Below are 57,671 nucleotides of genomic sequence, written 5' to 3' on the forward strand. Positions count from 1 at the left end.
TGCTACCAAGATTAAACATTGCCTTAAGCGAAGTTTTCACACCCAAGGCAGCAATTGCGATAATTAACAACCACCGACTGGCGTCCACCAAGATATCAACGATGAAAGCGGGGACGACACCAAACGAATTAATGGTCACAAAAACACCGAACATGATAACAAAAAGCGGTATGCGAATTTTGCCCTCCGCTTTGTTTCTATAGCCAATCGTGATGCACAAAATCGCAACCGGCAACAACAAGACGCGTTGCAGTTTGGTTAGCGTTGCCACATCTCCTGCGGTATCACTTACTGTATAACCAGCACCCACAACCTGCGCGACATCATGGATGGTTGCACCAATTAAAAAACCTGCTTGCGCGTCATTAAAACCGAGGATGGCAAATAATAATGGATAAAGAACCATCGCAATGGTTGATAATGCTGTTACTGCGATCACAGTGAACAATGTGTTTTGTTCAAGGTTCTTATTTGTTGGCATCGCAGCAGAAATTGCCAGGGCAGCAGAAGCACCACAGATTGCAACGGCACCACCTGTTAGCAAACCAAACTGGGTTGTGCGCTTAAAGAGTGGCGCAAGCACCAATCCGCTCAAAATTGTCATTGCGACCAAAGCTATGATCAATGCAATTGGCTCCCAACCTTGTCCCGCGACATCGCTGAAGCTTAGTCGAAACCCCAATAACGCAACACCTAATCTAAGCAGCGTTTTTGATGCGAAATCCAAACCTGTTTTACACTGTTCATCCTCGGCAAGAAAATGAAAACCCATACCAATCAGCAAAGCAAAGAGCATTACCGGCGCACGATAATGCTCCGACAAAAATGCTGCACACAGCGCAATTGTGGTCGCAACAGTAAGGCCGCGATGCCCGCGGCCGAGATGTTTAATTTCAGCTAGCAATGTTTTAATCTTGTGCAGCGGAGAGATCAAAACTCTCATTTGGGAAGTATTTTTCAAGCCTCACATCCGCTGTACGTGCATGGCCTTCCATGCCTTCCAAACGTGAGATACGGGCTGTAGCTTGCGCAATCGCTTTTGAACCTTGTTGCGTAGCACGTTGCCATGTGACGGTCTTCATATATTTATGAACCGATAATCCACCTGTGTAGCGCGCTGCACCGGAGGTCGGTAATACATGATTTGGGCCAGCTGCCTTATCACCAAATGCAACAGTAGTTTCTTCACCAAGAAACAGCGAACCGTAGGATTGTAGGCGTTCAAGCCACCAATCCAAATCGCTTGCCTGAATGTGTAAGTGCTCGGGACCATATTCATCGCATATTTGTGCCATTTCCTCTGCATGATCGCACAAGATAATTTCGCCATAGTCACGCCATGCAGCCTCAGCATTGAGTGCATTGGTTTCTGGGAGCTGTTTTATAATTTCCGGGATAAGCCCAGAAACCTTATGCGCCAGAGCTTGATCATTGGTGGTTAGCCAAACAGGAGAATTGTAACCGTGTTCTGCCTGTCCAACGAGGTCCCATGCTACGAGGTATGGATCGGCTGTGCTATCCGCAACAACCATTGAATCTGTAGGCCCTGCAAACATATCAATGCCAACACGGCCAAATAAAATGCGTTTTGCTTCGGCAACAAACTGATTGCCCGGTCCAACGAGAATATCAGCTTTGGGCAAATCGAAAAGACCAAATCCCATTGATGCAATGCCCTGTACGCCCCCCATATTGAGCACAGCATCAGCACCACAAAGCTTCATCGTAAAGAGAATTGCCGGGGGAATTCCAACACCTGGTTTGGGTGGGGAGCATGCGGTTATATGTTTTACACCTGCAACCTTTGCCGTTGTGATTGTCATAATCGCAGATGCAATATGGCTATAGCGGCCACCTGGCACATAACATCCAGCGGCCGACATAGGTATCTGTTTTTGGCCAGCAAAAAATCCGGGCTGAACCTCTAATTCGCAATCGCTAATAGTCGCTTTCTGCGTTTCAGCAAAACGACGAATATTATCATGCGCAAAGCGGATATCATCTTTAAGCTTTTGAGGTACAGCTTTTTCTGCGGCCAACAATTCGTCAGGCGTTACCAGCGCAGGGCCATCCCATTTGTCGAAAATTTTTGCAAATTTTTGCGCAACTTTTTCGCCGCCATCTTCGATTTCGTCAAGGATGGATTGCACTCTTTCGCGAACGTCGTCCTGTCCGCTTTCAGCATGCATTTCTGCTTTTTTTATGTATGTGATTGTCATAAGTAATTACCAAATTTAATTAACGTTGATCAGCTCGACGGAATGCGCCTTGCACGATGCGATCAATGACCATTGCAACGAATAAGATGGCAAAGCCGCCTAATAAGCCGGGACCTTTGGCAGCAAATTGCAAAGCCTCTAAAATAACTTTTCCTAATCCGCCGCCGCCAATGAGCGAAATGATTACAACCATAGACAAGCACATCAGAATTGTCTGATTGACCCCGGTCATGATGGACGGCAATGCAAGTGGTATTTCAACATCTCTTAGCAACTGGCTACGTGATGCCCCAAACGCGATTGCCGCTTCTTTAATGCTTTCGGGCACACCGCGCATGCCAAGAGCGGTTAGTCGAATAACCGGGGGCATGCCAAAAATAATGGTCGCCAAAATACCGGGGGGATTGCCCGTACCAAAGAATGCAATAATGGGAATGAGATAAACAAAAGCAGGTAATGTTTGCATCAAGTCGAGCACAGGTTCTGCAAACTTGTAAGCGCGTTGAGATTTACCAAACCAAATTCCTAATGGAATGCCAAATATAACGCTAAGAACAACGGCTGCACCTACTAAAGCGACCGTTTCCATTGCAATTTCCCAATAACCCAGAAACGCAATATAAGCGAGCGCTGCGGCTGTAAATATCGCAACCCGTGAGCCCGCTGCACGCCATGCAAACACAAAAATAACAGCCATTACAACCGGCCAAGGTGTTCCAATTAGTGCGAGCGATAAGGTGTCGAGAATTTGGCGAACTGCGAGCACAACACTATCAAAAGCACCGGCGCCGCCCTTTGCTGCGTTGTCGATTGCACCTTCTAACCAACGGGCAGTTATTCCGTAATGGTCTGGATTTGCAGGAAATGCGGACAACCAGTCTGGTATATTATCAATAGTGAAACGATAGACTGTCAGAGGCATAATAATGAGTACCAAAACAACGCCAAAAATAATGTTTTGAATCTGAAAACCAGAGGAAACAGAAAGTGGAGAAACACGCCATTTTGTGTACTGTTTTTCATAAGCAATGTTTGACCATACACCTTGCAAAAGGCGCAGTATTAGCAACAATCCCAAGCCAGCCATCAATATAGCAAAACTATCAGCCGCTGCCGCTTCAGCTGCTTCCCGACTTCGATCCGCAGCACGCATAAGATTGCTGCTTAATGTTTCAAAACGCGTAGGATCTTCACCAGCCTCTTTTGCAATACGAGCTTGTTCAAGGAATTGCTCTGCACGAGCTGTTTGCCGCTCAGCTTGGGCCAAATCACTTGCACCAAGTTCACCCCAGGTACCACGTCCAATTTGCACCCAGGCGATGATCTCGAGAATAAGAAAACCCCAGAAGAACCCCCATACACCGCGGGCTGCGGCCCAAAGTGGACCCAACAGTGCGGCTGCAAAGTTGAAGACACGTGGAATGCCGCTTGTCGTATCGTGAATGGTATAAAATGTGCGCGAATAAAATTCGGGATTGCGATCAACAAATTCCGCGATCGATGCATCTAGCGCCTTACGGTCAACTTCAATATCCTGAACGGACCCTGCAGGCGTTGCATCTGGAACCAGATCTGTTGCTTGAGAATTCTTGCTCATCACTTGCCTCCTTGAATACCGCGCAGCAGCGTGGTTTTTGAAATCAATCCAACATCTTTGCCGTGTTCAGTCACAACAAGTGGCTGATCGCTTCCAATTGAAATGTCGATCAAAAAATCAAGATCTTTTTGCCCATCAACCCGCAAAGCGCTGGCTAAATTTTTAAAACAGTCCTTATTTAAAGGCTCCATGATCGTGTGCGCACGGACGAGTTTTAACCGGGAAATGCCTTGTACAAACTCTCTTACATAATCGTCGGCTGGCTGCGTGACGATTTCCTCTGGCGTGCCGATCTGCACTATTACACCGTCTTTCATGATGGCAATACGATGGCCAATGCGAATAGCTTCGTCCAAATCATGGGTAATGAAAAGTGTTGATTTATTGAGATCTCGCACAAGCGCCTTGAACTGATCTTGAAGCTGCAGACGAATTAAAGGGTCAAGCGCTGAAAACGGCTCATCCATCAGGAGAATTTCAGGATCACTCGCGAGCGCTCGCGCAATGCCCACACGCTGTTGCATACCACCTGATAATTCACGTGGAAGACGATCCTCAAAACCGGTTAAATCCACCAGTCCAAGGGCATAATCTGATATTGCCCAACGTTTGGACTTCGGAATTTTACGAATTTCAAGAGGGTATGCCACATTCTCGCGCACGGAACGATGTGGCATTAAAGCCATGTGCTGAAAGACCATTCCAATGTCACGGGCGCGCATGTCACGCAGCTCGGTTTTGTTCATGGCACCGACATCCTTGCCAAGCACACGTATCGAGCCAGCGCTTGGCTCAATTAGCCGATTAACATGCCTGACCAGCGTTGATTTTCCAGAGCCAGACAGCCCCATAATACAGAATATCTCACCGCGTTTGACATCAAAGGATGCATCACGAACACCAATGACGGTTCCAAATTCATCTAAGGCCTCTTGTTTGCTTAAGGGCCTGTGAATTGTTTCTGCAATCGTTTCGTCAGCACGATCACCAAATACTTTCCAGACATTGGAAAGTTCGACAACAGTTTCGGACATATGAGCCTCAGATAGTATTAGAAAAAGTTTTTGCGCTGCGGCTTAAAATAAGCCACAGCGCGGGGCAAAAAGGATTGATCCAGTATTAGTTGGCCAACCAGCTCAAAACGACATCTTGATTTTCAGCTACCCATGTTTTTGCGAAGTCTTCAGCACTTTGGCCGTCGATTCCCATTGCATAGCCTGCTTCACTTAGCGTTGCCGGCGGCATGGAGTAATTATCCAACATAGCAGCAACTTCAGGGAAGTTTTCCTTGATATTAGCAGCATAGTGTAGGTGCAAAGATGCGCCGTTCCAAGCTGTCGAAGCTGAGGATTTTTCCAACCATTGTGGGTCATCAGTTGGTTGAACGATCGTCCAAGTAGCCGGGTCATGTGCTGGCTCTTCCAAGAAAACCAAATCATATGCAACGAAAATAAAGTTTGGCTTATAGCAGTGACCAATCCAAGGTGTATCTGAATCAGATGCTGCGCCCAACTCACCCCAAGCAACCTGGCCATCATATTCTTCCAGATCGAATACCTGATCATAACCATAGGATTTAGCGCGAATTTTCTCGATAACTGTTGATGCCCAACCCGGTGCACCAAGCCAAATTTCTGGCTTACCATCATCATCCTTATCGAAGATTGCTGTTTTATCAGGATCCGTCAGATCATTGATTGATGTGATGTTATATGTTTCAGAAATGTGTTTTGTTGTGCAAATACCTTGTTCAGCGCGAACTGGTTTTTCATTCATCACAACACTTTTCTGAGTGCCGACATATTTGTCATGCAAGTTTTGCTGGTTAGGCAACCATACTTCTGGATGAAGATGCATAGAACCTGCATCCATGGCTTCGAAGATGATTGGGTTGGTACCGTTTTGAAGCTCAACTTCTAAGCCGAAATTTTCTTCGATTACCAATTTTAAGATATTTGATGTCGCATTAGCTGCATCCCAGTTTGGAACACCGAGCACAAGATCCGCAGCTTGTGCGGATGTGGCTGTCATGGCAGCCATCGCTGTTGCGCATAGAAGGCGCTTGGTGGATTTCAACATGTTTTGTTTCCTCTCATTTTGAGCCTTATGTTTGATACGTTAATTCGGCATTTGGCCCAGACGCCGATTGTATGTTGGTAGGGGTAATTGGGTCGCTCGTGTTTTTGGCAAATTGGGCTGACGCCTTTACCAGAACATCCAATGTGTCAAAAACCGGAGCATCGATGTCGATATGGTCAGCAAGCACGGAAAATTCTGTACAGCAGATCATCAATGCATCCGCACCCTGAGCAAAGAGAGCTTTTGCAATTTGATTGAGATCTGCACCAATTTGAGCTGACGGTCCTTTGCTTTTCACATGCTTGATAATGCGCAATAGTTCTTGGTTATCATCACTGTAGACGGCAGATAAGTTTGCGTTTTGGAGTGGGTTTTCATAAACAGCCACTTTATGGAGTGCTGGCGAACCCAAAACACCAATACGGCCGTTTATACCCGTAATGGATCTCGCAAAATCGGATGAAAGTGCAACCATGTCGATGAAGGGTATATCGATCGCAGCTGCAATATCGTGTGCATAATGATGGGCAGTGTTACAGGGCATAACCAGAGCATTTGCCCCTGCATCCTCTAGCCGGCGTGCCATATAGGTTAGCGTTTTGCCCGGCGTCTCATCGCCATCTTCCAAGATGGCTTTTATGCGAGAAGGGACTTGGGTATTATTGTCGACAAGAAGCGGGATATGATCCCGGTCATCACCTGCATCCACACTCTTTAACAATTTTTGCATAAAGAGGATTGTTGCTTGCGGTCCCATACCGCCTAACACGCCGATGGTCGCGAGAGAGGACATTATTCTGCACCCTTCACATTCAGCGGTAGAACATTGTTAGAGTTCTGCCTACCAATCTGATTGCCCGCGGTTAAAATGCTAGGATGCGACCTTCCTAAATGAAATGCCAAAGAAACTAGACTTATAATTGCTTCTAGCAACGGCGCTTTTTGAATGACTGATCCAGTAAAAGACATCATTGGCAAGCTCATATATCTCTATTCAGCAGCCTGCATTGCAGGTTTATCGTACCCAAAGGTGTCTGTGTAACCAAATAGTGCCGCCGCGCCGCCGGTGTGCAAAAAGACGATATTTTTATCGCTCGAAAATTCTCCCTTGGATACCAAATCAATCAAGCCAGCTGCGCCTTTGCCAGAATAAACTGGATCAAGCAGGATAGCTTCGTAACGGGCGAACATTTCAATAGCTTCCAAACATTCCGGCGTTGGGATACCGTAGCCTTCGCCGACATAGTCTGTGTTTGCTTTCACATCATCGCGCTCAACAACACCCGCGCAGCCAAGTTTTTCAGCTGTCGCCAAAGCAAGCTTGTAGACATTTTCCTCTTGTTGGGCTTTGGCAGCTCTCACACCAATACCCAAAAGCGGTATATTGGCATTCATGGCTTTTAAACCAACGACCAATCCGGCCTGCGTACCAGCGCTACCAGTTGCGTGAACAATTCGGTCAATCTTCAGGCCCATAACATTTGCCTGTTGTACAATTTCCATCGCCGCATTGGCATAACCCAAAGCACCGGTTGGATTTGAGCCACCTCCAGGGATCGTGTAAACCTTACGACCTGCTGCACGATATTGGTCTGCAACAGCTTCCATCTCAGCGTTCATATCTGAACCGCCCGGGCGCTTTTCAGCAGATGCCCCGTGCAGATAATCGAGAAATACGTTACCGTTATGATTGTAGTTTGGATCCTTTGAGGCCGTCCGGTCCTCTAAAAGAATATGGCAATCCATGCCAATACGTGCAGCAAAAGCTGCTGTTTGTCGCGCATGGTTAGACTGAGTGGCACCTTGTGTCATCACAATATCGGCCCCCATGTCTTGAGCTTCGGCCATTAAGAACTCAAGCTTACGCGTCTTGTTGCCCCCGGTAGATAGCCCAGTACAGTCATCGCGCTTAATCCAAATACGAGGACCGCCAAGTTTTTCGGACAAGCGATCCATTGGCTCAAGCGCTGTAGGAAGATGCCCAATGGCAACACGAGGAAAACGCGAAAAATGCATGAAAAAGAACTCCGTGATAATGCTGTTAACCGAGCAGAACACAGTTTAAGAGCCTTTACAAATGCATAATATTCCGCATAATATGCATTATTTGCATAATGTGGTGATCCTATGAAATTTGACTGGCTGGAAGATTTAGTTGCTATTTTGGATACTGGCTCCATTGTGGAGGCAGCAAATTCCAGGAATATTTCCCAATCTGCATTTTCGCGTCGCATTCAAGCAGCAGAAAATATTTTGGGTATTGAACTGATCAATAGAACAGCAAAGCCAAATAAGCCTTCGGATGTTGTTCAAAATTATAGCAATGAGTTACGTCAGCTTGCCTATATGCAAACCCATATGATCAAACAATTACAAGTAGAAGGGCGCGAAGGGGCAAAACATATTGTCATCGCAGCACAACATGCGATTACCACATCTTTGGGACCAAGCCTTGTAAAGCGAATTTCAAACATAGATAAAACACATGTTCGCCTACGCTCGGGAAATCGTGACGAATGCGAGGCGCTGCTATTAACAGCGCAGGCCAGCATTACTTTGACTTATCGAACACTCTTAGATTCTGGTCGACAAAATAATATTTTAACCGAAGAAATAGTGGTCGCAGATGATACGTTTATACCTGTTTTTGACAGATCTAAAGTGGATGATCTTTTGTGGCGGTTCCACAATGGTCGCCTCGATATTGTCGCATATCCTGCCGATGTTTTTCTAGGCATTGAATTCAACCGACAAGTTTTACCAAAACTTGAAAGCAAGTGTCGCGTTAACACCGTTGCAGAAACAGCGCTATCTCCGGCTGTTTTACAATTGGCGAGCGCCGGGCTCGGCGCAGCATGGGTGCCGCGTGCGTTGGCTGAAAACGCCATTGAAAATGGGACTCTAGCTGACCTTAGCCAGTATTTCGGAACGGTTAGTTTAAAGATTATTGCAACCAGATTGCGCGATAGGTCCGGCTTGAATGAAGACGAAATATGGCGTGCACTCACATTAATCGGCAACTAAAATTTAATGAACTTTTGTTGCATAATTGAAGAAAAGCTAATTTGTTTCGGCTGTTTTATGGGCTGAATAAGCACGACTTATCCAGCCGTATTTTTTCGCATGCGGACGTTGATTACGGTTGAAAATTGTCAATCGCATTTGGTGGATTAGATATTAAAAAACTTGAAATAGCGACCAAATGCCAATCGCTGCCGCTGGTAAAGAACTCATTCCCATCCATAGTCCTCTTATTTTATTATCATAACTTATGTAATGGCCGATCCGTCCGATGATAAATAGAACCATAACGCCCCATAATATATTTGTTGCGAGCCCTAAATATTCGCCAACACCAACAGCAAATATAATTATCGGCGCGATCTCAGTGAGATTGCCGTGTATGCGGGATCGTTTGAATAATTTTGCATCTTGGCCATCGCCTCTCAGCACATTGATCTTACCACGGTATATGCCAATCCAACCAATCATTATCGCGATCGCAATTGTGTTGAGCGCGATAAAAGTGATGGTGACAGGAAATTCAGTTGCATACATTTTACACCCTTTCGTCAAAGCAAAATTCAATATGAATTTGTTTCATCAAAAGGCTCATTAAAGGTAATCTATATATGTTCAAGAACATTTTTTGATGTAGCTGAAGCCGGAATTTATACCCGAGCATAAAGCTTGCAAGCCGCATCATACGCCGATAATCGCAGTTCTTCTGCAAGATTTTGGTTTGATATCGAACGCGCCAAAACCATTCCCCCGACGCAAAGCGCCGCCATCGCCAAAGCATTTTTGCGGTTCTCTTTAGATTTTTTCGATGGCGCATTTTCAAATAACCAAACCATCGATACCAGCAAATCTTCATAGGCTTGGCGAACCTCAGGTGTTGTGCGTGCCACATCTGATGGCAAGGCAATCATGGGGCATTGGTTTTCCGTTTCTTCCATGTGCTTTTGCGACAGATAACTTTCTAACATTTGTTCTGCCATTTTGGGCGATAAATTACTCGGATCAATGCCTGCCTCTTGTCGCCAAACTGCACCTTGCCCAACTAAAAAGCTCTTCACTGCAGCCGCATAAAGCTCTTCTTTGCTTTTAAAGTGATTATAAAATCCACCCCGGGTTAATCCCGCCTTGTTCATGACCATATCAATTGTGACTTTTTCAAAGCCGTGTAGATTGAAAAGTATTCGTGCAGCTTCGACAATCTTCTTATGTGATCTTTTTCTATGTTCTGGGCTGTAAGGCATCAAAATCTCCTATTTTTGACACAATAACACGGCTTCAAAAAATGTTCTTGAACATAAATAGTTTTCTGCAATTTTCCGTTTTAGTCAAAACCAAAAGGAGACTGACATGGAAAAATTCTTATTCGCATTTCACGGTGGCAAGCTGCCGGAAGATCCTGCAGAAGGTGAAAAAGTTATGGCTAAGTGGGGCACCTGGATGGAAGGTTTAGGCCAAACAATGGTGGACCCTGGAAGCATCATTGGAGGCAATGCAACTGTTGGCGCAAATGGGATTGTAAATGATGATGGCGGGGCAAATCCGTTATCGGGCTATATGATTATTACCGCTGCAACAAAAGACGCGGCAATTGAGATTGCCAAGGGTTGTCCGATCATTGAAAGTGATGGAACTGTTGAAGTTGCGCCACTCATAACAATGTAATTCAATTTTAAAACGCGCTCGAATTCGAGCGCGTTATGATTATAAAGATTGCCAATTTAAGCTTCACTATGTGGCTTATTGAATTAAATATTGACCGCAACGACCAATATTTTACCTAAGGCGCCAAACGTTTGTTCTAACCTATTAACGTCATAGCTTTGCTAGATATTTGGCACACCATATCCGCCACCGCCGGGGGTTTGGATTATCACCGCTTCCCCGCGATTGACCCTGATCTGCGAGCGTCCCTTTAGCTCGTTAATTTGACCTTCGATATTGCGAAGATAGTTGTGACCAAGAGCGCCATTTCCGCCACCATTTAAACCAGCTGGTGGGACAATGCGGCGACCACACAAGAAGGAGACATCCATCTTTTGGCGGAAGCGCAGCGTCCGGTTTAAACCATTACCACCATTCCATTGACCCTTGCCGCCTGATCCGTCGCGGATCTGGAAAGTTTCTAATACGACAGGATAACGCTGTTCAAGAATTTCCGGATCGGTGAGGCGGGTATTTGTCATATGGGTATGCACTGCATGTGCGCCCTTAATGCCTTCACCAGCACCAGAGCCACCGCAGATTGTTTCATAATATTGGTATTGATCATTACCAAAGTTGAAATTGTTCATCGTTCCTTGCGCACCAGCAAGAGCACCTAAAGCTTGGAACAAACAATCGGTTACTGCTTGGCTGACCTCGACATTTCCAGCCACAACAGCTGCAGGATATTTTGGTGTTAACATGGAATTATCTGGCAAGATAACTTTAAGCGGTCTCATGCAGCCAGCATTCATAGGGATATCATCATCGACCATGCAGCGGAATGTGTACAACACGGCAGCACGCGTGACGGGTTCTGGCGCGTTGAAATTGTCAGACTGCTGATCGGATGTGCCTGTAAAATCAAGCGTCGCAGAGCGCGTGTCTTTATCGATTGTGAGCTTGACTTTGATCTTGCATCCTTGATCGAAAAAGACTTCAGCTTCGCCGTCATTTAATGTAGCAATCACGCGACGTACGCATTCTTCTGCATAATCGCGAACATGGCCCATATAAGCGTGCACAACATTCAGGCCGAATGAACCGACCATAGACAAAAGCTCAGCGACACCTTTTTCATTGGCGGCGATCTGCGCTTTTAGATCGGCGATATTTTGATCGACATTTCGGCATGGATATTTTCCGCTGCTGAGGGTCGAACGGATTTCGTTATCAAGAAATTGACCAGATCGCACCAGATGAAGATTGTCTAAAACAATGCCTTCATCTTCAATTGATGTTGCTTTTGGGGTCATTGAACCGGGTGCAATTCCGCCAACATCGGCATGGTGGCCACGCGACGCAACAAAGAATGTTGGTTTGTCGCCATCTTCGAAAACAGGGGTAACAACTGTAATATCTGGCAAGTGCGTGCCGCCATTATAAGGTGCATTGGTGACATAAACATCGCCACGTTTCATATGTGGATGAGCGCGAATGATACTTTCTACTGAGCGATCCATCGAACCTAGATGCACAGGCGTATGTGGTGCATTGGCAATCAGTTTGCCATCCCCATCAAAAACAGCGCAGGAGAAATCAAGGCGTTCTTTGATATTTGTGGAGTGAGCGGTCTTTTGCAGGCGAATACCCATTTGTTCGGCAATCGACATAAAGAGATTGTTGAAAACTTCCAACATCACAGGGTCAGCTTGGGTTGAGATATCGAGCTTGTCTTGCACCGCTGCAACTTTGTTTAATATGATGTGGCCATATTCATTGATGACAGCATCCCAACCGGGTTCGACAACGATGGTTCCGATATCTTCCACAATGATTGCCGGCGATTTTATGGTTTGGCCTGATCGTAATTCTGCGCGTTTATAGATGTTCGCGTCCTGCCATTTACCACCTGAAAAGAATTTGGTGGAGCGCATCGCTTCAGGTTGCCTATCGGATTTTGCCTGTCTGGCTTCTGTATCTGTTGATTTTCCACCAGCTGATTCCACTTCCAAAAGCTCAATGAGCAGTTTGGTATTTGGCATATCAAATCCAAATTGCTCCTTATGAAGATCCTCAAACTCAGCTTTCATCTCGTCGATATGACCAAGAGGAATTTCTAGTGTTGTGTCAGTTCCAGCATATTTTACATGCGTGGTTGCGGTAGTTTTTATCTCATCTGAAGCCACGCCTTGTTCGATTAATTCTAGAGCTGTTTCTTTGCGAAGTTGGCCGAATGTCCAATTTAGATTTGTGCAAAATTCTGCATCTAGTTCATTCTCAAATGATTTTTGGCGTGACGCTTTAATATCAGCAAGACCCATACCATAGGCGGATAAAATCCCAGCAAATTGGTGCACGATTACCGTTTTCATGCCCAAGATGTCCGCAACAGCGCAGGCATGTTGTCCGCCCGCGCCACCAAAACATGTCAGCGCATATCTGGTGATATCGTAGCCACGCTGAACGGAAATTTTCTTCACAGCATTGGCCATATTTTCAACCGCGATTTTTAAGAACCCTTCGGCGGCTTCTTCAGCTGAGTTGGCACCAGATTGATGCGCGATTGCTTTGAATTTTTCCGCAACTACATCTTTATCCAATTGTTCATCCTGATTGGGTCCAAAGACGGCCGGGAACAAATCTGGCTGTAACTTACCAAGCATGACATTGGCATCGGTTACAGCTAAAGGTCCACCGCGCCGATAACTTGCAGGTCCAGGGTTGGCACCTGCGGATTCAGGGCCAACGCGGTATCTTGATCCGTCATATTGTAATAGCGATCCGCCACCTGCGGCGACGGTATGAATTTTCATCATGGGTGCGCGCATGCGAACACCAGCGACTTCAGTTTCAAAATCTTTTTCAAGGTCCCCGGCATAATGGGCGACATCTGTGGATGTGCCGCCCATGTCAAAGCCGATGATTTTTTCAAATCCTGCAAGTTTTGATGTTTCAACTGCGCCGACAATCCCGCCTGCAGGACCTGATAAAATAGCATCTCGTCCCTGAAACAGATTGGCCGCGGTTAACCCGCCTGATGACATCATAAACATCAATTGCAGATCGGTGTTTTCGGTGTCCAATTCACCCGCCACCTGATCGATGTAACGGCGCAAAATGGGTGAGAGGTAAGCATCAACCACAGCCGTGTCACCACGACCGACAAACTTGATTAGCGGTGAGACTTCATGACTTGGTGAGATCTGTTCAAAACCAATCTCACGTGCGAGCTGGGCGACGATGATCTCGTGATTTGGATGTTTATATCCATGCATAAACACGATAGCGACAGATCTAATTCCATCGTCATAAGCCTTTTGGAGCGCCGAGCGTGCAACATCTATATCTAATGCTTCCTCTTCTGTGCCATCATCGAGAATTCGGCCTGGAACTTCTGAGACGCAATCATATAAAAGTTCGGGCTTTTTAATTTCTCGATCAAACAATCGCGGTCGCGCTTGATAGCCAATTTGTAAAGCATCAGCAAAACCAACATTGGTGATGAGTACAACACGATCACCTTTGCGCTCGAGCAGGGCATTGGTTGCAACTGTGGTGCCCATTTTGACGGTCGCAATCTTGTCGGATGGGATTTTTTCGTCTTTTTCTATCTCCATAAGATCGCGAATTCCTTGGATCGCCGCATCCTTATAAGCTTCTGGATTTTCCGATAATAATTTGTGTGGTCGAAGCTCTCCGTTAGGTGTTCGAGCAACAATATCTGTGAATGTACCACCGCGATCAATCCAGAAATCCCATTTTTGCGACATGTCCAAAACCCTCATTTTCATAAAATTACATTTTATCGATAAATTGTCATTGTTTTATTGATTAAATGCCGTTATTAGTTTTTTCTGTCAAGATAAGAATTCAACAAATCCTCAAATTAGGGAGATAATAAAATGGGAAAATTGTTTAACCGAGCTCTATTGGTCGCGGGTCTTATGGTTGCGTCTACCGCCGCTCAAGCTGAAAAATGGGATATGCCAACACCATATTCTGATCAGACATTCCACACCGTTAATATCAAGCAATTTGCCGATGATGTGCGCGCGGCAACTGATGGCAAGCTAGATATCACTATCCACTCTGCCGGATCGCTTTTAAAGCATGGTGACATTAAAAACGCCATTCGCTCGGAACTTGTGCCAATCGGTGAATTCTTCATGGGTCTATTGGCCAATGAAAATCCAGCTTTTGGTATTGATACATTGCCGCTTGTGGCAACTAGCTATGAAGACGCGGAAAAACTATGGGCTGCACAAAAGCCTGAAGTTGAAAAATTGCTTGAGCGCCAAAAGCTAAAACCGCTATTCTCAGTGCCATGGCCGCCACAAGGTCTTTATACTCAAAAAGAGATTGCCAAAGCCGATGATTTGAAAGGAACCAAGTTCCGTTCATATAATGCGAACCTTGAAAAATTCGCGACATTGATCGGTGCTGCACCAACGCAAATTGAAGCGCCGGATATCCCGCAAGCTTTCACCACGGGTCGCGTTGAAGCGATGATTACGTCTCCGTCAACAGGCGCAAATACTAAAGCTTGGGATTTTTTAACGCACTATTCCCCGATCAATGCCTGGGTGCCAAAGAATGTGGTTGTCATCAACAAAGCATCGTTTGATGCGCTGGATGAAGCAACACAAAAAGCTGTGATGGATGCAGCTGCTGCTGCGGAAAAACGCGGTTGGGAAATGAGCCAGAAAGAAGCAACAGAGAAAACCAAAGTCTTGGGTGAAAATGGTATTTCAATCATCGAACCAAGTGATGTTTTAAAAACTGACCTTGCCAAGATTGGTGCGCAGCTTCTTGAAGAATGGCAAGCGAGCGCTTCTCCAGAAGCTAAAAAAATCGTTGAAAGCTATAACCAATAGTACTTTTCGTCTCTCTTAAAACCTGAGCGGCTTGGCTTAAGCCGCTCAATTTCCATTTGGATAAAGGACTAAACATGAGACGACATCTCAACGGTTTATACAATGCGTCCGGCGCGCTGGCAGCGATCCTTATTTTTGCGATTTGCCTGTTGGTTTCAGCACAAGTTGTGGCGAATTTAATCACAAAGATTTTTGGCACCAGTGTCGCGCTGACCATTCCTTCATATGCAGATTTTTCCGGTTACTTTTTAGCGGCAAGCTCCTTTATGGCGCTGGCCTATACGTTCAAACATGATGGCCATATCCGTGTTCTTTTAGTGCGCGATAGATTTACGCCGAAGGTTAAAAACTACATCGACCGTCTGGTGCTTACAATCGCAGCGCTGACCGCATGTTACATGACATATTACGTGGCGCTTTTGACATTAGAAGCCTATGAATTTGGTGATCAGTCATTTGGCATTATTGCAATTCCACTTTTCATCCCTCAGTTCTTCGTCTTTCTAGGCTTGTTGATTTTTTCAATTTCAATCATCGACACCCTGCTAAGTCCACTTGAAACTGACGATGCAGTTCTGGACGAATAGGAGATATCATGTCTGAAATTGTCCTGACGGCTGGTTTATTAATCACACTATTCTTCTTGCTCGGGCTCGGTGTATGGGTGGGTTTTGCACTCACACTCACCGGTGCGTTGGGCATGCTATTATTTTCCAACGCGCCCATTGGCCCGATCATGGCAACCACCCTTTGGGGCCACAGTCATTCATGGGCGCTTGCGGCTTTACCTTTGTTTATTTTAATGGGTGAGATCCTTTTGCGCTCGCGACTATCGGAACACATGTTCAAAGGCCTGGCACCATGGCTTGGTCGCGTTCCGGGGAAATTGCTTCACGTCAATATTCTCGGCTGTGCGATCTTTGCAGCGGTCTCTGGATCATCTGCAGCGACGGCTGCGACCATTGGCAAAATGTCTGTGCCAGAACTTCAAAGCCGCAATTATCCCATGGGGTTAATTATCGGTACGTTGGCGGGATCTGCGACTTTGGGTTTGCTCATTCCGCCGTCGATCATCCTCATCGTCTATGGCGTGGCGACTGAACAATCGATTGCGAGATTATTCATCGCAGGTGTTTTGCCGGGGCTTTTGCTCGTCTCAATGTTTGCAATTTTTATTGGCATATATGGATTGGTACGACCTGATTTGTTCCCGGAAGAAAAGCAGTCATTCACATTCTTAGAAAAACTAAAAGGGTCCAAACGTCTGATCCCAATATTGCTGTTGATCATGGGTGTGATTGGTTCGATTTATATCGGGATTGCGTCGCCAACGGATGCAGCGGCGGTGGGTGTTATCCTCTCGCTGGTATTGGCGTGGTTTAATGGTGCTTTGTCCAAATCGATGTTTATTGATGCTTTGATGGGCGCGACCAAGACATCCTGCATGATTGCGTTTATTCTCGCTGGCGCTGGGTTTTTGACGGTCTCAATGGGCTTTACCGGAATACCGCGAAATTTAGCAGCGTGGATTGACACCTTTCAACTGTCGCAAATTGCGCTTCTAGCAGCACTGACGGTGTTCTTCATCATTCTTGGCTGTTTCCTTGATGGCATTTCGGTGGTGGTTTTAACCACGGCAATCATCATGCCGATGATTGAAGCCGCAGGCATCGATCCGCTTTGGTTTGGCATTTATCTCGTGATTGTGGTTGAGATGTCTCAGATAACCCCGCCGGTTGGGTTCAATCTTTTTGTCATCCAGGGATTGGTCAAGGAAAACATTTTGCAAATCGCAGCGGCGGCATTTCCGTTCTTCCTGCTTCTGCTGTTGGCAGTCGGTGTTATCACCGTCTTTCCTGAGATAGTGACGGTTTTGCCGTCACTCATGGATGCAAGATAATTCATCCTCCCAAGATGTGTCACGGGTCGCTAAAGAGAAGATGCGGCCCGTGATGCTTGATCATACATGCCCGATAAAGTCCGCAACGTATTGGCAATCTCGCCCAGTTCTTCATCCATACCATCAACACGGGTAATGCTTTCCAAAAGGCATTGCTCGCGAATTTCGCGATAGCGATCACAGACATTTCGGCCCTTTTCCGTGGTGCTATAAAACATTTCTTTGCCTTGCTTTTGACCTTTGACAAGATCAGCTTTGAGCAGTTTTTTGATCGCGTAATTGACGGTGTGCGTGTCATCAATGTTGAGGAGAAAGCAGATGTCAGATAAGCGCTTGGAGCTTTCGCGATGGTTGATGTGATGCACGACCAAAATCTCAAGGCCATTAAGTTCAGGATGCCCACAAGCTGCCATGCATTTATGCATCCAGCGGTTAAAGCCATTATAGGCGATGATCATTCCATATTCGAATTCCGATGCTTGCCAGGCTTTGCCCGATGCTAGATGTCTTGATGATACGATTTTTCTCTTTTTAGACTCACTCATGGCACATATACCGCTTTCTTTTATCGTTAAATTGTCAGCGATTCTTTTATAAATTGCTTTCCAATTGGCTTCAATCGCTTAATAGATTTATTGACTGAGCGGTTAGATATAAGCCGGGACACAGACCTTGCCATCGAATAGCTTGCGAGATGTGCGCAACAGACCTGCCGAATGCAAATCAAACCCGTGCTTGTTGATATCATAATCAAATATCACATCAATTGATCCGGTTGGATGTTCTATTTTTATCTTTGCAGGGTTTTCATTTGGGATAACAGCTAAACCTTCCGCAACGGTATTGGTCGCAAGTAAACACGAACCTGTGCAGATAGAACCTGTAACCGCAAATGCAGGATGCGCCGTCCATGGCATAAAGTAACGCGCAGCAATTGCGCCACCGTCTTTAGGTGGAGCCAGAAGACCAAATTTTGGAACAACTGATTTACTCACATCACCAAGACCCATGAGTTCCCCAGCTTTAATGCGGAGCGGCTCAATCAACTCAAAGAGCTTTTTGTTTTCATCCAATTCTTCACGTGTTTCGTAACCGGTTATGCCAAAATCTGAAGCGCGGCCGATCACCATCGGCATGGCAACATCAATGCAGGTTAATTCAATGCCATCAATTACATCCATCGCGTTGCCAGTTGGAAACAATTTGCCGGTTTTTGATCCAACAACATCTTTGAAATTCAAAACAATTGGCGCTGCAGTTCCCGGCACACCATTGACGCTGGCGTCGCCTTGGTAGTTAACATGCGCGTCTTCATTACTAGATGGTGTTTCAACAATCGCTTCAACACGTGCACCGGTATTGGTGCTTAGAATTTTTACAGCCGTTGTTTCACCCTTAATGGGCATCAACCCCATTTCGATAGCCGCGGGTCCAACCCCTGCTAATATGTTTCCGCATGTTGGGGAATAATCAACGCGTTTTTCATCTACAGAAACTTGCGCGAAAAAATAATCAATATCCGCCCAATCGTCTTCAGAAGGGGATAACATTGCAACTTTAGTCGTCACAGCGTTACCGCCACCAATACCATCAATATTCAGCGAATGCCCTGCACCCACTGCTGCGATTAAAACCTCTGAAAGCTGATCCAGATCTTCTGGTAAATCTTTGCGATTAAAATACGGCCCCTTTGAGGTTCCGCCACGCATTAAAACACAAGGAATTTCTCGCTGCTTCATGACTAGGCTCCCCCAAGTGGCCATGGCAGGTCAACAAAGTCCTGCAACAAACCAGGAGGGAAATCACGATTTAACGTCCATGCCATGAAGCACATAAACGCAATGCCGATCGCCGTCAGTAACGCCGATTTACCCCAGGTTTCACCCGCACGAATTTTAAAGAAACTTAAGAGGAAAATACCCAAGGCTATGATGAAGCCCAATAAGCCGCTTAGCACCAGTAATCCCGCAAACCATGCCAAAGTTGGCCACAAACCGTGGGTAGCTTCCGCATCCTCACCATCAGCCTCACGGTCAGCGAAAATCATATCTGTTTCTGGTTGCCGGATCATTCTAACGATCAAAACAAGACAACAGATAATTGCAACGATCGAGATCACCATTGGGATAATTTTATCTCCCATCAATCTGTCGCTGATCTGCGAAGCATTCCAATAGGTAACAATGAAATAGCCTGTGATAATGCTTAAGAAGATAAATGGCGCGCGTTTAGAACCTGACTTCACATCGCCTTCTGCAAGAATAGATTTTGCCTGACGGATGCCAATGGCTATGGAAATAACGGTGATGACCAAAAGCACCAAAACAATCGGGCTAAAGATATATTCAAGACCAGCTTCCATGCTTTCGCGAAAACGGAATCGTGCGATTTGGAAAGCCTGATTGGTAAATTTCTCAACTGGATTTGATAGTACAAATCCAATTAGAAATGCCGGACGTGACCAATCAAACCGGCGCAGGAAAATACCCAATAAACCAATAGCAAATAGCGCTACAAGATCAGCAAAGTTTTGACCTGATTGGAACGCTGCAAACGAAATTAGCATGAATAGGAATGGCGCAAGCAGCGTAAATCTAATCGTTGTCAGTTTTGCAATCATCCCGGATGAAGCAATGCATAAGACCGTTCCCACAACATTGGCAAGCGCAAGCAGCCAGACAATCGAATAGGTGAAGTTTAGATTGTCTTTTAGCATTGAAGGGCCAACTTCAATTGAACCAGAACCCAATAATGCTACTGCTCCGATGAAAATCGCCATTGAGCCTGAACCGGGAATACCAAATAGCAAAGTTGGAACTAAACCGCCGCCCTCTTTGGCATTGTTTGAACTTTCTGGCCCAATAACGCCGCGAACCTCGCCGCTGCCGAAGTTTGATTTATCTTTTGTCGTTTGAACCGAATGACCATAGGCGATCCAATCGACGACCGATCCACCCAAACCTGGGATGATACCAACAACAACACCGATGATAGAACAGCGAATTGACAGCCAGATATTTGCCCACCAGTCCTTAACGCCTTCAAGCCAACCTGCGCCCAAAGTTGCTGATTTTGAGATCGCCCGATCTTGCCGCAACAATGAAACAATTTCAGGAATAGCAAAGATGCCCAAACCAACAATTACGAGCTTTAATCCATCGGTCAAATATGGAATGTTGTAGCTTGCCATACGTAAACTACCGCCCGCATCCGCTTCACCAATCGTTCCTACAACAAGGCCAAGACCTGCGGCTGCCATGCCTTTAATCGCGACGCGACCCGCAAGAATAGCCACCATTGAAAGGCCCAAAATGGTGATCATCAGCATTTCGGGAAGGCCGAAAGATAATACGATCGGCCGCGCAACCAAGATGAAAACGGTCAGAAATGACGCCCCGATCAACCCACCAAATAAGGATGACGCAAATGCAGCTGAAAGCGCGCGGGCTGCTTCACCCTTTTTAGCCATAGGAAACCCATCAAGCACTGTTGCCTGCGAGGCTGACGAACCCGGGATACCCATTAATACCGATGCAAATGTATCGGATGTGGGCACAACGGCGACCATGCCGATCATCAATGCAAGACCAAGAATTGGATCCATGCCGAACATGAAAGGCAGAAGCAGAGATAATCCAGCGATCCCACCTAATCCAGGGAACACGCCAATACATAAACCCATCACCACACCAAGGACGAGATATCCCAGTACGATGGGTTGAAGTATGAGCGCAAATGCGTCGCCAAGGGCTGGTAACGCCTGAGTAAAGACGTCCATTACGGCCTCCAGTGGATTATAAATTTTTGATATGAGGGCCCTGCCGCGATCAGCGACAGAGCCAAGATCAATGCTGTTAGTTCAGCTCAACGCCATAAGCGTCTTTCAGCCAATTGGTGACGAAAGCTCTCGCTGAATTCGGCACTGTTGTTGCCACACTCAGTGCTTGTGCAGCTTCCGCACCCACATACATTGGATATTTGCCAACACGTTTTGCTGAGATTTCAGCAAAATCAGGACGGGCTTTGACAGCAGCAAATGCTGTTACAAATGCATCGATAACTGCTTGATCTGTACCTGCTGGCAGGAACGCGATTTTCTGAGACGGGAAGCCTGCTACAAAGAATGCTTTCCATGCATCCCATGCTTCACCTGACGTTTCACAACCGTCTGTTGCTTCACACACTTCTTTAAATGTCGGCATATCAGGGAATGTTGGATCGCGAACAATATTGCCATCGCTATCTAATGAACCCCAAGACATCATCGGAACGGCAGTGCCTGCTTCAACCAAAGGTGCTGAACCACCAAGATATCCTGATGTTGTTTGGTAATCGATATTGGCTTCGCCACGCTCGAACATGAGACGACCATCACCGCGACCTTTAATGCCAAATACTGGTTCAACATTCATGCCAAGCATTTGCCAAGCCAAAAGTGGAACAAGATCAAGACGTGTTGCACCTTGTGAACCATAGATGAAGTTCATGTCTTTCAGACCATTGGCCGAACCATCAAATTTTGCGCCAGCTTCAGCGTTTAGATATGCAACGCCACCGGTTCCTGTTGCCATAACAGGGTTCCAGTCTTTGTACTCATATTTCACACGTGGATCACCCAAAAGATAGGGGAATTGTGTTGAGCCTGATGAGCCGAACATAACCGATCCATCACCATCTTTTTGCTGCTGGAACCAGTTTGCGCCTTTGGTTGAACCAGCGCCCGGCATAAATTTAACAACTACAGTTGGTGCACCTGGCAACGCTTCAGATAAAAGCGGCGCAAAGAAGTTTGCCCATTTAGCTGAGCCACCAGTTTCTGAAAATGGAATGGTCCATTCGATTGTTTTGCCTGACATATCCATCGCGTTTGCTGATGTTGCCATAGACAAAGCCATTGCTGCTGCGGATGCAGTCAAAGCAATTTTAGTTAGAGTTTTCATATATTCCTCCCAAGAATTAATCTCTACGGCTTCGCAGTGAAGCGATGGACCGCAGGCAACGTGTATTTCTCCCAAATACTATGTTGACAAACATAGGAGTAAATGGCGAACCTTTCATTCAGCTTTCACAATGAAATTTTTTTGAACTGGGAAAGTATTAATAAATTGGCACTGGATCAACCATGAGAATAGCAGTTGTAGAGGATAATAGGCCTTTGTCGGATGGGATTGCACGTGCTTTTCGCGACGACGGCCATGGGGTGGATGAGCTACATGACGGGATATCTGCAAACCAGTTTCTCAGCCAAGAAACCGTTGATCTAATCATATTAGATATCAATCTACCGGGCAAATCGGGCCTTGAAGTTTTAAGTTCATTAAGGCGTCGCGATATTCAAACGCCTATTCTCATGCTAACCGCGAAAGATACAATCGACGACAAAATTGGCGGATTGGATTTAGGTGCTGATGATTATATGACCAAGCCATTTGATCTAGCAGAACTAAAAGCAAGAGCACGCGCGCTGCTTAGACGATCAGAAAAAGACATCGCCAAGGTTCTAACTTTTGGCGAAATTGAATTTGATGTGACCGCGCGCGAAATCCGCATTCATGGAGAACAATTAGATTTGCCGCGGCGCGAATTTGCGCTTGCCGAGATTTTGCTTAATCGGCGCGGGCATGTGATTTCCAAACAACAGATCATCACGCATTTATATGGTGCTGGGGCTGATGTCGAAGACAGCACTGTTGAACTTTATGTGCACAGGCTGCGAAAGAAGTTTGGTGATTATGGTTCTTGTATCAAAACCGTTCGCGGACTTGGATATTGCTTTAGGGAAACATCATGACATCCATACGTAGGCGATTATTATTATGGTTGATCATTCCGCTCACAGCGGTAGCGATTATTGTGTCGATAGAAACGTTCGTTTCTGCGCAAAAGATTTCAAATGATCTACATGATAAAACGCTGCTCGCCGCTATGCTGACAATTTCAGAAAATGTTGTGGCATCCAACGGAACGCTACTTGCAGAGCAAACGCTTAAAGTGCTGACTGAAAATTTGGGCGATGAGTTTTTCTACCACGTATTGGGTCCTAATGGCGCCTTTGTGACCGGCTATAGCGGATATCCTAGATTACCCGATGACATCCAGCTCGAAGATGGCGTTCCTATATTTTATGATGGAATTTATCAAGGAAATACGGTTCGTGTGACGACAATGCGTCAGCTATTATCTGGACGCGATTTAAATGGCTGGACAACGATCACCACCTGGCAGGAAACAACACAGCGCGCTGATCTAACGTTAAGCCTATTTGGCCGTTCACTTATCCGTCTGGCAGCGCTGGTGATTGCCGCTGGGGTGATTGTTTGGTTTGCGGTTTCCCAAGGTCTTCAACCACTAAGACGACTTCAGCAAGCAATTGATAGCCGAACGCCGCTCGATTTAACTCCGATTAAACGCCAAATGCCGATTGAGTTAAAAGGTATTGTTGCATCCATGAACGACTTGTTTGCGCGCGTGGCGCGCTCAAAAGCGAACCGGGAGCGTTTTATCGGTGATGCTGCTCACCAGCTTCGTAATCCAATTGCTGCGTTAAAAGTGCAAGCGGAAGTCGCGCTTCAGGCAAAAGATGGAAAAGCTAGAAATCAAAGTCTGAAGCAAGTTGTGAGCGTAAGTGATCAAACCAGTGAACTTGTGAGCCAGATGCTGACCAATGCGCGCGCAAACGCGATTGAAAAGGATGCCGGCGAGACGTTTGACTTATCTGAGCTAACGCTTGATGCGGCGCGTTCAGTTGCACCAAAAGCAATTGAAAAAGATCAGGAGTTTTCAACCGATGTTGAGGAGGGGATTTGGCTAAAAGGCGATAAAGTTCTCATCCGCGAGGCGATAGTGAACTTGATGGATAACGCGGTAAAATATTCTCCTCGCCAAGCAAAAGTTTCGATCTCGCTGGTCTTAAAGGGAGATGAGATTTCCATCGAAATTAGCGATGATGGATCACCGATTTCAGATGAAGCATTTTTCCAATATTGCCAACCGTTTTACACAGATGACAGCGCACATTCTGGATCGGGTTTAGGTTTGGCAATTGCCAAAGATGTCAGTGCAAATCACGGCGGTTATCTCGTCAATCGAACTGATGGAGATGGCAGGGGTAAAACCATCTCAATCATATTGCCGAAACCCAAATAAGCGCATTACTTACTTCTGGAAACGATCTGCAAGCTTTGACGGGAGGCCCAAAGTTTCAAGGTCTTTTGAAGAAAATTTTCTGTTACGCTCAAATGCATTTGTCATATTTTGAGCGGCTCTGATTTGATTAAAGAAGTTTAACTGCCTCATTTTTACTTTCCTTCTATACACCAAATACATAGCATTATTTGCATGTGAGTAGGTGTGCGATTTTGATATATCAGGCATGCTTTGGTTAGATGGACTTTGCAGCCCCATAGCCAGCGCGACGACCAAATACAGCGCCCGATGTTAAGCCTGATCCACCTGGATAACCGTTGAAAAACACGCCACCAACCAGCTCACCGCAGGCATATAAACCATCGATGATTTCATCCTTTTTGGTTAGCACATTGCCATTTTCATTTACCTTCAAGCCGCCATAGGTGAACGTAATACCGCAAGTTACTGGATAGGCTTTATAGGGTGGCTTATCAAAAGTCTGAGCCCAATTTGATTTCGCGAGTTTAAGGCCAAGTGTGCCTTTGCCATCTTTTATCGTTGGATCAAAAGAGGTGTTTGGATCAACGGCGTTATTAAACTCATCAATTGTTGCACGAGCAGCGTTTTTATCTTCGATGCCATCAAGTTTATCGACCAGTTCATCCAGCGTATCCGCCTCAACGAAATGCGCATCATGAAAAGTATATTCGCCGTATAACAAGTCATCGACTTTTGCGTCGAAGATTTGCCAAGCAAAATGCCCCGGTTGTTCGATGATGGCTCGGCCAAATTGGGCATAGGTGTAATTGCGAAAATCTATCCCTTCATCAACAAACCGCTCACCATTGGCGTTCAGCATAATGCCGAGGAAATAGCAGATCTTGCGATAGTTTTTTCGTTCAAAATGCGGGATGTCCAGATTTCCATAGTTCTTCATATGTAAATCCATCGGGGTTGCGTGGCAGCCCTTAAAAAACCCATATTCTGTTGCGCCCAATTCCAGCGCCATTTTAAGGCCTTGCCCGGTATTGTGTGGGGTGCCGCGAACCTTTGCCTTATCCCAGTCTGAACCTATATATTTCTTGCGGAGTTCTGAACTTGCTTCAAAGCCGCCTGAGCCGAGAATAACTGCACCGGCATATAACTCATCTTGAAAACCATTTTCATCTTCCACTTTGATGCCAGTTACTGTGTTGTTTTGTGTGATGAGTTCGACACCCGAACAATTATATCGGATGCGACCACCTTTGTTTTTAAACACTTCAAGCTCAGCATCGACAAGACCAACCCCTTCGCCATCTGCTGCGAGTGTTAACCCGCCCCAGAAGACAAAGCGCCCGTCTTTTTCAAATGATTGACGCTCATAAATGGGTTCAAACTTAATGCCATTTTCTGCAAGCCAAAGCATGGTTTCATATGAGCGATCAATTAAGATATTTTGCTCACCTGATAATGCACGACCATCATTAAACCCAAGCAGGTCGCTTCGAAATTTATCCGCGGTATAAGAGCCAAAATCAGTATTTGGCAGACGCGTATCTTCAGGAGATTTCAATAACGGCATGAGATCTTCATTAGAATTATAGACAAAGCGCATCGCGCCCGCGGTATATTTTGAATTTCCGCCCGCAAGCTCCTCATTCGCTTTTTCGATGATTAATACATCCGCGCCTTTTTCTATGGCTGCAATCCCAGCGCAAAGAGCCGCATTTCCTGAACCCACGATGATGATATCTGCGATTGTGTTGGGGTTCTTATTCATTTTTGTATACCTCAGGATTGATCATATTAATCGGAGCACCTTCGGCAAAAGCAACAATCTGATCATAAATATCGCTGAACTGCAGCTCATATTCATCTTCGGTTACAAAACCAATATGCGGGGTTGCGATCACATTTGGATGTGAGGCCAACGCATCATCTTTCCAAGTGATTGGTTCTTTATCGAACACATCAATTGCAGCTGACCCAGGATGGCCATTATTAAGAGCTTCAAGAAGCGCGTTAGACTCGATTAACCCGGCACGCGAAGTATTTATAAAAACTGCGTCATCGCGCATATTTGCAAAATCATTGGATGTTATGATGCCTTTGGTCTCTGGCTTCATGCGCACATGAACGGAAATTATGTCTGCTCTTGCAAAAAAATCTTCCCGCGATGAAGCGATGTTTTTCCCATCGTCTTTCAGGCGTTGCTGACCGCTTTGTGATCCCCACCACATGACGTTCATGCCAAAAGCTTGCGCGATATGTTCAACCCCTTTAGCAATCCGCCCATAGCCATAAAGCCCGAGCGTTCGACCTTGAAGCGTGCGGCCCACACCCATTTGCCATTCTCCGCTTTTAAGAGAGACAACCTGTTGAGGTATCTGGCGATAGCTCGCAAGAATGAGTGCCCATACATGTTCAACGGTTGCAAATGAAGGCGTCCCCGCATGCATATTTGAGCATAAGAGCACGTTGTTTTTTGTACACGCATCCACATCAACATGAGGATAAACACTACGCTGGCTAATTAATTTTAAGTTCGGCAACTTGTCTAATAATTGCGCTGTAATCTGAGTACGTTCACGAAAAAGAACAAGCGCATCAAAGTCTGAGAGACGTTCGGCCAGAACATCGATATCTTCAACATGATCATTAAAAACAGTCACATGATGATCGCTTAATTTTTCAAATGACGGTAGCTTTTTAAGCGTATCAAACCAATCGTCCAGAATTGCTATTTTCATTATGTCCTAATGACCTTTTTGAATAAGTTCGGTTGTTTCAGCATCAAGAACGGCAAGAGCTGATGCAATTTTCTGACGTTGCCCCAAAAGGTAGTTGAACTGGCAGTCACAAACAGCGATAGGCGTTGGATAGGAACTAATTTCCTTTGCCAAGATCTTTCGCGCCACATTCAGCTCCTTTTGATAGGATTATATTGCAGATCATAGACAAGTTTTATCATTATAGATATTATATGAAATACGTAAAAATCATATATTTTGGATATGCTTTATGGAACTTCGTCATCTAAGATATTTCAAAACCGTCGCTGAGGAAGGGCATATCACCCGGGCTGCGGAGAAGCTTGATATGCAACAACCGCCGCTGAGCTTACAGATAAAAGCGCTCGAGCAAGAGCTTGGTGTGCAGCTTTTTAAAAGGTTGCCTCGCGGTGTTGAACTTACGGAAAGTGGTAAGTCTTTCTACTCAGATACGAAACGGCTGCTTGATGATTTAGATCGCGCAATCTCTAAGTCACAACGCATTGAGAGAGGCGAGCAGGGTTCGATTACAATTGGGTTTACCAGCTCAGTGATCTTTCATCCTGCGACAAAATTATCGATCCAAAACTTTCGCGAGGAGAATAGCGAGATCGAACTAAATCTTACAGAAGACGGCTCCGCCGAACTTGTGCGCGATGTTGCTGAACAAAAACTCGATGCTGCATTTATTAGAACCAACATTTCTCATATTGATAATATCAAAACCTATAAATTAGCAGACGAGGAAATCGTGTTGGCGTTGCCAGTTGGCCATCCCCTTTTAGCATATGATGTGATCTCAGCTGCACAAATGAGCGAGCATCCATTAATCCTTTATCGACGTTCGGCAGGCCCTGGGATCTATGACAGTGTCATCTCTGCACTTAATAAAAGCGATTCATCGTCAAATATCATCCAAGAAGCACCACGTGTGGGTGCGGCATTAAATTTAGTGGCAACAGGCATGGGTATCAGCTTTGTCCCCGCCTCACTAAGCGCAGCACATTCTGAAGATATTCGATATCGACCAATTGATATTGATCCACCATTAACCGCATCCATTTTACTTGCATGTCGAAAAAATGAACGATCCATAGCGGTTAGCTCTTTTATTGCGAATGCGAGAAAAACGTTTCAATAAGTTCGAGCTTAACTGATTGTGGACGAAAATGGGGGTATCTTCGACATCATTCACCCACTCAATCGAAATAGTTCAAAACTAATTTCCCATTCCCCATAAATAACAATGCTGCTGGCAAGCATATTTTTATTTGGGAGAAACCCAATGCGATATGAAAAATACAGAATGAATAAAATAACACACCACTATTCCCCAAATCCAACCAGTGATTTCAGATGCTAAATCTAATCACAGTTATATAACATTGTCGGATATTACCTATCACGTTTTTCGCAATTTTTGGGTTAGTCAAAGATCAGTAACAATTTTCGGCACGTTTTTTAAGTAGAACACCAAGTTATCTATCCTACATGAAGGCTCGAAAGCGCGCACCAAATCAGCCAGTTCTATTTTACCTTAGCAGGGATGCAAAACTTTAACGCAATAGTATTGCATTGAACAAGCATTTTACCATGCCCTATGCTGAATCATTAAATCAAGCGAATAAGCAGTTCGAGAGCTTGGTTAGAACTACGGAAGAACAATTGGTTACGGATGATTAAGGTTTTCCGCTTTTATAGGCAAAGCAGACATCACGTAATGATTGGAATACTTCTGTGACTGGCCCTAAGCGGAAACTTTTAAATCCCAACTGAAATATAATCGAATTGTCTAGATACCCGTTATACTAGTTAATCAATTTCAAATTTGCGCCATAAGACAGTAAGCCAAGCGGCAAAGGCCATGGCTGAAATTGAAGCAATGCCTACGATTAACATGCTTGCGACGAGGTCTGATATTTGCGGTAAATTTCCTGCAAATAAATATCCGATCATGGCATATGCCAATGTCCATATTATTGATGCTGGTAATGCAACCGTAGTAAACTTAATCCAATTCATCCTCACCGCACCGCTCACATATGCAATATAGGGTCCCGTTGGGCTAACAATTGTTCGGCTTAGCAAAATTGCTAGCCATCCATGTTTTTCCAACATAGCTTCACTGCGAACAATTGTTGGCATTATGCTTTGAATGTCTTTAAGCTTAATCAACAAGCTGGGACCAAGGAACCGAGCTATTAAGAACGCGGCCTGGTCACCTATTGTATAAGCTAACGCCACGGCGAAAATTACTTGCCAGAGCGTTAAATCGCCAGCGGCCGCCAATGCGCCGCTGGTTAAAACAACTACAGAAGATGGGAGCGGTATTCCAAAGCATGCCAGCATGACGACGAGGAATACGAGATACAAACCATATTGCGGAATGAGATTTAAAACGACATCAGTCAACTTGGCTCTCCCGATAGGTTTCGGCTGCAGCTCTTATGTTTTCGGTTAGCTCTTGTAGATTGGAATTTTGTTCTGCGGCGATATCTTCAAGACGCAACCCTTTGCCAATTGCACTTTCATCTAACCCCAAGGCATCAAGAACCAATGGCATTGGAATATCATAAGATAGCGTCACATAACGGGGGGTCATCCACCCTTGTAAATCTGAATCTTTATGTCGTGGATCATTGAAATAGATAGCATCTGCCATGAAGGTGAAACCAAAATACAATGCCAAACCTGCTGAGATAAAAAATCCTGACAATGGCAACCAGTTTTTGGTTGCAAATTTCTTGAGCTTTTCCTTTTCCATTTTTGTATGCTTATCCCGATTTTGTATCCAACCCCGCTCATAATTTAAACCGGGCCGGTAATTTTAACGATCCAATTGCCATGCAATGAGTTGCACCCTGTTCATAGGTGGCTGAAACTAATTCGATGTGGCCAACAAGGCTTCTCTTTTTTAATGAGTTCATCTTTAATTGCGTTCAAATTCGCTGATCCACCGTCGGCGAGCAGGTTTGTTTGTTCCAGCGGATCGCTTGCCAAATTGTAAAGTTCAGCTGGTTTGTTTTCAGGGCTTATGATTTTAAAATCTCCTTTGCGCATGGACCATCCATAGATGCCGCCGCCTTTTGTCTCGCGCTGTGTAAAATGCTCGATATACACATAATCGCGCTGACCTTCACCACCATATAAAACCGAACTGAAATCGACGGAATCAGGTGCCTCTGTGCTGGTTTTTGCCAGGCTTGCTATTGTTGCATTTAGGTCTGTTGTATTGACGAATGCATCACTTCTACCCTGTCTGATCCCAGGACCTGTTACCACCATTGGAACTCGTGTGCCACTGTCATAAATGGTTCCTTTGGCTTTGTGGTCTCCATATAAGTCGCCAATAATCTGATTTGGAGTTCCATTATCACCAATGAAAATAACGATTGTGTTGTCTCGCTCATCTTCATCTATAGAGGCCCACAAGCGACCAATTTCAGTATCTAATGCCTCTAGCATCGCGTTGTAGTATGGAAGCGGGTTATTCGCAACGGCGTCTTCACTATCGGTAAGATCATCAAAGCTATGCAGATCAACTGGTGGCAGATGGAAAGGTGAATGTGGTGCATTAAAAGCAAGCCATAAGAACCAAGGTTTATCCTGCTCACCAATCCAATTAATTGCACGATCTGTTAGAACAGTTGTTGAATAACCCTCAATCTGAACCACATTTCCATCTTCAATCGCAGGCCAGTTGAAATAATCAGGAATTCCGCCGCTATAAAGGCCGAAATAATCAGACACACCCATTTGTGCAGGTGCGTCATAACCCGACTGACGCCCCGTAATATGCCACTTCCCGATCACGTTTGACGAATAATTTACCTTATTAAGCGCATCAAACAGAGTTGGCGTATCGACCGACAACTCGTCGCTTCCATCGGGTGCAACTGGCGCCCCAACACCAGTTCTATAACCATATTGGCCACTCATAATTGTCGCTCTTGTGGGAGAGCATGTGGGTGCAGCATAGGCATTTTCAAACACCATTCCCATCTCGCACATTTTCTCAAGATTAGGCATTGGTGCCTGTTGATTCCCAATTTCATAACACTTGGATGCATCAAGTCCCATATCATCTGCAATCAAAAGCAAAACATTCGGGTTTTCAGAAGCCTGTGCGGGCAACCATGTAAATGCAGACGTTAACGCTATAGCATAAAGATAGTTTTTCATCGTAGTTCCTTTTTTGCTCGGTGTTTTTGAGGCAAACATAGTCAGAGTTATACAACTTCAACCACTTGCATCATGCCTAAATCTTCATGCCTTAAAACATGACAGTGAATGACAAACTTGCCTTTAAAAGTTTCAAATCTGGTTTTATAAGTCACAGATCCCGGAGCGTTCCCGCTTCCAGTTGGCAGGCCTATCGTATCTTGCCAACGCTTACGCGGATCACCATCGGGCAATTCCTCGCCATTTATATGCGTGATGAAAAATGGGTTCACATGAATATGGAACACATGCAAAATGGCAGACTGATTGGTGATGTGCCATTCTTCTTCTGTTCCAAGTTTCATTGTCTGTTTAATCTCGCCATCATAAACGCCATTATCAATGAAATTTCTTCCCGCAAAATTGATTTGTCGTTTACTCAGTTGGTCACTGCCAAATGGCGTAAGCCCACATCCCGGCAAGGCATCATCTTCTGACCATAAATTCTCTACTGGGTCGCCTGAAACTGTGATGCTAAGATCAAACATCCGTGCCAGAGTTGCACCATTTGTAATATCTGAAAACCTATTGAAGATGGATTGTGCAAAAGTTTTATCAGCTGGCTCGATAGGCGCTCTTACGATTAGGTCCATCCGATTGCCAGAGGCTAACGCTGCATGATTGAGCCAAGGTTCGTTTAAGTTGTCCAAATCAATAGGGACACGCTTATTCAAGGTGAAGCCATCAAAAGCGATTTGATACATTTCTAAATCAGGCTGATCTGTTCGCAAAAACCCAAATTGAGTCGTGTTCCCCATTGCATTGATTATGCGCCAGCGTTGGACTTCACCAGGACGCATATTGATCACCGGATCGACTTCGCCACCCCCATTTGGATCAGCCAGCACAATCCCCTGGTTCATGAGCATGAGAATTTTTTCGTCAGCTTTCGCAATGTATTCTGGCATGCTGCCGGGCTTATCGGCAACAATTATAGGACCCGACAATCCAGCGCCAACTTGCTGTGCTGTGGAGCCATGTTTATGAGCATGATACCAATATGTTCCGGAGGGATGGTCATCACCAAGCTCAAACCTATACTTCGTATTTTTCCATCTAAACGTAGAGGCAACACTTTCACCACAGACGTCTGAACAAGAAACGAGTTGATTTTCCGGAACCACACTTACAAAAACATTATCTGCATCATACTCACCTGATGTGTCTTTATTTGGCGACACATGAAGCCCATGCGTATGCAGATTTGTGGTGTTTACGCCATGAAAATTATTCGGATTTTGGGTGCAATCATCATGAAGTGCTGGCAAGCTGTTGGTAAAATCTACATCGATCACCTCACCAGGATTAACGGCGATGGTCGGCCCAGGGGTTAAGCCGTTATATGCCGGCCTTCCGTTTACAGATTGAACATCGAGTTTTAGCTTGTGAATTTTGATTTCTTCGGTAGCCTCTTCCGCAGCGAAAGATGGTAAGGTATTTAACGCTGTCGTGCTTGCGAGTGTTGCAATTAGCTTTAGGGCTGATCGACGCGTTATCTTTTTTTAGAAGATGCTTTAATTTTCTGACTAATCAATTTTGCTTCTCCATTGGATGTGTGTCTTGGGTAAATCAGCACAATTACCAATGATTAAATCTCGCGACATGAATGGACCCGCACTTCGGCTTTGACTTCCAACAGCCATGCATTTTTCAACATTTGAATTGAGAGTGATTTGGAGTGTATCAGCATGATAAATAAATTTTTGAGCTTCAGAACCTACATCACAGTCTGAAAGACCAAACGGTATTTTTTCATTGCTCTCGTCGATCAACGCGACACATTTTTCAGGGTATTCAACTGATTGAATTTGCGATGTATCACTTAAGAATTTGAATTGCACATCACCACCTTGCGGCTTGCAAGAATGTGCATGGAGCTGGTCATTGTAACCACGACCTACTGTATCGATACACCAACCTAAACTTTGGTTCTCATCCAGATTATCATCAAGATAAATCACAGGGCTTGGTGTTTTAAGATCTGGCTCAGACGCAAATGCATTTGTCCCAAAAGGGGCGAAACTTAAAACCAATAAGGCAAGGTATTTCATCATGAATAATCCTTTTTTATGAACAGGAAATCAAAATTCTACGAAGAATTTGATGACATTCTTCAAAGTGAATTGCGAGCAAAGGTTTGTCGCTGAATGTCGTGAATTCGCAAACTGATACAATTTGCGACAAATTAATCTGCCAAGTTCCATTGTTTGGGTTTATGAATAAGAAAACGGATAATTAGACAAATTGAGAACGAAGTAATGCAGAAGATGCAACATATTCTGATTGTTGACGATGCACGCGACATTCGAGAACCATTGGCTCAATATCTAAAGAAAAATGGCTTTCGAACGACGCTAGCTGCAAATGCTTTAGAAGCCAGGAGCCATTTGAATGATATCAGGTTTGATTTAATTGTTCTTGATATCATGATGCCTGGTGAAGATGGGTTGAAGCTCTGCAGTTGGATTGCTGCTAATGGAGGCCCACCCATTATATTACTTACCGCGATGGTGGACGATGCTAGCAAAGTTGTTGGTTTGGAAATTGGTGCTGATGATTATCTTACAAAGCCATTCAACCCGCGCGAACTATTAGCACGTATTAAAGTTATCTTGCGTCGCTTGCCGAAGACGGATGAAATTATTGCACCAACATACTGCAAATTCTCAGATATGATGCATGATCCGCTTCACCATAAAATTATCAAACAAGATGGGACTGAACTCCACCTGACCACAGGCGAAAGCCGGTTGCTTTCTGTGTTTTTAAATAATCCACGTACAGTTTTAGAAAGGGCAAGATTGCTTGAAATTGTTAGTGGTCGAGAAGCAAAGGCATATGATCGAGCAATTGATAATACCATTAGCCGACTGCGGAAAAAGATCGAGGCCGATCCAAAATCGCCAGAGTATATTGTAACGCAATGGGGTGGTGGATATATGTTTGTCTGTGATGTTGAGGTTGTTTGAATGAAGATGCTTGATCGCTTTATTCAACCAGGCTTAGCCCGCACATTTATTCTGCTGTTATTGGTCACTGTATCTGCATCAATGATCATTTCACTGTTGTTCATCTATTTAGAGCGCGATCGTTTGGATTTAGGTGTATTAGCCGAGCGCGATAATCAGCGCATATCAACAATTATCACAACAATGGAAGACATGGACGATACGGCCAGAAATGCCATCATAAAAGGTGTGACAACACGGCTGTTTCAACTTGCTTTATCTGATGCTCCGGTGGTCGCTCAACCGCCACTTTCACGAAATTCAGAACGTCTTGTCAATCAACTGACAGCCTTTTTGCCAAACCATGAAATTTTAGCGGATCAAGCTTCGCCGGATGGGATGGAAAAACGCAGCCGTCGAATGCGCTTATTCTCAATCAAGCTCAATTCAGATGGTAAATGGGTCAATGTCGCTTCTAGAATTAAAAGGTCTCAGGCAGCAGACGATGAGACCCTTATAGTACTCATGGCTCTCTCGTTGATTGGTATAATGTTTGTTGGGCTTTATTTTATAGCACAATTAGTCCGTCCATTGTCCAAAATAGCAGCAGCTACACGGTCGGCAGGTAGCGGCAATCGAGCCATACGATTGTCTGAAGAGGGACCGATTGAACTTAAAAACATAGCGGTCGCATTTAATGAAATGCAGGATCGGATTTCAAAATTTGATGCCGAACGCAATCGCACTCTTGCAGCCGTCGGACATGATTTACGCACCCCAATAACTTCGTTACGTATAAGAGCAGAAATGATGGATGAGGATGAAGCAAAGGACTTCATTCGTATACTTGATGAAATGACCGTCATGGCTGAGAGTTTGATCACTTATTCTAAGGGTACTTTTGATCATGAGGTATCTGAAACCGTTGATTTGGTTTCAATTGTTAAAGAATTATGTACGGAGCGAAATGTCTCCTTTGAAAGCCCTGACAGTATCAAAGTCGTTGGGCAGCCATATGCTTTGCGCCGGGCATTTGGAAATCTATTGGAGAATGCCATTCGCTACGCCAACAAAGCATCTGTTGATTTCTTCAAAGAAAAAGACGCTGTTGAAATTCACATAACTGATGATGGCCCCGGTATACCTGAGGACAAACTGGAAACGATTTTTGAACCCTTTGTCCGTGTAGAAGAAAGTCGCGATCAAAATACAGGCGGTTATGGCTTGGGCTTATCGATTGTAAAAACGATAATTACCGCTCATGGCGGAACCATAGAGCTTAAAAACCGGAGACCAATTGGCTTGCAAGTGGTTGTAAGGTTGCCTCATGAAAAGTGATTGAGTGCGGAATTCTCCTTCTGGCACAAGATTGAAATATTCCAAGCGATCTTTATGTTCCGAATTTGAATGTTGACCAGACATCACTTATGGGTCTGACTAGACAAAGACTGGCTCCAAGCAGATATTAATTACTTGGTTGAATTGGTAATTTTGTACTCAATTTGCAAAAGTTAGTCGAATGTTGCTATTGTCCCACAGATACATCGACAAAGCTTTTGATAAGTCTAAGCTTATATTTGTCTTCCGGAACAACGACAAACGTCTCATAGGTCTTACTCATTTCCATAATCGGTACCGAGACTAATGTGTGCTCTTGTGTTGTACTATTATCAAGAAATATCCCGACACCAACACCATGAAGGATGGCTTCCTTCATCACCGGAAATGTTGTCGTTTTTATCGTTCGTCTTATTGAAACATTATGCTTATTCAGTGCTAGTGAAACTTCTCTCTCCGTCAATGAACCTTTTTCTGGTAGCAACAGTGCTTCATTCCATAAATCGGCCAGCGAAACATTTTTTCGTTTTTCAAGATGGTGTCCTTTAGGGACATAAAGAACATATTTAACGGTCGCGACTTTATGGTAGATCCAATCATTTGAACGCGGCGGCTCTGTGATAAAAGCAATGTCTGCTTTTCTTTGGCGCAATAAAGATGTTGCGGTCGTCCAATCATACAAAGTGAAATCAATATTCACATCGGGATAAGACTGATTAAACAGTGCTATGTGCCGCAACGCGGGTAATGGGGCATTTGCAATAACTGAAATATGCCCATGTTCCATTTGCGAATAACGAGATATCTTTTCATCGATTAATCGATCAAGCGTGACGAACCGATCAGCCAAATCATAGAACTCGGCCCCGGTTGTCGTGAGCGAAAATCCATCGCGATCTCGGATGAGCAATTTGGCTCCCAATGTCTGTTCCAACTTAGATAAATGCTGACTGATAGCTGATTGAGATACATTGAGCTTTTCTGCAGCTGCGGAAAAACTTCCCTCTCGCGCAACATGCGCAAATGCGGTTATTTGATATGGGTTCGTTCGCATGAAAGCCTCTTAATACTCTGAGACTCTAACCGCTATTAGTGACACTAATATAACGTCATATATTTGTTGATTGAACTAAGTAGGTTCTCCCCATCAGTCGATGGGAGCAATCATGTCAAACATTCGCCTCAACAATATTGCCAAAAGATTTGGCCAAACCGAAGTCCTCAAGGGCGTCGATCTCGACATCGAAGATAAAGAGTTTGTCACGCTTGTTGGACCATCTGGTTGCGGTAAATCCACCCTATTAAGAATTCTTGCTGGTCTTGAACAACCCGATGAAGGGCTAGTACTGATCGATGGGAAAAATGTGACAACCACACGAGCTGCCGATCGCAACCTTTCCATGGTGTTTCAATCCTATGCGTTATACCCGCATTTAACCATCTGCCAAAATATGATGACACCGCTTAAACTGCGCGACTTGAGCACATCTCAGCGCCTGCCATTTATCGGTCCTTTTTTCGCACGCAAGGAATATAAAGAACTACTCAGCCAAGTTGATCGCACCGCCAAAGTTCTAAAAATAACAGAATTGTTGGATCGCAAGCCCGGTCAATTGTCTGGGGGCCAGCGACAGCGTGCTGCCTTGGGGCGCGCCATGGTGAGAAACCCGCTGGCTTTTTTGATGGACGAGCCTTTATCAAATCTTGATGCCGCCTTGCGCGTTCACATGCGTGCAGAACTTACCCAGCTTCACCAACGCTTGGGCGCAACCTTTGTCTATGTCACCCACGATCAGGCCGAAGCACTTACAATGTCTGATCGAATGGCTGTCATGATGCACGGGAAAATTTTGCAATATGGTTCGCCTGAAGACATTTATCAGAACCCGGCTACGGCTGAGGTTGCCAAATTTATCGGTTCGCCAGCGATTAATATTTTATCTGCAACGGTGAATGATTATGCGCAACTCTGTATCGATAATCTGATCCTTGATCTTTTCGCGCCCACACAAGAGCCAAAAATTAGCATTGGTGCAAGACCAGAACACTTAACCTTCGGTGACAAAACGCCATCATCCATATCAGGCTTTGTGCACCACATCGAAAACTTAGGTGCAGATCTCTTTTATCATGTAAAAATCAAAGACGAAGAACGCCCAGTGGTCATCAGATCAGCAGTTGGAAATGGCAAAAGACATCAAATAGATGATTTGGTGCATTTCGAACTTGATCTCAATTCCACACTCGCATTTGCATCAGATGGAACACGTTTACAAACGCATCGCAGACTGATGGATGAGATCGCATCATGACACCCTCTCGTGCTCATATTTGGTTTGTCAGTCCAGCCTTATTGCTGATGTTTTTGATTTTGCTGCTGCCAATTCTTGTCGCTTTTGGCATCAGCTTTACCAGCTTCTCGCTAGGCAATAGTGGTGCAGAAATTGTTGGATTTAAAAACTATGAGCAGATTTTCACTCGATCAACTTATGAAAAAATGTTCGGTGCAACATTTAGATATGTCCTAACCGTCGTCCCCTTAACAGTTGGCCTAGGACTTGGCGCAGCTTTATTGATCCATTCTCTAACGCGTTTTGGGGATCTTTATAAAACCATCTACTTTCTTCCTGTCATGTCCGCACTTATTGCGATGGCTATCGTGTGGGAATTTGCGTTTCATCCAACGATTGGCATCATAAATTCAACCCTTGAACGGGGTTGCGGCACATTTTTAGAAAACTGGGGCTGGTACGCTCAAGGTTGCGAAAAGACATTCCCTCTTTGGCTGACCAACAGAGATTACGCGATTTGGACCGTGTCATTTATTGGCGTGTGGCAGGGTTTTGGATTTAACATGGTGCTCTATCTCGCCGGCTTAACTGGCATCCCAAGAGAGCTTTATGCCGCTGCTGAAATGGACGGTGCCAAATCCGGCTGGGAACGATTTAAGCTGATTACCTGGCCAATGCTCGGACCAACAACTGTGTTTGTTGTCACCATCAGTTTCATCCGCAGTTTTCAAGTCTTTGATATGGTGGAAGCCTTCTACCCTCAAGGTGGTGGTCCTTCAAAATCCGTCTATGTAATGATGTTTGCGATCTATGAAAAAGGCATCCAACAAAATCTCATGGGCGTGGGTGCAGCAATCACAGTGGTCTTCCTTTTATTCGTTATGTTCCTAACAATTTTACAACGCTGGTTAGTTGAGCGGAGGACACATTATGTCTGATCATCAAAACACTTTTCGCTTTTCAACATCGGCAACAATCAAGCATGTTGTTTTGATATTGGGCGCGCTGATCGTACTCCTGCCCTTTTATGTCATGGTGTCGTATTCGCTAAAATCACCTGCGGAGATCATGCAAAACACCGGTGGATTTTTCGGTACACAAATCCCTTTTCGAGACGATTATTGCGTCAAGCTTGGCAACGCTGTTGCCGATTGTATGGTCACACCTTGGATTTATAATTACACGACAGCTTTTGAAAAGGCGCCACTTGTTCGATATCTGCTCAACGGTGTGATCGTCACAGCATCGATCTTTTTCATTCAGGTGATCATCGCGCTGCCATGCGCATATGCACTTGCTAAACTTAAATTCTGGGGCCGCGAGACGGTCTTTGCATTGGTTCTATTTTGTTTGCTTATTCCTGTGCATGCCATCGCGCTCCCGCTGTACATCATGCTCGCAAAACTTGGCCTAACCAACACCTATGCAGCACTCATTGTCCCTTGGACGATCTCAGTATTTGGCATTTTCCTCATGCGGCAGTTTTTTATGACAGTGCCCGATGATTTAATCGATGCGGCGCGTATGGATGGCATGGGCGAATATTCAATCATTTGGAATGTCATGTTGCCAACGGCAATTCCGGCACTCATGGCTTTTGCCATCTTCAGCGTTGTCGCGCATTGGAACGATTACTTTTGGCCGCGCATTGTCATTACAGGCAACAGGGAGCTTTTCACACCGCCTCTGGGTCTTCGCGAATTTAAAGGCGATGCGGATGGCGATAATTTTGGACCGATGATGGCGACCGCAGTCATCATTGTAACACCCCTTCTTGCAGCTTTTGCTCTTGCTCAGCGCAGATTTATTGAAGGGATCACACTTTCAGGAATGAAATAGGGCGCGCCTTAAAGCACGCCCTTCACCAAATCCCAAATGGGATCAACAAGGTTCGTACGATCGCTAAACCTATCGAACCTCTCGGCAACAGGAGATAATCTAATGAAAAAAACTCTTTCTGCAATAGCAGTTTCACTTTTTGCAAGTTCAGCTCTATTTGCAAGTTCTGCAATGGCTGACGAAAAAGTCACAATCGAATTTGCATATCCATATTCGCACCTTTTCGATGTGACGTATGAAAAAATCATGCCTGCATTTAATAAGGCTCATCCAAATATTGAAGTTAAATTCCGCGCAACATATGAAAGCTATGAAGACGCATCAAATGTTATTCTTCGCGAAGCTGTTGCAGATGAATTGCCAGATGTAACTATGCAAGGTCTAAACCGTCAGGCAATTCTTGTCGACAAAGGCATTGCAAAATCACTTGAGCCGTTCATCGCAAAAGAAGCTGATTTTACCAAAGATGGTTATCACAAAGCGATGCTAGATTTGGGTACATTTAACGAAGAAGTTTATGGTCTTCCTTTCTCCATTTCTTTGCCTGTTGGCTATTACAACATGGAAGTTATGGCCAAAGCTGGCATCACAGAGATTGATCAGCTTCCCAAGACTTGGGACGAGGTTATTTCAACGTGTGAAGCGCTGACAAAAGCTGGTGTTAAAAACCCAATGTTCTGGGGATGGAATATCACAGGCAACTGGTTCTTACAGGCCCTTATGTGGAGCCAAGACAAGCCAACTGTTATGGGCACAGATTTCCAGCTTGATGAGCCGGAAGGTCTAACAGCGCTTAATACAATGAAGTCTATTTTCCGCGGTTGTGAAATGCAAAACATCGAGTGGAAAGCAGCGCTTGCATCCTTCTCAGCTGGTGAAATTGGAATGATGTATTGGTCAACGTCAGCCGTTGGTGCTGTGGAACGTTCAATGGGTGATTTCACCTTGGTTACCAACGAATACCCTGGAATTGCGGCAGGTGGCCCACTTGGTCTTCCAGCTGGTGGTAATTCAGCTATGCTCACGTCAACATCAGATGATCCAAAAGTTCTCGATGCAGCTTGGAAATGGCTCAAATTCATCACATCAGGTGAAGGTGCTGCGGAAGTTGCGCGTACAACAGGCTACATGCCGCCAAACCAGGCAGCTAACGAAATTATCTTGAAAGATTTCTATGACCAGAACCCTGCAAAGGCGACGGCTGTTCGCCAATTACCGTTGCTTCGCGACTGGCAGGCTTACCCTGGCGATAACGGTCTTGCAGCAACACAAGTCATTTATGACGCTATCGAAGGCATTGTCACTGGTGAATATGATGACATGGAAGAGCTTCAAGTTGAGCTAAGCGAAGAAGTTCAGGACCTGCTTCCAGCCGGTTCTTAAATCTCACTTCATAATTTAGGGCGCTCCAGAGATGGGGTGCCTTTTTTGCAAACTATCTTCAATGGATTGAACATGAAACTTCTGCAATTTACAGACATTCATCTCACAACACCTGGCCAAACAATTGGTGGACGCGCACCAAATCTGAATTTCACCAAAGCACTTGCACATGCGATGGAACAACATTCAGATGCTGAAGCATTTTTTATAACAGGTGACTTATCTGATTGGGGGGATGCTGATGATTACAAGCGCCTTCGTGATGAAATCAATACATTACCAATGCCGGTACACTTATGCATCGGCAACCATGATGATCGTCCAACTTTTTTAAAGGAATTTCCTGATTTAGTTGGCGAAGGTGGCTTCGTACAATCCGTCATTTCCCTTTCAATTGGTCACGCAATTTTGCTTGATACATGGGGACCAGAAAGCCATGCAGGTCACTTTTGTCAAGAACGCGCGAACTGGCTTCAGACGCAATTGGAAGAACTCGACGGACCTGTTTGGCTCTTCATGCATCACAATCCGGTTCCCACAAACGTTAAACCAATGGATGAGATCATGCTGCTAAACTCTGATCTTTTTGGTGACACCATCAAGCCATTCAAAAACAAGATTTCTCATATATTTCATGGTCATTGTCATTTACCACTCTCCGGTACTTTCCATGGCATTCCGTTTTTCGCACCACGTGGTACCAACCATGCTGGATGGCCGGATTTTGCAGCGAAACGCCTGTTATCTGCAGCCGATTTAACAGAAGCCTATGCTGTGATCTTCGCGGATGAAAACAACACTATGATCCAAATGGTTGAATATGGTTATGAAGGCGAAATCAGAAATGAGGGCAGCCCTGAATATTCCCAATGGGATAAATTGACGATGATCAGGTAGGACCATGGTGGTGTCAGCTTTTGGCACATTCCTGAAGATGATGAAGAGTGCTGTAATGTCTGCTTTAGTTGCTTGGTTTGCCCAAACACTGCAAGAAATTAAATTCAATGGTGAATAGGCATTGCACCTTTAACGCGGTGCACGTTTTGCCAATATGCGCTGCAAAGTCCGGCGGTGCATATTGAGCCGACGCGCCGTTTCAGAAACGTTGCGGTCACACATTTCATAAACGCGTTGAATATGCTCCCAGCGTACGCGATCCGCTGACATTGGATTATCAGGAGGTCCAGCTTTTTCATCAGGTCCGCGTGTTAAGGCTGCAACAACGTCATCAGCATCTGCGGGTTTTGCAAGATAATCAACGGCACCAAGTTTCACAGCCGTTACCGCCGTTGCGATATTCCCATATCCGGTTAATACAACCATTTTTGTATCTTCGCGCTTTTTGCGAATAGCTTCTAAAACATCAAGGCCATTACCGTCACCCAAACGCATGTCCACAACTGCATATTTTGGTGGCGCAGCATTGGCTTTTGCCAATCCTTCTGCAACAGTTTCCGCGGTTTCAACTTCAAAACCACGACTTTCCATTGCTCGCGCTATACGGCGCAAGAACGGTCCATCGTCTTCAACGATGAGAAGGGATGGGTCAGGACCAAGTTCAGCATTCATAATCGTACTATCCGAGTTTATTATCGACTTAACAGATATAGGTGTTTTTTTGTTTTTTATCAGATACCAACATAATGCTTGGTAAAAAACGCGTCAAATTGACCCCTATGCGAGATCAGCCACGACTGAATCCAAAACCATCATACCCGATGGCGTGCATCTTATTCTGTTATTATTAATACGCTCAATCATACCATATTGGATCAGATTGTTCTCTCGATTGGAATCAAATTCTCGATTGCTAAGGGAAGACCAACGGCTAACATCAATGCCTTCGCGTAATCTTAGACCCATAAGCAACATCTCATCCGCCTGATCCTGAGACGTTAGTTGTTCAATATCTATGATGCCATGCTCGTGCTGTTCAACGTGTTCCAACCAGGTTTCTGGGTGCTTTTCTGTAACCGTTGCAAACTTCTTACCGCCCGTTGAAATGCGCCCATGCGCACCTGGCCCAACACCTACATAATCGCCGTAACGCCAATAATTTAAGTTATGCTGGCTTTCTGCGCCGGGTTGCGCATGGTTTGAAACCTCATATGCCGGCATACCATTTTCTATGCAAACCTTTTGCGTCACTTCATAAAGTTCAGCTTGTAGACTATCTTCCAGCATTGGAATTTTGCCAGCTTCATGCAGCTTAAAAAACGGCGTACCCTCTTCGATCGTGAGCTGATAGAGCGATAAATGATCAGCGGCTAAATCTATCGCTTCGCGCAATTCATCAGCCCAATCTTCGGGAGTTTGATGCGGGCGCGCATAGATAAGATCAAAAGACATCCGCGGGAAAATATCACGCGCCAGAGAAATGGCTTTCTTGGCTTCTGCGACGTTATGTAACCGACCCAAAAACTTCAGATCTTTATCATTGAGCGCTTGCACACCCATAGACACGCGATTAACCCCTGCCTGTCGATAGCCTTTAAATCTTGAAGCCTCCACACTTGATGGATTTGCTTCCATGGTGATTTCAATATGATCAGGCACGGTCCATGCGTCTTTGACCGCTTGTAATATCTCATCAACAGTTTCAGGGTCCATCAAAGATGGCGTGCCACCACCAATAAAAATAGATGTGACCTCTCGTGGTCCGGTTGTTTGGCGGTTATGTTCAATTTCGCGTTTAAACGCCTCAATAAAGCGTGGCTGGTCGACCTTTTGATGCCGAACATGTGAGTTAAAATCGCAATAAGGGCATTTGGCTGCACAAAATGGCCAATGCAGATAAATCCCAAATCCGGGTTCTGCGTTGATTGGGAAATTATAAATGGCAGCCGACAAACGCGTAGTCCTTAGACGTTGAGGCAGGTTTCAGCGAACAACTTAAATGCGCGTGCCCGATGTGATAATGCGTCCGCGTCACCTGGTTTCCAGCCGTGTTTTTCTTCTGCCGTCATCTCACCAAAGGTGACGTCATAGCCGATGGGTTTAAATACCGGATCATAACCAAACCCAGATGTTCCTCTAGGTGGCCAGATAAGATGGCCTTCCGCTTCTCCGCGGAAATATTCGCGGTGACCATCGGGCCATCTCATGCACAAAACGCTGACAAATCGCGCAGTGCGTTGCTCAGGTTCTCTTGCATTTGCCTCAGACAGCGCATCTTCAACTTTTTGCATGGCCATGCCAAAGTCGCGACTGCCATCTTCTTTTTCAGCCCAGTCCGCTGTGTAAACCCCGGGCGCACCGTCTAATGCATCCACAACAATACCTGAATCATCTGAAAGCGCGACTAGTCCTGTAGCCATGGAGGCGGCATCGGCTTTCGTTGCTGCATTTTCCTCAAAGGTCACCCCATTTTCTGGTGGCTCAGGCAAGCCAAGCTCGCCAGCAGAAACAACATCGATACCAAGTGGCCCGATTAAACCGCGGATCTCTTCAAGCTTTCCCGCATTATGGGTGGCGAGAACAATTTTATCGCCTTCGAATTTGCGCATGAATTTTTGCCTTTGTAACTGTGCTTTATTCTAGAGCTGCTTTTTGAAGTTCTACGAGCTCAGAAATGCTGTTTTTCGCAAGGCTCATAAGTTGTGCAAACTCTTCTTCAGAAAATGGATCAGCTTCCGCAGTTCCCTGGATTTCAACAATGCCTCCACGCCCCGTCATAACAAAGTTGGCATCTGTTTCCGCAGATGAATCTTCTAAATAATCAAGATCGCTGACCGGTTGGCCTGCAAAAATACCGCAAGAGATCGCAGCAACGTGATCTTTTAAAACGCGATCAACCTTTACCATGTTGCGATCTTCCATCCATTGCAGGCAGTCGCGCAACGCAAGCCATGCACCGGTAATTGACGCTGTACGCGTGCCACCATCTGCTTGGATAACATCGCAGTCGATTGAAATTTGGCGCTCACCAAGTGCTTCTAAATCCACAACCGCACGAAGCGAACGACCGATAAGACGTTGGATTTCCTGAGTACGGCCCGATTGTTTGCCAGAACTTGCTTCACGGCGCATGCGGCTGCCTGTTGAACGTGGCAACATGCCATATTCAGCTGTAACCCAGCCTTTACCGCCATTGCGCAGCCATGGTGGAACACGATCTTCAAGGCTTGCAGTCACCAACACATGCGTATCGCCAAATTTTACCAGGCAAGAGCCTTCCGCGTGTTTGGAAAAACCTCGCTCGAATGAGACCTCGCGCATTTGATCCGTTTTTCTGCCTGATGGTCTCATGAAACTCTCCAATTGATATGCTGATAATTGTGCTCAGCTGCGATTTTGATTTGTGCTTATCTAGCTTTTGTTTAACAAGGTTGCAAAGGAAAAGCTCCATGCGTGGCAAATTCCAAAGAATTTTCTGGAAGCTTGGTACAGCAATAGTTATATATTTATCAGCATAAGCGTTTTGCGCCAAAGGAGCGGGGAAACCCGAAAGTAAATTGACTGAGTTGGATGACCGTTCGCGTGAAGTTTTTAAAAGTATTGTCGAAACCTATCTTGGTTCCGGCGAGCCGCTAGGTTCACGCAGTTTATCGCGTTTGTTACCCATGACACTTTCACCGGCTTCTGTGCGTAATGTGATGAGTGACCTTGAAGAACTGGGTCTTATATATTCACCGCATGTAAGCGCAGGTCGTTTGCCCACCCAGAGTGGCCTGCGGTTCTTTGTAGATGCCTTCATGCAAGTTGGTGATCTGCAGCCCGAAGAACGCGAGCAGATTGAGCAACAAGTCCCACTTAGCAATGATCAGCCAGTTGAAGGTTTGCTAACGGAAGCAAGTAAAATGCTCTCTGGTTTATCAAGCGGTGCAGGGCTTGTTATCGCGGCTAAAAACGACAGTGCAATTAAACATATTGAATTTATTCGCCTTGAGCCGACAAAAGCTTTGGCTGTGATTGTGGGCAGTGGAGATCGTGTTGAAAATCGTGTGATTGAATTACCTGCGGGTACAACATCTTCACAACTCAACGAAGCGAGCAATTTTTTAAATGCACATCTAGCGGGCCGAACTTTTTCTGAAGTACGCGGTGAGCTTGAAAAATTAAGAAACTTAATTCGGCGAGAATTGGATACACTATCAAGCGATCTGGTGGAGCGTGGTTTAGCTGTTTGGGCAGACAACACATCTGATAAACGCCAGGGAAGTATTATCGTAAGAGGGCGATCCAATTTGTTAGAGAACGTCGCAGCAAATGATGAGCTTGAGCGTTTACGATTGTTGTTTGACGATCTCGAGAAAAAAGAAAGCTTAATTGAACTCATGAACTTGGCTGAAGAAGGTTCAGGTGTTCGTATCTTCATTGGATCTGAGAACAAATTATTCTCTTTATCCGGCTCATCATTAGTGTTTGCACCTTTACATGATGAGGGTGAAAAGGTTGTAGGCGCGGTTGGAATTATTGGTCCAACACGATTAAATTATTCAAGGGTTGTTCCAGTTGTGGATTACACAGCTCAACTTGTGTCTCGTCTGATGCAAAAAAGTTGAATGATGTTATCTGGTGCCGTAGGATGGCTGAATAAAATATCCCGTTTGCAATTGATTTTACAAAGCACTGCTATTGTTAGATCAAGTCGCTTTTAAATATTGAAACAGTAAAAGATCACAGGTAACGCCCGTTGGAAGATAATCAGGAATACCGCGTTTTAGCCCGGAAATATCGCCCGAAGGATTTTTCTGATCTGATTGGTCAAGAACCAATGGTTCGCACCCTGACTAATGCGTTTTCAACAGGCCGAATTGCTCAGGCATGGATGTTAACGGGTGTTCGTGGGGTTGGCAAAACCACCACGGCTCGTATTCTTGCAAGAGCGCTTAATTATGAGCGTGACGGCATAGACCAACCAACGATCGATATCACTGAATTAGGTGAACATTGCCAAGCTATTATGGATGGGCGACATGTTGATGTGATCGAGATGGATGCGGCTTCGCATACTGGTATTGATGACATTCGTGAAATTATTGAACAGGTTCGCTACCGACCTGTTTCAGCAAGATATAAAGTTTATATCATCGATGAGGTTCACATGCTGTCAACTCAGGCCTTTAATGGTTTGCTGAAAACACTTGAAGAGCCGCCGGAGCATGTGAAGTTTATTTTTGCGACAACTGAAATACGAAAAGTTCCGATCACCGTATTATCGCGTTGCCAACGCTTTGATTTAAGACGCATAGAAATTGGCGCGCTATCTTCGCATTTCAATATGATTGCCGACAAAGAAGGCGTGACGATTGATGAGGAATCCTTATCCATGATCGCACGTGCGGCTGAAGGTTCGGCGCGTGATGGACTATCGCTCTTGGATCAGGCTATTGCCCATGGGTCCGGCCATGTTGAAGCAGAAGCGGTTCGTGCCATGCTTGGATTGGCGGACCGCACGCGCATCGCTTCATTGTTTGATCTTTTGATGAAGGGTGATGTTAGCGAAGCGCTAGGTGAGTTTAAAAGCCAATATGATGCTGGCGCTGATCCGCGTGTCATTCTAACGGATTTAGCTGATTTTACGCATTTGGTAACGCGCATGAAATACGTGCCGGATGCGCGCGAAGATGCTGCGTTAAATGAAGTTGAACGTACGCGTGGTGCAGAATTTGCGCAAAAGCTAGCTACCCCCATTTTATCACGCACATGGCAGATGTTGCTCAAAGCAATTACTGAAGTTTCAGGTTCAAACCGCCCGTTTGCAACCGCTGAAATGGCGCTTATCAGAATTGGACATTCAGCTCATTTGCCGACGCCGGAGGACCTAGCGAAAATTGTTCAAAATCAAGACGCATCCTCACAAGCTCCGATGAGCAATAACGGTTCTGGCCCTGGATCTACATCTGCAAATGGTGGTGGTAATGGCGCATCGACCAGTGCAGTGGCCAGCCAATATGTAACAGCACAAGGCAATGGCGGCGGCACAACTGCAATGCTCGCAACTGGTGCGCCAGCGCAACAAAACAGACCCGTTCTAGCGGTAGATAATACAGATCCGATAACACAAAACCAAGCTGAACATATTCCGTCAAAACCTGCGGAAATGCCCCAAGTGCAAATCAATTCGCTTGATGACCTTGTCGCCTTGGCTGATAAAAATCGTGATGTTGCGACCAAAATTCAAATCCGTAATCATGTCAGATTGGTCAAAGTTGAGCCGGGCCGTCTTGAGATCAATTTAACCGATGATGGTTCACCGCAATTGCCCGGTGATCTGATCAATAAATTGCAAAAGTGGACGGGTGCAAAGTGGATTGTTGCGCTTAGCCGTGAAGAAGGTGGTGCAACGTTATCTGAGATTGCCAACGAGCATCGCGCAGCGCTGGTCACTGACGCAAAAGAAGACAAAGATGTTGCTGCAATCTTGGCAAAATTCCCCGGTGCGAAGGTGACAGACGTGCGCATTTCGGTCAAAGACGATGATGCATTTACAGTTTTAGAAACAGATGATGGTGATATTTCACCAGACATGATTGAGCACGATGATGATAGCATCATCGAATAACAAATAAGATAGGAGACGACTATGCGTGACCTTATGGGCATGATGGGTAAAGTCAAAGAAATGCAAGAAAAAATGAGTGACATGCAAGAAGAGATTGCTGCCACTGAAGTCGAAGGCACCTCAGGTGGCGGTATGGTCACTGTAAAAATTAATGGCAAGGGTGTTATGCTCGGCCTCTCAATTGATCCCTCACTTTTTAAAGAAGATGAAGTTGAGATTTTGGAAGACTTAATTGTTGCAGCTTTTAATGATGCAAAAGGAAAAGCCGAAGCTGTGACGGCTGAAAAAACGGCTGAGCTCACAGCGGGCTTACCAATCCCTCCAGGCATGAAATTGCCATTTTAGGCTCGAAAACAAGTATAAATTTGGCGACTTAATGCGTCGAATCACCTAAAAACCTGTTATGGCTAAGCGCGTAACAGGTCCTGAAATTGAAAAACTCATTCAACTTCTAGCGCGGGTTCCTGGTTTGGGGCCCCGTTCAGCACGCCGTGCTGCGTTGCATATGATCAAAAAGAAAGATCAGTTGCTTGGCCCGCTTGCTGGCGCCATGAGCGAAGCTTTTGATAAAGTTTGCGAATGTCAAACTTGCGGCAATATTGACACCTCAAGCCCCTGTGCAATTTGCACCGATCCAAGACGCGAAGCTGCCACTATTATTGTGGTGGAAGATGTCGCTGATTTATGGGCGTTGGAACGCGCTGAAGTTATGAATGTGCGCTATCATGTATTGGGTGGAACGCTCTCGCCACTTGATGGTATTGGTCCGGATGATTTATCAATCGCTGCGCTAGTTGATCGTGTGGCGAATGAAAAAATTGCAGAACTCGTCATTGCAGTTAATGCCACTGTTGAGGGGCAAACAACAGCTCACTATATCACCGACCAACTCGCAGGCATGGATGTAAAGATCACGCGATTGGCGCATGGCGTGCCGGTCGGCGGAGAGCTCGATTATCTTGATGAAGGCACATTGACTGCCGCAATGAGGTCGCGGACTTCATTATAATGTGGCAAATTCCAGGAGTGTAAATCTATGCAAAGATTAGTTTTATTGATCACCATCTTGTGTTTGTCTTCCGTGCCGCTAAGCGCGAATATAGCGCTCAATCAGCAGTTTGCTACATGGATTAAAAATGATCTTTGGCGAGATGCAAAGGCTGCAGGTGTTTCACAACGCACATTTAATCGCGCAATGAGCAATGTCAGTCTGAATTTGAAATTGCCTGATCTGGTATTGCCAGGTGCAAAACCAAAGGTGCAAAAACAATCGCAGGCCGAATTTCGTTCACCGTCTAAATATTTCAGCCAAAAACGACTACGCGGGCTTGCAAGCGTCGGCAATCAGCTTCTTATCAAAAACCAGAAATTGCTCGCCCGAATTGAGAAAACATATGGCGTGCCTTCAGGGGTTATTCTTGCAATTTGGGGACGTGAATCAGGCTACGGGCGTGCCTCCATTCCTTATTCAGTGGTTGATGTATTATCAACCAAAGCCTTTCTCTCCACCCGCAAGGATTTTTTCAAACGTGAGTTAATCGCTGCCTTGCAGATAATTCAATCCGGTGATGTACCATCTTCGAAAATGAAAGGCTCCTGGGCAGGTGCTATGGGGCAACCACAATTCATGCCGTCGAGCTATTTAAGGTTTGCGGTTGATTTCGATGGTGACGGCAAACGAGACATCTGGAATTCAACGGCGGATTCCCTTGCGTCCATTGCCAATTATTTGTTGCAAAGTGGCTGGCAAACTAATCGCGATTGGGGCTTTGAAGTCACTCTGCCAAACCGTGCCAATTGTGCACGCGAAGGCCCCGACCGTGCCAAACCAATTTCGTCTTGGGTGCAAGAGGGTGTGACGCGTGTGAGTGGCCGACCGTTCCCATCAATTGAAATGCCGCAAAGTGGCATGTTGATCTTGCCAGCGGGGGTTTCTGGGCCTGAATTTATCGTCACGCCAAATTTCTATGTCATCAAGGAATATAATAACTCTGACTTATACGCGCTGTTTGTCGGCAATTTAGCCGACCGCATTGTATTCGGTATGGGCGATTTTAAAACGCCTTGGAAGAACAATGAAGTGATGTATCGATCAGATATTAGAACCATCCAGCAGCGGCTTGAGAAAAAAGGCTATGATGTCGGTGGTGCTGACGGTTTGCCGGGGTTTAAAACAAGACGCTCAATTGGTGAATGGCAGGCGAGGAACAACATTCGCCAGACATGTTTTCCAAACAATAAACTTCTAAAGCAAATCAGGTAGTCCCATCATGGATCAAAGAGTAAGCATCATAACGCTGGGTGTGAAGGACTTGGCTAAGGCCAAGGCTTTTTATGAAGCTCTGGGATGGAAGGCAGCTGAAATGCCGCCTGAAGAAGAGGGCAATATTGTTGCTTTTGATCTCCAAGCCATGACATTGGCGTTATATCCGCTTGATAAATTGGATGAAGACACAGGGCAAGCTATAGAACGCAAAGGTCCACCAACATTTACCCTTGCCTATAATGTTGCGAGCGAAGAAGAAGTTGATCAAACGCTTACACATGCAAAAACCTGCGGTGCGAACATTATAAAACCGGCGGAAAAGGCGTTTTGGGGCGGTTATTCTGGTTATTTCACCGATCTTGATGGTCATTATTGGGAAGTTGCCTGCAATCCATTTTCCAAGCTTGGTCCTAAAGGTGAATTTCAATGGAATGGTGTTGAAATTTCCTCTGATAATTAGGCAGTTGAACCAAGGAATGGATCATAAATATGAGTGTTGAGGACTTATATAAAGATTTTCGTTCGCTGTATGGCACGATAACAAACGCGACTGATATCAAGCATGAGAAAATGTGGGATAGTACCGAACACGAGGTTAAGGCTGTTTGGTTTGACAGTCTGGCAAATGTGATAAATGACCGAATGGGAGAAACGGAACATGAGGCGGAAATTTTTGAGATTTTCAATTATCTCGAAATGAAATATCGCACCGGTAATGATGAGGTTAAAAGCTGTATTGATGTGTGTTTTGTCGAGAATCTTTTTTGGGAAGTTCCGCGAGAAAGAGCCGGGTCGGCATGGACTAATTTACCGATGAACCTGAAAAGTCTCTATTTGGATTTTCACAGCCGAAAACCTGTTTAATTTAAATACCTAGTTTTCGTTTCAATTGAACAATCGCTAAATCGAGCGCTGATAAAAAGCGAGATCGGTCCGCTTTGGAAAATGGCGCTTGGCCTCCGATCTGGTCGCCACCTGCGCGAAGATCAGCCATTATCGAACGTGTCGCAACGGCCATGCCAATCGAATTTTCAGTAAATGGTTTTCCAGTTGGAGAAATAACGGTTGCAGATTGCTTGATGCATCTTTCTGCGAGCAAAATGTCGGATGTGATAACAATCGAGGAGGCCTCCGCGCGTTCAGCGATATAATCATCCGCTGCATCAAATTTATCATTGACGATGACGCGCTCGATAAGCGGATCGTCAGGGATGCGCAGAAAGCTGTTTGCGACCACAGTCACCTTCAGCGCATAACGTTCTGCAACCTTGTAAATTTCATCTTTAACCGGGCAGGCATCGGCATCGATATAGATTTCGATCACTTGGGGATCTCCTTTTTAACGCCCTATAACAGCCTTGGTTAAATGCCGCAAATCATCTTCGGTCTGTCAATTGCGACAGCGTTGGAAACCCTGCCGAGACTACGATTTGGTGATCATAGTGAAAATAATCATGTTTTGGCCCGCCAACAGCAGTAAAATAAGCCAAATCCCGCTTGCTTCTTTTCAATTCCCGTCTTAAATCCAAACACATGAAAACACCTCTTTCCCATATCCGCAACTTTTCAATCGTTGCTCACATTGACCATGGTAAATCCACTTTGGCCGACCGACTTATCCAAGCTTGTGAAGGTCTGTCCGATCGTGAGATGTCGTCACAGGTTCTCGATAGCATGGATATCGAAAAAGAGCGTGGCATTACTATTAAAGCGCAAACCGTTCGCTTGCATTATAAATCAAATGCCGGTGAGGATTATGTCCTAAACCTGATCGATACGCCCGGTCACGTAGATTTTGCATATGAAGTATCTCGCTCGCTAACAGCGTGCGAAGGATCATTGCTTGTTGTGGATGCGTCGCAAGGGGTGGAAGCGCAAACGCTTGCGAATGTTTACACAGCCCTTGATGCGGATCATGAGATTGTACCGGTGCTTAATAAGGTTGATTTGCCTGCGGCGGAACCTGAGCGTATTCAAGAACAGATTGAAGAAGTCATCGGCCTTGATGCTTCGGATGCTTTGATGATTTCAGCGAAAACCGGTGTTGGCATTCCAGAAGTTTTGGAAGCCATTGTCGACCGCCTGCCACCACCTGAAGGCGGCGAGCGTGATGATCCGTTAAAAGCGCTGCTCGTTGACAGTTGGTATGATACCTATCTGGGCGTTGTGGTTTTGGTGCGCATCATTAATGGCACGCTTAAAAAAGGTCAGGTCATTCGACTAGTTGGCACAGGTGCTAAATATCCGGTTGATCGTGTTGGTATTATTACGCCGAAACTAGTGACTGTCGATGAGTTAGGCCCGGGTGAAATTGGCTTTATCACAGCGTCAATTAAAGAAGTGGCCGATACGCGTGTGGGTGATACGATCACCGAAGACAAACGTCCAACAGATGACGTATTGCCAGGATTTAAACCAGCACAGCCTGTTGTGTTCTGCGGATTGTTCCCAATCGATGCAGCCGACTTTGACGACCTACGCAGTGCCATGGGTAAGCTGCGATTAAACGATGCGTCATTCTCATTTGAAATGGAATCATCTGCAGCGCTTGGCTTTGGTTTCCGTTGTGGGTTCTTGGGCCTATTGCACTTGGAAATTATCCAAGAGCGTTTGGAACGTGAATTTAATCTCGATCTCATCGCAACAGCACCGTCTGTGGTTTATGAGCTTGAGATGAATGATGGTGATGTTATCGAATTGCATAACCCTGCTGATATGCCAGATGTGATGCATATTGCATCTATTCGCGAGCCGTGGATTAAAGCAACTATTATGACGCCGGATGAGTATCTGGGACCAATCCTAAAGCTTTGTCAGGAGCGCCGCGGATTACAAACCGATTTGTCTTATGTCGGAACGCGCGCCATGGTGAATTACGATCTGCCATTGAACGAAGTGGTGTTTGATTTTTATGATCGCTTGAAGTCGATCTCAAAAGGCTATGCGAGTTTTGATTATAAAATTGATGATCACCGCGATGGTAATCTGGTCAAGATGTCGATCTTGGTCAATTCAGAACCTGTCGATGCGCTCTCTATTTTGGTGCACAGATCAGCGGCTGAAAAGCGCGGTCGCTCCATGTGTGAGAAGCTGAAAGATCTGATACCGCAACATATGTTCCAGATCCCTGTACAAGCAGCGATTGGCGGCAAGATCATCGCGCGTGAAACCATCCGCGCCTTGCGTAAAGATGTGACAGCCAAATGTTATGGTGGTGATGCATCTCGTAAGCGTAAACTGCTTGATAAGCAGAAAAAAGGTAAGAAGCGGATGCGCCAGTTTGGTCGCGTTGATATTCCGCAGGAAGCCTTTATCGCTGCGCTTAAGATGGATGACTAAAGTTTCTTAAATTCACCGGAATGCAGTAATTCCCTCGATGATCCTGAATAGATTGCCCAGGTTAGTTGCTCTTTGCCAACGGTAAAGATCGCTGATGCCATGGTGTTTTCATCATCAGGGTCATCCGCTTCGCGCCGCCAAATAGGTAGTCCATTACCTGAATTGTCTCGCAAGATATCGAGCGGGCTTAAGGAAGGATCTTTGAGCAGTTCTTGGGTTCGCTCATATCGATCTTCAGAAGATTGCGTGATCAGTTGTCTATCGCATTGAACCGTTGAAACATGATTGGCATGTCCGGTTGGTGTTTGGATTTCAGTAATGTGGCAATGCCCACCACCATGTTCGATGCTGAACAATTCCGATCGGCCAATTTGCGCAATGCTATAATGAAAACCACCACTTAAGTTGCAGCGTTCTAATAACTCGCACACAGCATCAAGATTTTTGCAATCAAGTACGGCGCGCGCCAAAACCATGCGCGGAATTTGCGGGGTAAAGCCAGTTAGCCGGATATTATTGATGGTGATCGCAAGTCCTGATCGTGTGCAGGCAAAACTATGCCCCGGGATTGAACCAGGATAGCAAAAGGACATAAACCCGGCTTGCGCTTGGCAATCGATCAAAAAGCATTTTTGATCTAGCGAGGGCAGACCATCCTCATTATGTGCGATAACATTTGAGTTGCCCGGAATTTGCAACGTCGTGCATCCATCTGGTGAATTAACTAGGATGTCCCCTCGGCAATTCCAAGCAAATACACTTTCAAATGGAAGCTCTAAACCTTTAGCTAATCCTTTGAGCTCATCATGGATGTCTGGAAAATGCTTGGCCGTATTCTTTTCAAGCTGCTGCACAAGATCGCTTTGGGCGTAGTTTTGAACATGCTTCCAAAACGGCTCGTGAACAAGATGGCTATGGACAGCATCTTTCCCCGCTTTTCCGAGTATAATCCCAAGCTCGAAGCCTTTGGTGGGAGAGGTAATGATCTTTAATTCGTCAGACATTTTACCTCACCCATAATGCTTTATGCGTTACGCTTAAGTGTGGTAACAAAGAATCCATCAGTGCCTGTTCGGCGTGGTGAACATAAAATACCAAGGCCCGTATGAGATTGTGGCATCACATCACGTCCTGTGAGTTCAACCCATTTTTGCGTCAAATCAACCGTTTCAAAATTAGCGTTCTGCGATAAGAAGTCAGCAACAATTGCATCATTTTCTTGGGGTAATACAGAACAGGTGACGTAAGTAAGTTGCCCGCCTACATTGACATATTTAGACGCTTTTTCGATCACTTCTTTTTGCTGATTTAAACGCAAACCAAGGCTCTTTTCAGACAATCGCCATTTTGTATCAGGGCGTCTACGCCAAGTGCCTGTTCCGCTGCAAGGCGCATCAACCAGTACCTTATCGCAATTATTTTTGAGTTGCTCGAGTGTCTCATCATCTTCAATCAACTGAACATTGCGTGTTCCTGCGCGTCGCAATCGCTCAATCATCGGAGCCATTCGACGGCGATCATTATCATAGGTATGAATTTGACCGCTATTTTCCATCGCAGCGCTAAGTGCCAGTGATTTACCGCCACCACCCGCGCAATAATCTAATATCTGCTCGCCTTTTTGTGCGTCTGTTAGTGCAGCAGCAAGTTGAGAACCCTCATCCTGGATTTCAAACCAGCCCTTTGCAAACGGGATGTCAGCAGAAACATTTGGCATTCTATCCGGACCGTTTTCAGCCGTAATACGCACGCTATCAGGTAACAAATCACCTGGCTCAGGATTGGACTTTGAAAGCGAATTGAGCACTTTCTCGCGGGTAGACTTTAGCGTATTGACGCGAAGGTCAAGAGATGGGCGCTGGGTAAGCGCTTGCGCTTCTAAAAGCCAGTCATCACCAAATGTTTGTTTGAACTCTTCCAAAAGCCAGAGCGGAATATCTGCTCTTACGTTTTCGTCAGCTTTTGACAAATCAGCATTTTGAAAATCGGAAATCTGCTGATCGCTCAAAAACTCAGGCGCAAATTTATCACCATCCAGTTGCGCACGCAGATCTTCAATATCCATATTCCATTGGCGCAACAACACCGCAAAAGCAATTGCACGGGGGCTGTCATCGCCCATCATAAAACTGTGTGAGAGCTTCATGCGAAGCGCATCATAAACAATGTTGCCAATGGCGCCGCGATCGCCCGAGCCTGCAAATCTGTGCGAGCTGCCCCAGTCTTTGAGCGCATTGGCAACGGGCTTGTGATGTTGTTCAATCGCTTCTAACACTTCGATTGCAGCTTGCAATCGGCCACCAATTCGCATGGTGCACTCCAATTCAATAAATGTAATGATCTTTCAAGGGTGGTAGACCCTTATCACCTTTGTTGCAAGCTTATAGTCAAATGACTAGATGCAGCGCCCACCATCGACTTCCATTGCAACACCCGTCACCATTGATGCTTCATCAGAACATAAAAAACATGCGGCATTCCCCATGTCTTCTGGCGTTGAAAAGCGCCCAATCGGAATTGTTGAAATAAACTTGGCGCGCATGTCAGGCGTATCCTCACCCATGAAGGATTTTAATAACGGGGTCTCACCCGCAACAGGATTAATCGCATTGACGCGTATGCCCGAACTTGCCAATTCAATTGCCATGGTTTTCGTTGCTGTAATCATCCAGCCTTTCGAGCAATTGTACCAGTTCAGGTTCGGGCGAGGGGAAACCCCTGCGGTTGATGCGACGTTTAAGATCGCCCCGGCATTGTTGTTTTTCATATGCGGGATGAGGTGTTTTGCCGTCAAATAAACCGACTTCATGTTCACGTTGTAAACACGATCAAAATCCTCTTCACTCACGTCTTCGAGCGGTGTCGGCATATGCGTCACGCCAGCGTTATTGACCAAAATATCGATCTTGCCAAATTCGGAAATTGCGGTTTCGACCATGTTTTTAACGCTGTCACCAGAAGCCACATTAGCTTCGATAGCAAAGGCATTATTGCCCTTTAATTTGGCATATTCGCTTGCTGCTTCACCATTGATATCAACAATGGCGACGCGCGCACCTTCAGATAAAAATTTGTCGACAATACCTGCGCCAAAACCGGAAGCGCCACCGGTAACAATCGCTGTTTTTCCCTCAAGTCGCATGATCGCAATTCCTCTTCTTGCTATTGTCTCTTTGTTTTTATCCGTGCCAATTGGCAACGGTTTTAAGTGTTGAAAACCCATACAGCGCTTCAAAACCTTTTTCGCGGCCATGGCCTGATTTTCCATGTCCACCAAATGGCAGTTCTACGCCACCGCCTGCTCCATAATTATTGATGAAAATC

Annotated in this window: 56 protein-coding genes (2 of these 56 running past the window's edge); 23 read left to right on the top strand and 33 right to left on the bottom strand. The window is 45.3% G+C overall.

Translation table 11 applies throughout. From position 1 onward, the window contains the following. The 7 genes from ACZ1GZ_RS03915 to cuyA all read right to left on the bottom strand — a co-directional run. A protein-coding gene (locus tag ACZ1GZ_RS03915) for a YeiH family protein (protein ID WP_472667172.1) crosses the window boundary here: on the bottom strand, positions 1-961 show its 5' portion. It extends 80 nt beyond the left edge of the window; only the first 961 of its 1,041 coding nucleotides appear in the window; it begins with the start codon at positions 959-961; the stop codon falls past the left edge of the window. Next, complete coding sequence (hisD, locus tag ACZ1GZ_RS03920) at positions 909-2,219, bottom strand: histidinol dehydrogenase (protein WP_472667173.1); 1,311 nt, start codon at positions 2,217-2,219, stop codon at positions 909-911. The genes ACZ1GZ_RS03915 and hisD overlap by 53 nt, the downstream gene beginning before the upstream one ends. Positions 2,220-2,238: 19 nt before the next feature. After that, positions 2,239-3,816, bottom strand: a complete 1,578-nt coding sequence (locus tag ACZ1GZ_RS03925; protein WP_472667174.1) for an ABC transporter permease — start codon at positions 3,814-3,816, stop codon at positions 2,239-2,241. Then, complete coding sequence (locus ACZ1GZ_RS03930) at positions 3,816-4,850, bottom strand: quaternary amine ABC transporter ATP-binding protein (RefSeq protein ID WP_472667175.1); 1,035 nt, start codon at positions 4,848-4,850, stop codon at positions 3,816-3,818. The genes ACZ1GZ_RS03925 and ACZ1GZ_RS03930 overlap by 1 nt, the downstream gene beginning before the upstream one ends. An 85-nt stretch (positions 4,851-4,935) precedes the next feature. Beyond that, on the bottom strand, positions 4,936-5,895 hold the full coding sequence (locus tag ACZ1GZ_RS03935) for an ABC transporter substrate-binding protein (RefSeq protein WP_472667176.1): 960 nt from the start codon (positions 5,893-5,895) through the stop codon (positions 4,936-4,938). 25 nt (positions 5,896-5,920) lie between these two features. Beyond that, positions 5,921-6,688, bottom strand: a complete 768-nt coding sequence (gene cuyB / locus ACZ1GZ_RS03940; RefSeq protein WP_472667177.1) for a cysteate racemase — start codon at positions 6,686-6,688, stop codon at positions 5,921-5,923. Between the two features lie 197 nt (positions 6,689-6,885). Continuing rightward, positions 6,886-7,911, bottom strand: a complete 1,026-nt coding sequence (cuyA, locus tag ACZ1GZ_RS03945) for a D-cysteate sulfo-lyase (protein WP_472667178.1) — start codon at positions 7,909-7,911, stop codon at positions 6,886-6,888. 111 nt (positions 7,912-8,022) lie between these two features. Here cuyA and ACZ1GZ_RS03950 point away from each other — a divergent pair, with 111 nt between their 5' ends. Then, complete coding sequence (locus tag ACZ1GZ_RS03950) at positions 8,023-8,919, top strand: LysR family transcriptional regulator (protein ID WP_472667179.1); 897 nt, start codon at positions 8,023-8,025, stop codon at positions 8,917-8,919. A gap of 153 nt (positions 8,920-9,072) precedes the next feature. Here the strand turns inward: ACZ1GZ_RS03950 and ACZ1GZ_RS03955 are convergent, their stop codons facing one another. Next, positions 9,073-9,453: an MAPEG family protein gene (locus ACZ1GZ_RS03955; protein ID WP_472667180.1), complete on the bottom strand. Its 381-nt coding sequence runs from the start codon at positions 9,451-9,453 to the stop codon at positions 9,073-9,075. Positions 9,454-9,566: 113 nt separating this feature from the next. Further along, positions 9,567-10,157, bottom strand: a complete 591-nt coding sequence (locus ACZ1GZ_RS03960; RefSeq protein WP_472667181.1) for a TetR/AcrR family transcriptional regulator — start codon at positions 10,155-10,157, stop codon at positions 9,567-9,569. A 106-nt stretch (positions 10,158-10,263) separates the two neighbouring features. Here ACZ1GZ_RS03960 and ACZ1GZ_RS03965 point away from each other — a divergent pair, with 106 nt between their 5' ends. Further along, entirely contained in the window at positions 10,264-10,578 is a 315-nt protein-coding gene (locus tag ACZ1GZ_RS03965) for a YciI family protein (RefSeq protein WP_472667182.1), read from the top strand. A 161-nt stretch (positions 10,579-10,739) separates the two neighbouring features. On the opposite strand, the gene ACZ1GZ_RS03970 is transcribed toward ACZ1GZ_RS03965, so the two are convergent. Further along, a complete protein-coding gene (locus ACZ1GZ_RS03970; protein WP_472667183.1) occupies positions 10,740-14,330 on the bottom strand; it encodes a hydantoinase B/oxoprolinase family protein in 3,591 nt (1,196 codons plus the stop codon). A 132-nt stretch (positions 14,331-14,462) separates the two neighbouring features. On the opposite strand from ACZ1GZ_RS03970, the gene ACZ1GZ_RS03975 reads away from it, so the two are divergent. From ACZ1GZ_RS03975 to ACZ1GZ_RS03985, 3 genes are all read left to right on the top strand, one after another. Then, a complete protein-coding gene (locus tag ACZ1GZ_RS03975) occupies positions 14,463-15,434 on the top strand; it encodes a TRAP transporter substrate-binding protein (protein WP_472667184.1) in 972 nt (323 codons plus the stop codon). A 74-nt stretch (positions 15,435-15,508) separates the two neighbouring features. Then, the gene (locus tag ACZ1GZ_RS03980) at positions 15,509-16,021 is read left to right on the top strand and encodes a TRAP transporter small permease subunit (RefSeq protein ID WP_472667185.1); all 513 of its coding nucleotides are present in this window, start codon (positions 15,509-15,511) and stop codon (positions 16,019-16,021) included. Between the two features lie 8 nt (positions 16,022-16,029). Beyond that, positions 16,030-17,334 carry a TRAP transporter large permease gene (locus ACZ1GZ_RS03985; protein ID WP_472667186.1) on the top strand — a complete coding sequence of 435 codons (1,305 nt, stop codon included), beginning with the start codon at positions 16,030-16,032 and terminating at the stop codon, positions 17,332-17,334. A gap of 29 nt (positions 17,335-17,363) precedes the next feature. Here ACZ1GZ_RS03985 and ACZ1GZ_RS03990 read toward each other — a convergent pair whose 3' ends face one another. From ACZ1GZ_RS03990 to ACZ1GZ_RS04005, 4 genes are all read right to left on the bottom strand, one after another. Further along, entirely contained in the window at positions 17,364-17,879 is a 516-nt protein-coding gene (locus ACZ1GZ_RS03990) for a winged helix DNA-binding protein (protein ID WP_472667187.1), read from the bottom strand. 102 nt (positions 17,880-17,981) lie between these two features. After that, entirely contained in the window at positions 17,982-19,073 is a 1,092-nt protein-coding gene (locus tag ACZ1GZ_RS03995; RefSeq protein WP_472667188.1) for a 4-oxalomesaconate tautomerase, read from the bottom strand. Positions 19,074-19,075: 2 nt separating this feature from the next. After that, positions 19,076-21,112 (bottom strand): tripartite tricarboxylate transporter permease, encoded by a 2,037-nt coding sequence (locus tag ACZ1GZ_RS04000; RefSeq protein WP_472667189.1) that lies wholly within the window; start codon positions 21,110-21,112, stop codon positions 19,076-19,078. Positions 21,113-21,188: 76 nt separating this feature from the next. Continuing rightward, positions 21,189-22,274: a tricarboxylate transporter gene (locus ACZ1GZ_RS04005; protein WP_472667190.1), complete on the bottom strand. Its 1,086-nt coding sequence runs from the start codon at positions 22,272-22,274 to the stop codon at positions 21,189-21,191. Positions 22,275-22,456: 182 nt separating this feature from the next. Here ACZ1GZ_RS04005 and ACZ1GZ_RS04010 point away from each other — a divergent pair, with 182 nt between their 5' ends. Both ACZ1GZ_RS04010 and ACZ1GZ_RS04015 read left to right on the top strand, forming a co-directional pair. Continuing rightward, complete coding sequence (locus ACZ1GZ_RS04010) at positions 22,457-23,125, top strand: response regulator transcription factor (protein ID WP_472667191.1); 669 nt, start codon at positions 22,457-22,459, stop codon at positions 23,123-23,125. Next, entirely contained in the window at positions 23,122-24,480 is a 1,359-nt protein-coding gene (locus ACZ1GZ_RS04015; protein WP_472667192.1) for a sensor histidine kinase, read from the top strand. The genes ACZ1GZ_RS04010 and ACZ1GZ_RS04015 overlap by 4 nt, the downstream gene beginning before the upstream one ends. A 9-nt stretch (positions 24,481-24,489) precedes the next feature. On the opposite strand, the gene ACZ1GZ_RS04020 is transcribed toward ACZ1GZ_RS04015, so the two are convergent. The 4 genes from ACZ1GZ_RS04020 to ACZ1GZ_RS04035 all read right to left on the bottom strand — a co-directional run bounded on the left by ACZ1GZ_RS04020 (position 24,490) and on the right by ACZ1GZ_RS04035 (position 27,362). Continuing rightward, a complete protein-coding gene (locus ACZ1GZ_RS04020) occupies positions 24,490-24,630 on the bottom strand; it encodes a hypothetical protein (protein ID WP_472667193.1) in 141 nt (46 codons plus the stop codon). Between the two features lie 85 nt (positions 24,631-24,715). Continuing rightward, a complete protein-coding gene (gene tcuA, locus ACZ1GZ_RS04025; RefSeq protein WP_472667194.1) occupies positions 24,716-26,224 on the bottom strand; it encodes an FAD-dependent tricarballylate dehydrogenase TcuA in 1,509 nt (502 codons plus the stop codon). Then, positions 26,217-27,194 carry a D-2-hydroxyacid dehydrogenase family protein gene (locus tag ACZ1GZ_RS04030; protein ID WP_472667195.1) on the bottom strand — a complete coding sequence of 326 codons (978 nt, stop codon included), beginning with the start codon at positions 27,192-27,194 and terminating at the stop codon, positions 26,217-26,219. Before ACZ1GZ_RS04030 ends, tcuA begins: the two co-directional genes overlap by 8 nt. A 6-nt stretch (positions 27,195-27,200) precedes the next feature. Then, positions 27,201-27,362, bottom strand: a complete 162-nt coding sequence (locus tag ACZ1GZ_RS04035; RefSeq protein WP_472667196.1) for a hypothetical protein — start codon at positions 27,360-27,362, stop codon at positions 27,201-27,203. Positions 27,363-27,465: 103 nt separating this feature from the next. Between ACZ1GZ_RS04035 and ACZ1GZ_RS04040 the strand changes: the two genes are divergently transcribed. Next, on the top strand, positions 27,466-28,356 hold the full coding sequence (locus ACZ1GZ_RS04040; RefSeq protein WP_472667197.1) for a LysR family transcriptional regulator: 891 nt from the start codon (positions 27,466-27,468) through the stop codon (positions 28,354-28,356). 671 nt (positions 28,357-29,027) lie between these two features. On the opposite strand, the gene ACZ1GZ_RS04045 is transcribed toward ACZ1GZ_RS04040, so the two are convergent. From ACZ1GZ_RS04045 to ACZ1GZ_RS04065, 5 genes are all read right to left on the bottom strand, one after another. Beyond that, positions 29,028-29,627: a DedA family protein gene (locus ACZ1GZ_RS04045; protein ID WP_472667198.1), complete on the bottom strand. Its 600-nt coding sequence runs from the start codon at positions 29,625-29,627 to the stop codon at positions 29,028-29,030. Further along, complete coding sequence (locus ACZ1GZ_RS04050) at positions 29,620-29,979, bottom strand: hypothetical protein (RefSeq protein ID WP_472667199.1); 360 nt, start codon at positions 29,977-29,979, stop codon at positions 29,620-29,622. The genes ACZ1GZ_RS04045 and ACZ1GZ_RS04050 overlap by 8 nt, the downstream gene beginning before the upstream one ends. A 101-nt stretch (positions 29,980-30,080) precedes the next feature. Beyond that, on the bottom strand, positions 30,081-31,397 hold the full coding sequence (locus ACZ1GZ_RS04055) for a sulfatase-like hydrolase/transferase (RefSeq protein WP_472667200.1): 1,317 nt from the start codon (positions 31,395-31,397) through the stop codon (positions 30,081-30,083). Between the two features lie 47 nt (positions 31,398-31,444). Next, complete coding sequence (locus tag ACZ1GZ_RS04060; RefSeq protein ID WP_472667201.1) at positions 31,445-32,617, bottom strand: multicopper oxidase domain-containing protein; 1,173 nt, start codon at positions 32,615-32,617, stop codon at positions 31,445-31,447. A 345-nt stretch (positions 32,618-32,962) separates the two neighbouring features. Then, positions 32,963-33,490 carry a ricin-type beta-trefoil lectin domain protein gene (locus tag ACZ1GZ_RS04065; protein ID WP_472667202.1) on the bottom strand — a complete coding sequence of 176 codons (528 nt, stop codon included), beginning with the start codon at positions 33,488-33,490 and terminating at the stop codon, positions 32,963-32,965. A 204-nt stretch (positions 33,491-33,694) separates the two neighbouring features. Between ACZ1GZ_RS04065 and ACZ1GZ_RS04070 the strand changes: the two genes are divergently transcribed. Next, positions 33,695-34,405: a response regulator gene (locus tag ACZ1GZ_RS04070; protein WP_472667203.1), complete on the top strand. Its 711-nt coding sequence runs from the start codon at positions 33,695-33,697 to the stop codon at positions 34,403-34,405. Then, entirely contained in the window at positions 34,406-35,722 is a 1,317-nt protein-coding gene (locus tag ACZ1GZ_RS04075) for an ATP-binding protein (RefSeq protein WP_472667204.1), read from the top strand. It abuts the gene before it with no gap. A gap of 187 nt (positions 35,723-35,909) precedes the next feature. Here the strand turns inward: ACZ1GZ_RS04075 and ACZ1GZ_RS04080 are convergent, their stop codons facing one another. Beyond that, complete coding sequence (locus ACZ1GZ_RS04080) at positions 35,910-36,776, bottom strand: LysR family transcriptional regulator (RefSeq protein WP_472667205.1); 867 nt, start codon at positions 36,774-36,776, stop codon at positions 35,910-35,912. Between the two features lie 112 nt (positions 36,777-36,888). Between ACZ1GZ_RS04080 and ACZ1GZ_RS04085 the strand changes: the two genes are divergently transcribed. From ACZ1GZ_RS04085 to ACZ1GZ_RS04105, 5 genes are all read left to right on the top strand, one after another. Next, positions 36,889-38,034, top strand: coding sequence for an ABC transporter ATP-binding protein (locus ACZ1GZ_RS04085; RefSeq protein WP_472667206.1), 1,146 nt, complete (start codon positions 36,889-36,891; stop codon positions 38,032-38,034). Next, on the top strand, positions 38,031-38,951 hold the full coding sequence (locus tag ACZ1GZ_RS04090) for a carbohydrate ABC transporter permease (RefSeq protein WP_472667207.1): 921 nt from the start codon (positions 38,031-38,033) through the stop codon (positions 38,949-38,951). Before ACZ1GZ_RS04085 ends, ACZ1GZ_RS04090 begins: the two co-directional genes overlap by 4 nt. Next, entirely contained in the window at positions 38,944-39,852 is a 909-nt protein-coding gene (locus ACZ1GZ_RS04095) for a carbohydrate ABC transporter permease (RefSeq protein ID WP_472667208.1), read from the top strand. Before ACZ1GZ_RS04090 ends, ACZ1GZ_RS04095 begins: the two co-directional genes overlap by 8 nt. Before the next feature lie 102 nt (positions 39,853-39,954). Beyond that, a complete protein-coding gene (locus tag ACZ1GZ_RS04100) occupies positions 39,955-41,235 on the top strand; it encodes an extracellular solute-binding protein (RefSeq protein ID WP_472667209.1) in 1,281 nt (426 codons plus the stop codon). 72 nt (positions 41,236-41,307) lie between these two features. After that, entirely contained in the window at positions 41,308-42,132 is an 825-nt protein-coding gene (locus ACZ1GZ_RS04105; protein WP_472667210.1) for a phosphodiesterase, read from the top strand. Between the two features lie 129 nt (positions 42,133-42,261). On the opposite strand, the gene ACZ1GZ_RS04110 is transcribed toward ACZ1GZ_RS04105, so the two are convergent. The 4 genes from ACZ1GZ_RS04110 to rph all read right to left on the bottom strand — a co-directional run bounded on the left by ACZ1GZ_RS04110 (position 42,262) and on the right by rph (position 45,483). Next, on the bottom strand, positions 42,262-42,804 hold the full coding sequence (locus ACZ1GZ_RS04110) for an ActR/PrrA/RegA family redox response regulator transcription factor (protein WP_472667211.1): 543 nt from the start codon (positions 42,802-42,804) through the stop codon (positions 42,262-42,264). A 105-nt stretch (positions 42,805-42,909) separates the two neighbouring features. Continuing rightward, entirely contained in the window at positions 42,910-44,085 is a 1,176-nt protein-coding gene (gene hemW / locus ACZ1GZ_RS04115) for a radical SAM family heme chaperone HemW (protein WP_472667212.1), read from the bottom strand. 11 nt (positions 44,086-44,096) lie between these two features. Continuing rightward, positions 44,097-44,741 (bottom strand): non-canonical purine NTP pyrophosphatase, encoded by a 645-nt coding sequence (locus ACZ1GZ_RS04120; protein WP_472667213.1) that lies wholly within the window; start codon positions 44,739-44,741, stop codon positions 44,097-44,099. A 25-nt stretch (positions 44,742-44,766) separates the two neighbouring features. Then, positions 44,767-45,483: a ribonuclease PH gene (gene rph / locus ACZ1GZ_RS04125; protein ID WP_472667214.1), complete on the bottom strand. Its 717-nt coding sequence runs from the start codon at positions 45,481-45,483 to the stop codon at positions 44,767-44,769. 206 nt (positions 45,484-45,689) lie between these two features. Here rph and hrcA point away from each other — a divergent pair, with 206 nt between their 5' ends. From hrcA to ACZ1GZ_RS04160, 7 genes are all read left to right on the top strand, one after another. Beyond that, on the top strand, positions 45,690-46,739 hold the full coding sequence (gene hrcA / locus ACZ1GZ_RS04130) for a heat-inducible transcriptional repressor HrcA (RefSeq protein WP_472667215.1): 1,050 nt from the start codon (positions 45,690-45,692) through the stop codon (positions 46,737-46,739). 131 nt (positions 46,740-46,870) lie between these two features. Then, positions 46,871-48,742 (top strand): DNA polymerase III subunit gamma/tau, encoded by a 1,872-nt coding sequence (locus ACZ1GZ_RS04135; RefSeq protein ID WP_472667216.1) that lies wholly within the window; start codon positions 46,871-46,873, stop codon positions 48,740-48,742. A gap of 21 nt (positions 48,743-48,763) precedes the next feature. After that, positions 48,764-49,087: a YbaB/EbfC family nucleoid-associated protein gene (locus ACZ1GZ_RS04140; protein ID WP_472667217.1), complete on the top strand. Its 324-nt coding sequence runs from the start codon at positions 48,764-48,766 to the stop codon at positions 49,085-49,087. A gap of 58 nt (positions 49,088-49,145) precedes the next feature. After that, positions 49,146-49,751, top strand: a complete 606-nt coding sequence (gene recR, locus ACZ1GZ_RS04145; RefSeq protein WP_472667218.1) for a recombination mediator RecR — start codon at positions 49,146-49,148, stop codon at positions 49,749-49,751. A 27-nt stretch (positions 49,752-49,778) separates the two neighbouring features. After that, positions 49,779-51,005 carry a lytic murein transglycosylase gene (locus ACZ1GZ_RS04150; RefSeq protein ID WP_472667219.1) on the top strand — a complete coding sequence of 409 codons (1,227 nt, stop codon included), beginning with the start codon at positions 49,779-49,781 and terminating at the stop codon, positions 51,003-51,005. A 7-nt stretch (positions 51,006-51,012) separates the two neighbouring features. After that, positions 51,013-51,468 (top strand): VOC family protein, encoded by a 456-nt coding sequence (locus ACZ1GZ_RS04155; protein WP_472667220.1) that lies wholly within the window; start codon positions 51,013-51,015, stop codon positions 51,466-51,468. A 29-nt stretch (positions 51,469-51,497) separates the two neighbouring features. Continuing rightward, a complete protein-coding gene (locus ACZ1GZ_RS04160; RefSeq protein ID WP_472667221.1) occupies positions 51,498-51,872 on the top strand; it encodes a DUF7674 family protein in 375 nt (124 codons plus the stop codon). A gap of 1 nt (position 51,873) precedes the next feature. On the opposite strand, the gene ACZ1GZ_RS04165 is transcribed toward ACZ1GZ_RS04160, so the two are convergent. Further along, positions 51,874-52,332 (bottom strand): YaiI/YqxD family protein, encoded by a 459-nt coding sequence (locus tag ACZ1GZ_RS04165; protein ID WP_472667222.1) that lies wholly within the window; start codon positions 52,330-52,332, stop codon positions 51,874-51,876. Positions 52,333-52,541: 209 nt separating this feature from the next. On the opposite strand from ACZ1GZ_RS04165, the gene lepA reads away from it, so the two are divergent. Beyond that, positions 52,542-54,347, top strand: coding sequence for a translation elongation factor 4 (gene lepA / locus ACZ1GZ_RS04170; protein ID WP_472667223.1), 1,806 nt, complete (start codon positions 52,542-52,544; stop codon positions 54,345-54,347). Here lepA and ACZ1GZ_RS04175 read toward each other — a convergent pair. From ACZ1GZ_RS04175 to ACZ1GZ_RS04190, 4 genes are all read right to left on the bottom strand, one after another. Further along, positions 54,344-55,351, bottom strand: a complete 1,008-nt coding sequence (locus ACZ1GZ_RS04175) for a C45 family autoproteolytic acyltransferase/hydolase (protein ID WP_472667224.1) — start codon at positions 55,349-55,351, stop codon at positions 54,344-54,346. The two genes, lepA and ACZ1GZ_RS04175, sit on opposite strands and share 4 nt — an antisense overlap. A 20-nt stretch (positions 55,352-55,371) precedes the next feature. Then, positions 55,372-56,658, bottom strand: a complete 1,287-nt coding sequence (locus tag ACZ1GZ_RS04180) for an RsmB/NOP family class I SAM-dependent RNA methyltransferase (RefSeq protein WP_472667225.1) — start codon at positions 56,656-56,658, stop codon at positions 55,372-55,374. Positions 56,659-56,742: 84 nt separating this feature from the next. Beyond that, complete coding sequence (locus tag ACZ1GZ_RS04185) at positions 56,743-57,489, bottom strand: SDR family oxidoreductase (RefSeq protein WP_472668227.1); 747 nt, start codon at positions 57,487-57,489, stop codon at positions 56,743-56,745. Positions 57,490-57,526: 37 nt separating this feature from the next. Beyond that, positions 57,527-57,671, bottom strand: the 3' portion of a protein-coding gene (locus tag ACZ1GZ_RS04190) for an aldehyde dehydrogenase family protein (protein WP_472667226.1). The gene runs 1,316 nt beyond the window's last position; the window shows 145 of its 1,461 coding nt (coding positions 1,317-1,461); its start codon lies off the right edge, out of view; the stop codon is at positions 57,527-57,529.

The organism is Lentilitoribacter sp. JB5-8, from assembly GCF_055693385.1.

Excerpts from the sequence above, each read along its gene's own strand:
- hisD (WP_472667173.1), bottom strand. The coding sequence starts at position 2,219 with ATGACAATCACATACATAAAAAAAGCAGAAATGCATGCTGAAAGCGGA.
- ACZ1GZ_RS03925 (WP_472667174.1), bottom strand. The coding sequence starts at position 3,816 with ATGAGCAAGAATTCTCAAGCAACAGATCTGGTTCCAGATGCAACGCCT.
- ACZ1GZ_RS03930 (WP_472667175.1), bottom strand. The coding sequence starts at position 4,850 with ATGTCCGAAACTGTTGTCGAACTTTCCAATGTCTGGAAAGTATTTGGT.
- ACZ1GZ_RS03935 (WP_472667176.1), bottom strand. The coding sequence starts at position 5,895 with ATGTTGAAATCCACCAAGCGCCTTCTATGCGCAACAGCGATGGCTGCC.
- cuyB (WP_472667177.1), bottom strand. The coding sequence starts at position 6,688 with ATGTCCTCTCTCGCGACCATCGGCGTGTTAGGCGGTATGGGACCGCAA.
- cuyA (WP_472667178.1), bottom strand. The coding sequence starts at position 7,911 with ATGCATTTTTCGCGTTTTCCTCGTGTTGCCATTGGGCATCTTCCTACA.
- ACZ1GZ_RS03950 (WP_472667179.1), top strand. The coding sequence starts at position 8,023 with ATGAAATTTGACTGGCTGGAAGATTTAGTTGCTATTTTGGATACTGGC.
- ACZ1GZ_RS03955 (WP_472667180.1), bottom strand. The coding sequence starts at position 9,453 with ATGTATGCAACTGAATTTCCTGTCACCATCACTTTTATCGCGCTCAAC.
- ACZ1GZ_RS03960 (WP_472667181.1), bottom strand. The coding sequence starts at position 10,157 with ATGCCTTACAGCCCAGAACATAGAAAAAGATCACATAAGAAGATTGTC.
- ACZ1GZ_RS03965 (WP_472667182.1), top strand. The coding sequence starts at position 10,264 with ATGGAAAAATTCTTATTCGCATTTCACGGTGGCAAGCTGCCGGAAGAT.
- ACZ1GZ_RS03970 (WP_472667183.1), bottom strand. The coding sequence starts at position 14,330 with ATGTCGCAAAAATGGGATTTCTGGATTGATCGCGGTGGTACATTCACA.
- ACZ1GZ_RS03975 (WP_472667184.1), top strand. The coding sequence starts at position 14,463 with ATGGGAAAATTGTTTAACCGAGCTCTATTGGTCGCGGGTCTTATGGTT.
- ACZ1GZ_RS03980 (WP_472667185.1), top strand. The coding sequence starts at position 15,509 with ATGAGACGACATCTCAACGGTTTATACAATGCGTCCGGCGCGCTGGCA.
- ACZ1GZ_RS03985 (WP_472667186.1), top strand. The coding sequence starts at position 16,030 with ATGTCTGAAATTGTCCTGACGGCTGGTTTATTAATCACACTATTCTTC.
- ACZ1GZ_RS03990 (WP_472667187.1), bottom strand. The coding sequence starts at position 17,879 with ATGAGTGAGTCTAAAAAGAGAAAAATCGTATCATCAAGACATCTAGCA.
- ACZ1GZ_RS03995 (WP_472667188.1), bottom strand. The coding sequence starts at position 19,073 with ATGAAGCAGCGAGAAATTCCTTGTGTTTTAATGCGTGGCGGAACCTCA.
- ACZ1GZ_RS04000 (WP_472667189.1), bottom strand. The coding sequence starts at position 21,112 with ATGGACGTCTTTACTCAGGCGTTACCAGCCCTTGGCGACGCATTTGCG.
- ACZ1GZ_RS04005 (WP_472667190.1), bottom strand. The coding sequence starts at position 22,274 with ATGAAAACTCTAACTAAAATTGCTTTGACTGCATCCGCAGCAGCAATG.
- ACZ1GZ_RS04010 (WP_472667191.1), top strand. The coding sequence starts at position 22,457 with ATGAGAATAGCAGTTGTAGAGGATAATAGGCCTTTGTCGGATGGGATT.
- ACZ1GZ_RS04015 (WP_472667192.1), top strand. The coding sequence starts at position 23,122 with ATGACATCCATACGTAGGCGATTATTATTATGGTTGATCATTCCGCTC.
- ACZ1GZ_RS04020 (WP_472667193.1), bottom strand. The coding sequence starts at position 24,630 with ATGAGGCAGTTAAACTTCTTTAATCAAATCAGAGCCGCTCAAAATATG.
- tcuA (WP_472667194.1), bottom strand. The coding sequence starts at position 26,224 with ATGAATAAGAACCCCAACACAATCGCAGATATCATCATCGTGGGTTCA.
- ACZ1GZ_RS04030 (WP_472667195.1), bottom strand. The coding sequence starts at position 27,194 with ATGAAAATAGCAATTCTGGACGATTGGTTTGATACGCTTAAAAAGCTA.
- ACZ1GZ_RS04040 (WP_472667197.1), top strand. The coding sequence starts at position 27,466 with ATGGAACTTCGTCATCTAAGATATTTCAAAACCGTCGCTGAGGAAGGG.
- ACZ1GZ_RS04050 (WP_472667199.1), bottom strand. The coding sequence starts at position 29,979 with ATGGAAAAGGAAAAGCTCAAGAAATTTGCAACCAAAAACTGGTTGCCA.
- ACZ1GZ_RS04055 (WP_472667200.1), bottom strand. The coding sequence starts at position 31,397 with ATGAAAAACTATCTTTATGCTATAGCGTTAACGTCTGCATTTACATGG.
- ACZ1GZ_RS04065 (WP_472667202.1), bottom strand. The coding sequence starts at position 33,490 with ATGATGAAATACCTTGCCTTATTGGTTTTAAGTTTCGCCCCTTTTGGG.
- ACZ1GZ_RS04070 (WP_472667203.1), top strand. The coding sequence starts at position 33,695 with ATGCAGAAGATGCAACATATTCTGATTGTTGACGATGCACGCGACATT.
- ACZ1GZ_RS04075 (WP_472667204.1), top strand. The coding sequence starts at position 34,406 with ATGAAGATGCTTGATCGCTTTATTCAACCAGGCTTAGCCCGCACATTT.
- ACZ1GZ_RS04080 (WP_472667205.1), bottom strand. The coding sequence starts at position 36,776 with ATGCGAACGAACCCATATCAAATAACCGCATTTGCGCATGTTGCGCGA.
- ACZ1GZ_RS04085 (WP_472667206.1), top strand. The coding sequence starts at position 36,889 with ATGTCAAACATTCGCCTCAACAATATTGCCAAAAGATTTGGCCAAACC.
- ACZ1GZ_RS04090 (WP_472667207.1), top strand. The coding sequence starts at position 38,031 with ATGACACCCTCTCGTGCTCATATTTGGTTTGTCAGTCCAGCCTTATTG.
- ACZ1GZ_RS04095 (WP_472667208.1), top strand. The coding sequence starts at position 38,944 with ATGTCTGATCATCAAAACACTTTTCGCTTTTCAACATCGGCAACAATC.
- ACZ1GZ_RS04100 (WP_472667209.1), top strand. The coding sequence starts at position 39,955 with ATGAAAAAAACTCTTTCTGCAATAGCAGTTTCACTTTTTGCAAGTTCA.
- ACZ1GZ_RS04105 (WP_472667210.1), top strand. The coding sequence starts at position 41,308 with ATGAAACTTCTGCAATTTACAGACATTCATCTCACAACACCTGGCCAA.
- ACZ1GZ_RS04110 (WP_472667211.1), bottom strand. The coding sequence starts at position 42,804 with ATGAATGCTGAACTTGGTCCTGACCCATCCCTTCTCATCGTTGAAGAC.
- ACZ1GZ_RS04120 (WP_472667213.1), bottom strand. The coding sequence starts at position 44,741 with ATGCGCAAATTCGAAGGCGATAAAATTGTTCTCGCCACCCATAATGCG.
- rph (WP_472667214.1), bottom strand. The coding sequence starts at position 45,483 with ATGAGACCATCAGGCAGAAAAACGGATCAAATGCGCGAGGTCTCATTC.
- ACZ1GZ_RS04140 (WP_472667217.1), top strand. The coding sequence starts at position 48,764 with ATGCGTGACCTTATGGGCATGATGGGTAAAGTCAAAGAAATGCAAGAA.
- recR (WP_472667218.1), top strand. The coding sequence starts at position 49,146 with ATGGCTAAGCGCGTAACAGGTCCTGAAATTGAAAAACTCATTCAACTT.
- ACZ1GZ_RS04150 (WP_472667219.1), top strand. The coding sequence starts at position 49,779 with ATGCAAAGATTAGTTTTATTGATCACCATCTTGTGTTTGTCTTCCGTG.
- ACZ1GZ_RS04155 (WP_472667220.1), top strand. The coding sequence starts at position 51,013 with ATGGATCAAAGAGTAAGCATCATAACGCTGGGTGTGAAGGACTTGGCT.
- ACZ1GZ_RS04160 (WP_472667221.1), top strand. The coding sequence starts at position 51,498 with ATGAGTGTTGAGGACTTATATAAAGATTTTCGTTCGCTGTATGGCACG.
- lepA (WP_472667223.1), top strand. The coding sequence starts at position 52,542 with ATGAAAACACCTCTTTCCCATATCCGCAACTTTTCAATCGTTGCTCAC.
- ACZ1GZ_RS04175 (WP_472667224.1), bottom strand. The coding sequence starts at position 55,351 with ATGTCTGACGAATTAAAGATCATTACCTCTCCCACCAAAGGCTTCGAG.
- ACZ1GZ_RS04180 (WP_472667225.1), bottom strand. The coding sequence starts at position 56,658 with ATGCGAATTGGTGGCCGATTGCAAGCTGCAATCGAAGTGTTAGAAGCG.
- ACZ1GZ_RS04185 (WP_472668227.1), bottom strand. The coding sequence starts at position 57,489 with ATGCGACTTGAGGGAAAAACAGCGATTGTTACCGGTGGCGCTTCCGGT.